This window comes from Brevibacillus migulae (assembly GCF_004521915.1).
Lineage (GTDB): Bacteria > Bacillota > Bacilli > Brevibacillales > Brevibacillaceae > Brevibacillus_F > Brevibacillus_F migulae.
The window spans coordinates 170422-228092 of the sequence record NZ_SDKD01000006.1 but is presented as its reverse complement, the minus strand read 5'-3'; the positions used below and the strand labels follow the sequence as shown (position 1 = coordinate 228092).

The 57671-nt window shown below is 50.7% G+C and carries 55 protein-coding genes and 1 riboswitch (2 of these 56 only partly in view); of the genes, 38 read left to right on the top strand and 17 right to left on the bottom strand.

From position 1 onward, the window contains the following. Both EIZ37_RS09350 and EIZ37_RS09345 read left to right on the top strand, forming a co-directional pair. Positions 1-81: the end of an aminopeptidase P N-terminal domain-containing protein gene (locus EIZ37_RS09350; RefSeq protein ID WP_134684326.1), read on the top strand. Its footprint begins 1176 nt before the window's first position; only the last 81 of its 1257 coding nucleotides appear in the window; its start codon lies beyond the left edge, outside the window; its stop codon occupies positions 79-81. 193 nt (positions 82-274) lie between these two features. Beyond that, positions 275-727: a hypothetical protein gene (locus EIZ37_RS09345; protein ID WP_235827931.1), complete on the top strand. Its 453-nt coding sequence runs from the start codon at positions 275-277 to the stop codon at positions 725-727. 44 nt (positions 728-771) lie between these two features. On the opposite strand, the gene mscL is transcribed toward EIZ37_RS09345, so the two are convergent. Beyond that, positions 772-1161, bottom strand: coding sequence for a large conductance mechanosensitive channel protein MscL (gene mscL / locus EIZ37_RS09340; RefSeq protein ID WP_134684324.1), 390 nt, complete (start codon positions 1159-1161; stop codon positions 772-774). A gap of 284 nt (positions 1162-1445) precedes the next feature. Between mscL and EIZ37_RS09335 the strand changes: the two genes are divergently transcribed. The 3 genes from EIZ37_RS09335 to EIZ37_RS09325 all read left to right on the top strand — a co-directional run bounded on the left by EIZ37_RS09335 (position 1446) and on the right by EIZ37_RS09325 (position 3671). Beyond that, positions 1446-2255, top strand: a complete 810-nt coding sequence (locus EIZ37_RS09335; protein WP_134684323.1) for a DUF2167 domain-containing protein — start codon at positions 1446-1448, stop codon at positions 2253-2255. A 138-nt stretch (positions 2256-2393) separates the two neighbouring features. Then, entirely contained in the window at positions 2394-3296 is a 903-nt protein-coding gene (locus tag EIZ37_RS09330; RefSeq protein ID WP_134684322.1) for a DMT family transporter, read from the top strand. A 156-nt stretch (positions 3297-3452) separates the two neighbouring features. Further along, positions 3453-3671, top strand: a complete 219-nt coding sequence (locus EIZ37_RS09325; RefSeq protein ID WP_134684321.1) for a hypothetical protein — start codon at positions 3453-3455, stop codon at positions 3669-3671. 56 nt (positions 3672-3727) lie between these two features. On the opposite strand, the gene EIZ37_RS09320 is transcribed toward EIZ37_RS09325, so the two are convergent. Then, the gene (locus tag EIZ37_RS09320; protein ID WP_134684320.1) at positions 3728-4291 is read right to left on the bottom strand and encodes a histidine phosphatase family protein; all 564 of its coding nucleotides are present in this window, start codon (positions 4289-4291) and stop codon (positions 3728-3730) included. Positions 4292-4475: 184 nt separating this feature from the next. On the opposite strand from EIZ37_RS09320, the gene EIZ37_RS09315 reads away from it, so the two are divergent. Both EIZ37_RS09315 and EIZ37_RS09310 read left to right on the top strand, forming a co-directional pair. Then, entirely contained in the window at positions 4476-5078 is a 603-nt protein-coding gene (locus tag EIZ37_RS09315) for a TetR/AcrR family transcriptional regulator (RefSeq protein ID WP_134684319.1), read from the top strand. 96 nt (positions 5079-5174) lie between these two features. Beyond that, the gene (locus tag EIZ37_RS09310) at positions 5175-6434 is read left to right on the top strand and encodes a hypothetical protein (protein WP_134684318.1); all 1260 of its coding nucleotides are present in this window, start codon (positions 5175-5177) and stop codon (positions 6432-6434) included. 334 nt (positions 6435-6768) lie between these two features. Here the strand turns inward: EIZ37_RS09310 and EIZ37_RS09305 are convergent, their stop codons facing one another. Beyond that, on the bottom strand, positions 6769-7077 hold the full coding sequence (locus tag EIZ37_RS09305; RefSeq protein WP_134684317.1) for a DUF4870 domain-containing protein: 309 nt from the start codon (positions 7075-7077) through the stop codon (positions 6769-6771). Positions 7078-7260: 183 nt separating this feature from the next. Here EIZ37_RS09305 and ytaF point away from each other — a divergent pair, with 183 nt between their 5' ends. Together ytaF and EIZ37_RS09295 are read left to right on the top strand one after the other, a co-directional pair. After that, positions 7261-7914 carry a sporulation membrane protein YtaF gene (gene ytaF, locus EIZ37_RS09300; protein ID WP_134684316.1) on the top strand — a complete coding sequence of 218 codons (654 nt, stop codon included), beginning with the start codon at positions 7261-7263 and terminating at the stop codon, positions 7912-7914. A gap of 223 nt (positions 7915-8137) precedes the next feature. Next, a complete protein-coding gene (locus EIZ37_RS09295; RefSeq protein WP_134684315.1) occupies positions 8138-9289 on the top strand; it encodes an MFS transporter in 1152 nt (383 codons plus the stop codon). A gap of 108 nt (positions 9290-9397) precedes the next feature. Here the strand turns inward: EIZ37_RS09295 and EIZ37_RS09290 are convergent, their stop codons facing one another. Further along, positions 9398-10495, bottom strand: a complete 1098-nt coding sequence (locus tag EIZ37_RS09290; protein ID WP_134684314.1) for a UDP-N-acetylmuramoyl-tripeptide--D-alanyl-D-alanine ligase — start codon at positions 10493-10495, stop codon at positions 9398-9400. Positions 10496-10665: 170 nt separating this feature from the next. Between EIZ37_RS09290 and EIZ37_RS09285 the strand changes: the two genes are divergently transcribed. Beyond that, positions 10666-10980 carry a hypothetical protein gene (locus tag EIZ37_RS09285; protein WP_134684313.1) on the top strand — a complete coding sequence of 105 codons (315 nt, stop codon included), beginning with the start codon at positions 10666-10668 and terminating at the stop codon, positions 10978-10980. Positions 10981-11059: 79 nt separating this feature from the next. Here EIZ37_RS09285 and EIZ37_RS09280 read toward each other — a convergent pair whose 3' ends face one another. Further along, complete coding sequence (locus EIZ37_RS09280; RefSeq protein ID WP_134684312.1) at positions 11060-12238, bottom strand: ATP-grasp domain-containing protein; 1179 nt, start codon at positions 12236-12238, stop codon at positions 11060-11062. Between the two features lie 142 nt (positions 12239-12380). On the opposite strand from EIZ37_RS09280, the gene EIZ37_RS09275 reads away from it, so the two are divergent. Next, positions 12381-13169 carry a YheC/YheD family protein gene (locus tag EIZ37_RS09275; RefSeq protein ID WP_134684311.1) on the top strand — a complete coding sequence of 263 codons (789 nt, stop codon included), beginning with the start codon at positions 12381-12383 and terminating at the stop codon, positions 13167-13169. A gap of 17 nt (positions 13170-13186) precedes the next feature. Then, complete coding sequence (locus EIZ37_RS09270) at positions 13187-14512, top strand: YheC/YheD family endospore coat-associated protein (RefSeq protein ID WP_134684310.1); 1326 nt, start codon at positions 13187-13189, stop codon at positions 14510-14512. Positions 14513-14556: 44 nt separating this feature from the next. Here the strand turns inward: EIZ37_RS09270 and EIZ37_RS09265 are convergent, their stop codons facing one another. From EIZ37_RS09265 to EIZ37_RS09255, 3 genes are all read right to left on the bottom strand, one after another. Beyond that, complete coding sequence (locus EIZ37_RS09265) at positions 14557-15363, bottom strand: inositol monophosphatase family protein (protein WP_167568763.1); 807 nt, start codon at positions 15361-15363, stop codon at positions 14557-14559. Between the two features lie 197 nt (positions 15364-15560). Further along, complete coding sequence (locus EIZ37_RS09260; protein ID WP_134684308.1) at positions 15561-16805, bottom strand: NAD(P)/FAD-dependent oxidoreductase; 1245 nt, start codon at positions 16803-16805, stop codon at positions 15561-15563. A 123-nt stretch (positions 16806-16928) separates the two neighbouring features. After that, on the bottom strand, positions 16929-17507 hold the full coding sequence (locus EIZ37_RS09255; RefSeq protein WP_134684307.1) for a GNAT family N-acetyltransferase: 579 nt from the start codon (positions 17505-17507) through the stop codon (positions 16929-16931). Positions 17508-17616: 109 nt separating this feature from the next. Between EIZ37_RS09255 and pdxR the strand changes: the two genes are divergently transcribed. The 4 genes from pdxR to EIZ37_RS09235 all read left to right on the top strand — a co-directional run bounded on the left by pdxR (position 17617) and on the right by EIZ37_RS09235 (position 22344). Further along, positions 17617-19029, top strand: coding sequence for a MocR-like pyridoxine biosynthesis transcription factor PdxR (gene pdxR, locus EIZ37_RS09250; protein WP_134684306.1), 1413 nt, complete (start codon positions 17617-17619; stop codon positions 19027-19029). Positions 19030-19150: 121 nt separating this feature from the next. Then, positions 19151-20107, top strand: coding sequence for a bile acid:sodium symporter family protein (locus tag EIZ37_RS09245; RefSeq protein ID WP_134684305.1), 957 nt, complete (start codon positions 19151-19153; stop codon positions 20105-20107). A gap of 135 nt (positions 20108-20242) precedes the next feature. Then, positions 20243-21532 (top strand): NCS2 family permease, encoded by a 1290-nt coding sequence (locus EIZ37_RS09240; protein ID WP_134684304.1) that lies wholly within the window; start codon positions 20243-20245, stop codon positions 21530-21532. 98 nt (positions 21533-21630) lie between these two features. Continuing rightward, positions 21631-22344, top strand: coding sequence for a hypothetical protein (locus EIZ37_RS09235; protein ID WP_134684303.1), 714 nt, complete (start codon positions 21631-21633; stop codon positions 22342-22344). A gap of 69 nt (positions 22345-22413) precedes the next feature. Here EIZ37_RS09235 and EIZ37_RS09230 read toward each other — a convergent pair whose 3' ends face one another. Beyond that, the gene (locus EIZ37_RS09230; RefSeq protein ID WP_134684302.1) at positions 22414-23259 is read right to left on the bottom strand and encodes a DegV family protein; all 846 of its coding nucleotides are present in this window, start codon (positions 23257-23259) and stop codon (positions 22414-22416) included. A 224-nt stretch (positions 23260-23483) separates the two neighbouring features. Further along, complete coding sequence (locus EIZ37_RS09225; RefSeq protein ID WP_134684301.1) at positions 23484-24566, bottom strand: YjgB family protein; 1083 nt, start codon at positions 24564-24566, stop codon at positions 23484-23486. A gap of 174 nt (positions 24567-24740) precedes the next feature. Here EIZ37_RS09225 and EIZ37_RS09220 point away from each other — a divergent pair, with 174 nt between their 5' ends. The 3 genes from EIZ37_RS09220 to EIZ37_RS09210 are packed head-to-tail and all read left to right on the top strand — an operon-like array spanning position 24741 to position 26118. Beyond that, the gene (locus EIZ37_RS09220; RefSeq protein WP_134684300.1) at positions 24741-25319 is read left to right on the top strand and encodes a TetR/AcrR family transcriptional regulator; all 579 of its coding nucleotides are present in this window, start codon (positions 24741-24743) and stop codon (positions 25317-25319) included. Beyond that, a complete protein-coding gene (locus tag EIZ37_RS09215) occupies positions 25316-25711 on the top strand; it encodes a DMT family transporter (protein ID WP_134684299.1) in 396 nt (131 codons plus the stop codon). Before EIZ37_RS09220 ends, EIZ37_RS09215 begins: the two co-directional genes overlap by 4 nt. Further along, positions 25708-26118, top strand: a complete 411-nt coding sequence (locus tag EIZ37_RS09210; RefSeq protein ID WP_134684298.1) for a DUF5360 family protein — start codon at positions 25708-25710, stop codon at positions 26116-26118. Before EIZ37_RS09215 ends, EIZ37_RS09210 begins: the two co-directional genes overlap by 4 nt. 48 nt (positions 26119-26166) lie before the next feature. On the opposite strand, the gene EIZ37_RS09205 is transcribed toward EIZ37_RS09210, so the two are convergent. The 5 genes from EIZ37_RS09205 to EIZ37_RS09185 all read right to left on the bottom strand — a co-directional run bounded on the left by EIZ37_RS09205 (position 26167) and on the right by EIZ37_RS09185 (position 32199). Continuing rightward, positions 26167-27723 carry a vWA domain-containing protein gene (locus tag EIZ37_RS09205; RefSeq protein ID WP_134684297.1) on the bottom strand — a complete coding sequence of 519 codons (1557 nt, stop codon included), beginning with the start codon at positions 27721-27723 and terminating at the stop codon, positions 26167-26169. 108 nt (positions 27724-27831) lie between these two features. Then, on the bottom strand, positions 27832-28182 hold the full coding sequence (locus EIZ37_RS09200; RefSeq protein WP_134684296.1) for a hypothetical protein: 351 nt from the start codon (positions 28180-28182) through the stop codon (positions 27832-27834). A gap of 103 nt (positions 28183-28285) precedes the next feature. Further along, entirely contained in the window at positions 28286-29845 is a 1560-nt protein-coding gene (locus EIZ37_RS09195) for an alkaline phosphatase family protein (protein ID WP_167568761.1), read from the bottom strand. Between the two features lie 93 nt (positions 29846-29938). Beyond that, positions 29939-30640, bottom strand: a complete 702-nt coding sequence (locus EIZ37_RS09190) for a response regulator (protein WP_134684294.1) — start codon at positions 30638-30640, stop codon at positions 29939-29941. Then, a complete protein-coding gene (locus tag EIZ37_RS09185; RefSeq protein WP_134684293.1) occupies positions 30637-32199 on the bottom strand; it encodes an ATP-binding protein in 1563 nt (520 codons plus the stop codon). Before EIZ37_RS09185 ends, EIZ37_RS09190 begins: the two co-directional genes overlap by 4 nt. Before the next feature lie 127 nt (positions 32200-32326). On the opposite strand from EIZ37_RS09185, the gene EIZ37_RS09180 reads away from it, so the two are divergent. From EIZ37_RS09180 to EIZ37_RS09125, 12 genes are all read left to right on the top strand, one after another. Beyond that, complete coding sequence (locus tag EIZ37_RS09180) at positions 32327-33379, top strand: DctP family TRAP transporter solute-binding subunit (RefSeq protein ID WP_134684292.1); 1053 nt, start codon at positions 32327-32329, stop codon at positions 33377-33379. Positions 33380-33518: 139 nt separating this feature from the next. Next, a complete protein-coding gene (locus EIZ37_RS09175) occupies positions 33519-34781 on the top strand; it encodes a dicarboxylate/amino acid:cation symporter (protein ID WP_134684291.1) in 1263 nt (420 codons plus the stop codon). 737 nt (positions 34782-35518) lie between these two features. Then, on the top strand, positions 35519-36457 hold the full coding sequence (locus EIZ37_RS09170) for a DMT family transporter (RefSeq protein ID WP_134684290.1): 939 nt from the start codon (positions 35519-35521) through the stop codon (positions 36455-36457). 27 nt (positions 36458-36484) lie between these two features. Continuing rightward, positions 36485-37261 carry a Cof-type HAD-IIB family hydrolase gene (locus EIZ37_RS09165; protein ID WP_134684289.1) on the top strand — a complete coding sequence of 259 codons (777 nt, stop codon included), beginning with the start codon at positions 36485-36487 and terminating at the stop codon, positions 37259-37261. 222 nt (positions 37262-37483) lie between these two features. Continuing rightward, positions 37484-39529 (top strand): penicillin-binding transpeptidase domain-containing protein, encoded by a 2046-nt coding sequence (locus tag EIZ37_RS09160; RefSeq protein ID WP_134684288.1) that lies wholly within the window; start codon positions 37484-37486, stop codon positions 39527-39529. Between the two features lie 12 nt (positions 39530-39541). Beyond that, positions 39542-41575 carry a peptidoglycan D,D-transpeptidase FtsI family protein gene (locus tag EIZ37_RS09155; protein WP_134684287.1) on the top strand — a complete coding sequence of 678 codons (2034 nt, stop codon included), beginning with the start codon at positions 39542-39544 and terminating at the stop codon, positions 41573-41575. Between the two features lie 86 nt (positions 41576-41661). After that, the gene (locus EIZ37_RS09150; RefSeq protein ID WP_134684286.1) at positions 41662-42915 is read left to right on the top strand and encodes a stalk domain-containing protein; all 1254 of its coding nucleotides are present in this window, start codon (positions 41662-41664) and stop codon (positions 42913-42915) included. Positions 42916-42958: 43 nt separating this feature from the next. Next, positions 42959-44437, top strand: coding sequence for an MDR family MFS transporter (locus tag EIZ37_RS09145; protein WP_134684285.1), 1479 nt, complete (start codon positions 42959-42961; stop codon positions 44435-44437). A gap of 131 nt (positions 44438-44568) precedes the next feature. After that, positions 44569-44661, top strand: a riboswitch (cyclic di-GMP riboswitch). Positions 44662-44763: 102 nt separating this feature from the next. Continuing rightward, positions 44764-46737: a methyl-accepting chemotaxis protein gene (locus tag EIZ37_RS09140; protein WP_134684284.1), complete on the top strand. Its 1974-nt coding sequence runs from the start codon at positions 44764-44766 to the stop codon at positions 46735-46737. 46 nt (positions 46738-46783) lie between these two features. Beyond that, entirely contained in the window at positions 46784-47641 is an 858-nt protein-coding gene (locus EIZ37_RS09135) for a transporter substrate-binding domain-containing protein (protein WP_134684283.1), read from the top strand. Positions 47642-47888: 247 nt separating this feature from the next. Beyond that, on the top strand, positions 47889-48629 hold the full coding sequence (locus EIZ37_RS09130; protein WP_134684282.1) for an MBL fold metallo-hydrolase: 741 nt from the start codon (positions 47889-47891) through the stop codon (positions 48627-48629). A 130-nt stretch (positions 48630-48759) separates the two neighbouring features. Next, positions 48760-49737, top strand: a complete 978-nt coding sequence (locus tag EIZ37_RS09125) for a DMT family transporter (RefSeq protein WP_134684281.1) — start codon at positions 48760-48762, stop codon at positions 49735-49737. On the opposite strand, the gene EIZ37_RS09120 is transcribed toward EIZ37_RS09125, so the two are convergent. Continuing rightward, entirely contained in the window at positions 49726-50571 is an 846-nt protein-coding gene (locus EIZ37_RS09120) for an SDR family oxidoreductase (protein ID WP_134684280.1), read from the bottom strand. The two genes, EIZ37_RS09125 and EIZ37_RS09120, sit on opposite strands and share 12 nt — an antisense overlap. Before the next feature lie 317 nt (positions 50572-50888). Between EIZ37_RS09120 and coxB the strand changes: the two genes are divergently transcribed. From coxB to EIZ37_RS09090, 6 genes are all read left to right on the top strand, one after another. Continuing rightward, positions 50889-51911: a cytochrome c oxidase subunit II gene (gene coxB, locus EIZ37_RS09115; protein ID WP_134684279.1), complete on the top strand. Its 1023-nt coding sequence runs from the start codon at positions 50889-50891 to the stop codon at positions 51909-51911. 47 nt (positions 51912-51958) lie between these two features. Then, a complete protein-coding gene (ctaD, locus tag EIZ37_RS09110; RefSeq protein ID WP_134684278.1) occupies positions 51959-53818 on the top strand; it encodes a cytochrome c oxidase subunit I in 1860 nt (619 codons plus the stop codon). Beyond that, positions 53818-54450 carry a cytochrome (ubi)quinol oxidase subunit III gene (locus tag EIZ37_RS09105; protein ID WP_134684277.1) on the top strand — a complete coding sequence of 211 codons (633 nt, stop codon included), beginning with the start codon at positions 53818-53820 and terminating at the stop codon, positions 54448-54450. The genes ctaD and EIZ37_RS09105 overlap by 1 nt, the downstream gene beginning before the upstream one ends. 3 nt (positions 54451-54453) lie before the next feature. Then, positions 54454-54768, top strand: a complete 315-nt coding sequence (locus EIZ37_RS09100; protein WP_134684276.1) for a cytochrome C oxidase subunit IV family protein — start codon at positions 54454-54456, stop codon at positions 54766-54768. Between the two features lie 180 nt (positions 54769-54948). Next, positions 54949-55818 (top strand): cytochrome c oxidase assembly protein, encoded by an 870-nt coding sequence (locus EIZ37_RS09095; protein WP_134684275.1) that lies wholly within the window; start codon positions 54949-54951, stop codon positions 55816-55818. 17 nt (positions 55819-55835) lie between these two features. Further along, a complete protein-coding gene (locus EIZ37_RS09090; protein WP_134684274.1) occupies positions 55836-56294 on the top strand; it encodes a DUF420 domain-containing protein in 459 nt (152 codons plus the stop codon). 81 nt (positions 56295-56375) lie between these two features. Here EIZ37_RS09090 and EIZ37_RS09085 read toward each other — a convergent pair whose 3' ends face one another. Beyond that, the gene (locus EIZ37_RS09085) at positions 56376-57143 is read right to left on the bottom strand and encodes a sulfite exporter TauE/SafE family protein (protein WP_134684273.1); all 768 of its coding nucleotides are present in this window, start codon (positions 57141-57143) and stop codon (positions 56376-56378) included. Between the two features lie 408 nt (positions 57144-57551). Here EIZ37_RS09085 and cyoE point away from each other — a divergent pair, with 408 nt between their 5' ends. Continuing rightward, positions 57552-57671, top strand: the 5' end (the start) of a protein-coding gene (gene cyoE / locus EIZ37_RS09080; RefSeq protein WP_134684272.1) for a heme o synthase. The gene runs 807 nt beyond the window's last position; only the first 120 of its 927 coding nucleotides appear in the window; its start codon is at positions 57552-57554; its stop codon lies off the right edge, out of view.

The window sequence follows — 57671 nt, the reverse complement described above, 5'->3', positions numbered from 1 at the left end:
GGGTTTGAAATTTTGTCTTCGCAGATTCCCAAGCAAGTAGACGATCTCGAGAAGATCATCGGATGGAAAAACACTGTCTAATTTTTTAATACTTGGAAATAATTGGGCATAGGGCCTGAGGATGATGCCTTATGCTCTTTTTTTAATTATTTTTTGGACAAACTAACGGAAGTGAAATCGATTGTTTTTTTGGGGTGACCATCATGATAAAGAAAGTCAGACGAAAAACTGTTTCGTTCCTGTTTCAGGTATGAAAAGGAAAGAACCTCTGGAAATGCTGATTTGGTGCATTGCACTCCCTGGTTTTGGTCAGTTGTTAAACGGAAAGTACTTGAAGGGTGTGATATTGATCCTGTTGGAAGTCATTATCAATATGGGAGCACGATTGAATGAAACGATTATTTACAGCTTTCAGGGCAACCTCCAACAAGCGATCGATGTGACAAATTACCAGTGGCTGATGTTTTATCCTTGTGTGTATATGTTCGGGATGTGGGATGCTTACAAAGATGCAGGGGGTGGAGAATCTCCGTACGCAACACTGCCGTTTGTGTTTTGTGCGTTTTTCGGAACCGTTGGAGTCATCTACTCCAGTAAGCAGTTCTTCGGCATCCTCTGGGGCCCTGTCTGGCTGGGGATGATTTTTGCGGGGATCGGAATAGTTGTCGGTCTTCTTCTCAAATGGTTGCTGACGTATATACAAAGAAAAAGCAGAGTGACAATATGACTGCCTGTCCGTGAACGATACAGGCAGTTTTTCATGTCGCGAGTCTATACGCCCTTTTGCTGCTGCTTCAGCAGGTCGCGGATTTCTGTTAACAGCGCCTCCTCTTTTGAAAGGACAACAGGTTCTGCGGCCGGCTTTTCTTCCTTCTTCCGCTGTAATTTGCTAATCCCCTTGATGAACAGGAAGATGGAGGCGGATGTGATGAGAAAGTCCAAGATCGTTTGCAAAAAGGCTCCATATTTCAGTACGGCCGTGCCAAAGGTGTAGGAAAACTTGGTAAGATCGATCCCACCTACCAAAAAACCAATGATTGGCATCATGAGGTCGTTCACCAGCGACGTAACAATTTTGCTAAAGGCCGCCCCAATGATCACACCGACGGCCAAATCAACGACATTTCCCTTTAGGGCAAATTTTTTAAATTCCTGCAGCATATCGAATGCCTCCCTAACATTGAATCACTTTTGTACAAAACCTTCATATTTTCCTACCTTACTGAGAACGACTGAATATTTCAAGCAATCGTCGTAATTAATACATGGATTAGGTATAAGGGATTCGTCCGTAGGTCACGGAATAGTGCGATTGATGGTAAAGAGGTAGTGCCAACGAATCATTTCTTCCTGTTTCCATGTAAGAATATATTTACCAATTAGTCGAATATTGGTAGGATATGGTGTGCTTTGCAACAAAACAGGTGATTTGGAGGACTTATAGCATGAGGAAATATATCCTTTTATTCGTAGCGGCTTTATTTTTATTAATTCCGTTTTCCCCCGCGGCTCACGCTGAGTTGAATGTGAATTGGGTGGAAAGCGGCAGCGTTGATGTGGGAGACAAACTCGCTACATTCACGATCCCGGACCAGCTGATGTATCTGAACAAAGAAGATACGCTGAAGCTGCAGCAAGAAATCGGAGACACTCCTACAGAGTTGGAGATTGGCAGTATTTTTCCGCAAAATGAAGATGAATCGTGGCTGGTAGTCGTCGAGTATGAAGATGTCGGCTACATCACGGATGAAGAAAAAAACGATATTGATGCAGATGCCATTTTGGACAGCTATAAAGAGGGAACGGAAGAAAACAACAAAGGCCGTGCTCCGGAAGACCAGCTGCACGTGGTAGGATGGGATGTGCCGCCATTCTATGACCAGCCGACCCATACCTTGCACTGGTCGATGATCGGCGAGGATAACAGTAAGAATCAGTTGATCAACTACAAGGCGCAGATGCTGACTCGTGAAGGCTATGTATCGTTTACCCTGGTAACGGATCCTGCAAATCTCGCAAAAGACAAACAGGTCCTGATGGATAAAATCATTCCGAATTTTACGATCAAAGAAGGAAAACGCTACGAAGATTTCGATGAGAGCACGGACAAGGTAGCGGAATACGGCTTGACCGGATTGGTTCTTGGCGGCCTTTTCAAATGGCTGACCGGACGAAATAAAAAGAATAAGCTGCAAGAGCAGCAGCAGGAAAACCAAAACCCGCAGGATCCTCCTCCACCAGCTTCCGTTGGATAATCTCACTGAAAATGCCCTTTTTTCAAAGAAGGGCTTTTTTCTTTTGCGTCATCCATAATTCGGCGCTCATTGAAGTGATTCGCTGTTACAATTAGAGAAAAGGAATGTAGCTGAAGAAGAAAGAAGGTAGGGATTCCTGTGTCTCGTTCACTTTATGTATCACTGATTTTGCTGAGCCTCATCTGGGGCGGATCATTCTTTTTTATCAAGATCCTGCTTCCTGATTTTGGCCCATGGACCATCGCCTTTCTCCGCTCTGCCTTTGGACTGGTGACCATCGTCATCATCATGTGGGTGCTGCGGGAGCCGTTTTCTTTGAAAAAGATCAGCTGGCTTCCCATGATACTGGTGGCTTTGATCAATACGGCCCTCCCATGGGCGATCATCGGGTTTAGCGAGACCAGACTAACGAGCAGCATGGCTTCCGTCTTAAATGCGACGACGCCAGTATGGACACTGATCGTGGGCATGTTGTTCTTCCAGGCGGTTTCCACCCGGATGCAATGGCTCGGCATGGGAGCTGCCTCCGTCGGCTTGATCGTCCTGCTCGATGTCAATCCGGTGTCGCTCATCTCGGTGGATGGCATCGGTTTTGTGTGCATGATAACGGCTACCTTGTGTTATGCGGTTGGATCTCAGCTGTCCAAACGTCTCCTGCCGGGATTGTCCATGTATCAGATCACGTTTGGTACGCTTTTGTGCAGCATGATTGGCAGCGGGGGAATCGCCTTTGCTGCTGATTCCGTATCGTTGGCACAGGTGGCTGACCCTGGGAATCTCGGAGCATTGATCGGATTAGGGGTATTCGGTTCCGGCGTCGCTTACATTCTGTTTTACCACATGGTCCAAAAAGGAAGTCCGGAATTCGCAACGATGGTGACGTATTTGGTGCCGGCAAGCGCCATCGTCTGGGGATATACGCTGTTGCATGAGGAGATTCACTGGAGCTTGCTGACCGGATTGGCGCTGATATTAGGAGGGGTGTTCCTTGCCAGCAGAAAGGGGAAACCCAAAACGACGGTCGTCGCAGCAGATTCATAAACGACCGGCACTTTCGGGTCGGATCAGAATGGCGTAACGGAGTGGATGGGGGTTAACCGGTCAATGGCGACACTCGCCAAAGTGCAGGTATGGTCTGTCACGAGCGCGAGAGAATGGTATAATAAGTCATTACATAGACAGGAGGAGGGGAATGAGATGGTTCGCTACTTGTTTGAATTCGAGCTCAAATCGACTGGGAAAAAGGGTGAATTCAGCTGGATCGCCGAAACAGAAGAGGAAGCGCGCAAGTTTGTGCAAGCGAAGATCGCTGATTTTGAGTTTGCCGATATGGATGATGTAGTCGTCGGCAAGCTATTGGCCACGAAGGACCCGAAAGGCAATCAGCACTATGAATGTGAAGGCTGCAGCGCCTGACCGTCGGCAAAAAAGAACCTGATGGCTCCACAAGGGGGCTCATCAGGTTTTTCGCGTTACTTTACTGTATCTGAATCGGCTCTGTCAAATACATAGAGCTTTCCATTTTCAGGCACGTTATATTTCGGGCCGGTAAATCCTCTTTTCACCAGCTCCTTGCGCATTTCCATCATCAGTGCAGCGTGACAGACGAGGAGTACGTTTTCGTGCTCGTGCTGGCAAACCTCATCCAGTATCGCAGCGATCCGCATGCGCACCTCTGTGCGATTTTCCGCATAGGACTTGTGCTGCAAGTACCATAAGAATCGGATCAAGATGGCCCACATCATGAAGGGCATCTTCATGCGTGTGATTTTCGCAAAGTCGGGGGAAGGGATCTCACGCAGCTCTGAACGGACCGTCATGGGACCCTGGTATATTTTCTCAGCGGTGGCAATGGCACGGGGCATGCTGCTGACATAGCAATGCTGCCAGTCCACGCCGCCCAAGTCTGTATCCACAGCGATTACCTCTGCGGCATCATATTCCCGAAAGAACTGGATCAATTCACCGGCGGACAGCAAAGGCTTCGCCGGATACTCCTTGTTGACCTTGAAATGACGCACCAAACCGATTTTCATCACGGACCTCTCCTTTTTGAATATATGACTATTTTTATATTTATAGTCACAAAAATACAAAATGAAAAGACTGCATGCGTAACAGTCTGCTAAGGATACTTGTTGTGTTCATGGTGTAAGGATTACTATAAAGCATATGTGACGAAAAGTATACATGAAGTCATAAAATGGACAGGAGTTGTCTATGCCAAAATTCACGGAAAGCGAAAAGGAAGAGATTCGACGCAGTCTGCTGACCAAGGGAAAAGAATTGTTTTTGAAGTACGGCCTGGCCAAAACAAGCATCGATGATATCGTACAGGCTTGCGGTATCGGAAAGGGATCCTTTTACAAGTTTTATTCCTCAAAGGAAGAATTGTTTTATGCCATCGTAAAGGAGGAAGAACGCGTACGGGATCAAGCACTCGGGTCGCTCTTCCAAGCTCATCCATCCAGTACAGAGCTGGTTCGTTCTTTTTTTGAGACCTGCTTTCGCATGGCGGAGGAAAATCCGTTTTTGCAGCATATGTTCAAGGAGGGGGAGTACGAACGTCTTCTCCGGAAGCTTCCCAAGCACGTCGTGGAAGAATCGTCGCGGGCGGATGATGAGAAAGGGAGGCAGGCGATCGAGGCCTTGATGAGCAGCGGGGTGTTTCGGGAACAAGATCCGGAGCTGATCGTGGGCATTTTAAAGGCTGTGCTGCTTTTGCGACTGCATAAAGAAAAGATCGGCGAAGAGCTGTTTCCCCGCGTGATGGATCGGCTGTTTACCTATGTTGCCGAAGGATTGACCAAACCAACGGACTGAATCTCGTCCGGAAGTGATTGACAGTGCAGGAAGTTCATGCTACTCTCGTACATAATTAATTCCCAGTAAATATATCGGAAAAAGGGAGAGGTACATATGAGCGCCAAGGCATCGTTTCGCAGGTTTTTAGCAGGAGCCGTATTAAGCACGACCGTCCTTTTGAGTGCAGTCGCCGGGAGCTTGCCAGCGCAGGCAGCCGGGGAGAATTACGCGGGGTACCTGGCAGACGGCTACGGGATCAAATGGGGACAGACGGTTACACAGCAAGCATTTGCTGATGCGCTGGTCAAAGCTTTGAAGCTCGATCAAGCCGCGCTTGGGCTGGAAGGAAAGGCAGACGAAGCCCTTTCTGTGCAAAAGGCGGTATCGCTTGCGGTCAAGGCAGCCGGACTGAAGGAGTTAGCCTATTCCTATCCGCAGGAAAAAGTGGACCAAGCTTTGAAAAAGGCGAATCTGGCGGGACAAGCGACAGGAGCATTCACGTTGGCACAGGAGCTTGCAGCCGCAGTTGATGTGGGCCTCCTCCCAGAGGAGTATTACAAGGAGGCGGTCAAAAATGGTCCGGTATCCGCCGATCTGGCCAGCCTGTTAGTCGGAAAGGCATTGGCTTTCACTGGCGGCTACAAAAACTATCTGGGGGGAACCGCTGACGATGATATTTACGGCAAGCTGTATCAAGCGTGGAACACCTCTACTCTGATCGAAGCGCCAGAACTGCGAAAAGTGGTGGATGAAGGCCTGAAGCAAAATCTGGTGACCGGCTATAACCTGAAGGACGCGCGATACGATTCCCATTTCGATCCGAAGCTGTCGATCACGTATGGACACAGTGACATCGCTCATGCGATTCAGCTGGTGGGACTGCTGCGCAGCGAGGGGATCTCGGCCAAGCTCCAGTTTGAACCGAAGACTTCTGCGTTCATCTATCTGAAAGAGTGGGGCGAGCCGCAAGAAACCCCGGATTACAAGGTTGTACAGATTGAAAACGGCAACTTTATCGCCTACTCCAAGGAGTATGACATCAGCTTCGAATTTGCGAATCAGCAAGACATGGAGCGCTTTGATTCGATCATCAGCAAATACGCCAAGAAGAATGAAGAGGATCAAAAGGGTCTCTTGATCGGTTCCTGGTGGCAGCCGCTGTACACATCGCTCACGGAATTGCCGAATTATCAAGAAATCACGAATAACAAGATTGTCAAAGGCAACTATATCGCACAGTCTTTCTCGTTGAACGAAAAATCGGCGGATGTTGTTGCGGGCTTCAAAAAGCTTGACCCTGCCATCAACATCACCGCGTATAAGTTTTGGGCCGATCAGCCGTTTTATAACTATCTGCAGGGTGAAAGCAAGTAACCCACTGAACATTGCCAAAAAGAGCAGCTACCCAAGTGACTGGGCTGGCTGCTCTTTTTGACGTTTTTATATGTGATCGCCCCGTGAGGAAGGGAAGAAAGGGACGGAGCGGAATTTTTGTCACACCTGCTGAGGTGGAGCTTCCAAAAACGGTACACGCTTGTCGCGCAACCCCGTCGGTTGAATATGCTTCCTCGAAACTTTTGCGCGACGTACCGGTTTTGGAAGCGGAACCGGACAGTCTCCGCTCCCTTGCGGGTGTGACAAGTATGGAGCTCCGCCCTTTCTTCCCTTCCTTCACCACTATGGTTACACAGACTGGCTTTTTGGCAGATTAGCGGAAGAACCCGCCAACGATCGGATACACAAAAGGCTTATCGTTAAGGGCATAAATGATCCCTTTGATCGGATAGTAGATGCTCATCAGGCCAAAGACGACCAAAAACGGAATGCCGATGAGGATGAACGAGAAGAACCAGGACACCGCAATCAGGATGCTCATCAGCAGATGGAAGAACAGGGCTTGCAGCGCGATGCTTTTCGTATCATGATTTTTCGCCAGGAGCCAGACCGCAAACGGGACCAGAATGGGCGCAAAGAACGTGCTAGCGTGAGTCAAGATTTTGATGATGTTGTTGTTCATGTAGAACAGCCTCCTTCGATAGTTCCATTATAAAGGTACTACCACAGGCATCGTAACGACCGGAGGAACGATTCTGCATCCTGCTCGAGACGGAGGAAAATCGCCGCATCCCAAACACGTTCATGAACGTTGGAAAAGCAGCTTTCATATAGTTTAAGGCAATGACCAATGAGGTGATGAAAGATGAGTGGATGGTTGTCCCTTTTTCTCATATGTATCGCGGTCAGCTTGGATGGTTTGGCGGTGGGGCTGACGTACGGCTTGCGAAAATTGCGTATCCCCGTTCGCTCCTTGCTCATTATTCTTTGCTGCACATTTGGGATCGTCTACGGCATCATGACGGTTGGCAGGACGCTGTTTTCCTGGTTGAATCCCGAGGAAGCCAAGCTGATCGGCTCAGGTGTACTGGTGCTGATTGGTTCGATTACCTTGTGGCGGATGTGGATCTCAAAAAATGTGCCGCAAGATATGGGGGAAGCGGACAGGGAGAAGGGAAGTCAGCCCATTTCGCAAATCCGTGCGTTTGGATTGATTTTCCAGATTCTGCGCGACCCTGCCCGTGCCGACGCAGACCATTCCGGCCACATTGCAGGCTGGGAGGCTGTCATGCTGGGCATGGCTCTTTCTCTGGACGCATTCGGGGCGGGGATCAGCCTATCGTTGCTGGGTTATCCACCGTTTCTTGTCTCATCCTGTTTGTCTGTCACCAGCATTACCTTATTGTTGGCCGGCTTCGGTATCGGTTGGAAGGCGGACAAAAAAGGCTGGTTCGCCCGATTCAAATGGCTGCCCCCGATTCTCTTGATCTGCATCGGCTTGGCACGATGGGTCGGATAGGTACTGACAGTCGCTTGTCCACTTTGCTACAATGACACAAATGGCACATCGGTGTCATTTACTTACAATCAGGCGATTTAGTGAAAACGCCCCTGGATTGTCTGGAACATGATCGTTTATTTGATGTTTGCCAAGAGGAGGCATGCGCATGTCAACTGCCATAATCAGTGTACGCACCCCATAATGGGGGCGTCGATCTAAACCGGCCTGCCAGGAGGTTTAGATGAATAAGCAGTTTTTTCTCTATATAAATGGACTTTCCGATTTCGGCTCCCGGATGCATTTCATCGCGGTGACGGCGTTGCTCTTTACCTTCCCGGACAGCGAGCGCTGGTTGATGCTGTTTTTGCTGGCGCGTCAGGTTGGAGGAATCCTGTCGAGTCTGTTTGCAGGTGTGCTGGCGGATCGTTTTGATCGGCGCAGGCTGATGATCGCCAGTGATATGACCTGCGGGATCGCGGTGCTCGTCATATTGCTGGTTCCTCATCCGGGGATCGTCGTGCTTTCCGCCTTTGTACTGGGTGTCACCTACAGCGTGTTTGATGTAAGCTTTCAGGCGTCCATTCCCAAGATGTTTGAACAAGACACCGTGCTTTCGACCAATGCGAGGCTGGTTCGGTTCAGCTCTCTGGCGGGCTTGATCGGGTTTGCAGTGAGCGGCTTTGTCTCCGATGCGCTTGGGTATCAGTGGATCATCCTGTTTGATGCCGGCACCTTTTTCCTTTCCGCAGCTGTGCTGAGCGCGCTTCGGTGGGACAGCAGGCCGGAACATCAGCGAGCAGCTGCGCAAGTGATGCAGGAGATGCGGGATGGTTTCCGCTATATCCGACAGGCGCCGGTCTTTTTGCTGTTAACGTTGACGAGCTTTTTCTACTCCTTGGGAGGAACCTCCTGGAACTACGGATTGCCCTTTCTCTCGCAAACGCTGACGGAACATGCTTCCATCTATCATGGGCTGATGTGGGCGATGATCGGGTCCGGGTCTTTTATGGGTTCGTTTTTCCTCTCCAAGCTGCGTCTTCCGCTACTGCCTGCCTTGTACACCTCCATGCTGCTGTTTGCTGGTGTGATCACAGCTGTATTTTTCAGTGTCGGCATCGTGGCCGTTTTTGGCGGGCTGTTTCTGGCAGGATTGGTCGATGCGGCCACACAGACATTTCATCGCACATTGATGCAGCAGGCGGACAATTCGATTCGCGGCCGGGTGCTTGGCGTACAGTCTTTATTGAATCGGGCGGGGTATTTGTGCGGCTTTCTCTGCGTTCCGTTGATCCTCGGCTGGACCAAGCTGTCTGGAATGGTACTGATCATTCAAGGTGGGATCGGGGTGGCGATTTTGGCGGGAGCGGGGTTTGTCATCTGGAAGCGAAACTAAGCGAGTGGAAGAGAATCACTTTTAATTGACAAAGAATAATAGAAAAAAGAGCGGCCGTATCTTCTGCTATTTTCTCGAGTGGAAGAATGGCCGCTCTTGTTCTGGAAATTATCCTCTCCAGCGCAGAAAGGCAACCGTTTTGTGCATGTTCATTTTGTAGGATCCCTTCACCAGCACGGTAGAATAAGGCGTCACGATTCTGCTTAAATAGCGATGCAATGCAATCCGGTTGTAAAAATGCAGGGCCCTGCTGCGTGGCAGCCCTGTTTGAATGGCTGCAGCTCTCATATGGGGAGTGGCTGGCCCATAAGTAAGCAGATAAGAGACTCTTCTTCTCGCAGCATGCGCACCCACGATACGATGGCCTCTCCGGCTGAATCTGCCAAGCTCGAGCATACTGCCCATTACCGCGATTCTTCTTCCTTTGCCAATGGTCGTCAGCACATCAATCGCTGCCTTGGCAGCTTGGGGATTGGAGCTGAAGCTGTCATCAATGACTTTTACGTGGCGTCTCAAGCGATAGACGACCAGGCGGCGGACGGGTTTCTGGTAGGTCAGCAGCCCTTGGCGGATCGCTCTGGGGGGGACGCCGAGTTTGTAACTCACAGCAATTGCAAAAAGGGCGTTATAAATATTGTGCTTGCCCAGAGCAGGGATGTAAAAATGATGCCACCGCTGGCCGAGCCGGACCGTAAACGACATGCCTCTTGCTCCATACCGAATGTTTCGGGCACGGAAATGGGCAGGACGATGAATGCCTATCGTGTAGATGGACCCTTTAAACCCTCTGGTATGAAGCAGTCTTGAGTTCGGATTGTCCGCATTGAGAAACAGCCGGCCATAGGGGTGCATGCCGCGGATCAGTTCGGATTTTGCCCGCGCCAGGCGATAGATGCTCCCGCCAAAGTTTCCAATGTGTGCAGTGCCCACCGTGGTGATGACCCCGATGTTCGGACGGATGATTCGGCAGCTATGCCGGATATGGCCGGCTTCGGACATGCCATATTCGAGCACGAGCACTCTATGGGCAGGGGAGATTCTTCTTTTCTGGCGGAGAATAAAACCAGGGAGATTCTGGTTGCCAGCCGTTTTAAACGTCCTGTACTTCCTTCTCAAGATGGATGCGATCATTTCTTTGGTGGTTGTTTTCCCGGCACTGCCCGTAATGGCAATCACGGGTCTTCTCCACGAGGTCCTTTTGTACAAAATCGCCAACCCCTTTGACAATGATACACTAATGTATGTCACGATAGACTGGCGGTATAGACGAATCTCGCTGTTTATCTACCTATTTTCCCGCGAACAAGGCGTACATCTAAGGCAAGTCCCATGTCCCGTTCATATTTTATGAAAAGATGAGGAAAGGGAGGAATAGCATGCAAACGAACGGCATTGTACGCGTGAAGGTGAATCAGGCGAGAATCGTAGAAGAGCTTTATCTGGTCCAATCTGAAAATGGGAAGGCCAGACATGTTTCCCTTGATAGAGAGAAGGCTCTCTTGAATGCGGATGCGCATCAGAATGTTACGAGGATATTGACCATTGCGCTGGAAGGGGATTCATTCGAGACCCATTACAAAACGATTCCCGGGCGCTATCATTTCAATAAAAAAGCGTTGCGATTGATCAATAAAAAGACACTGGAGCTGGCAAAGCAAACCGGAAAACAGACGTTGCTTGTTGTCGTCTAGGCCAACTGCCGATTGCAATCTCCAAGCGCTTGTTCAAACGAAAGACAGGGGGGCATACCGTGTGCCTCCCTGTCTTTCGTTACTCGAGACCGATGTGCTGCAGGTATTTTTCGCATTCGATGATGTCGTCTTTGCTGTTCCCGGCGATGAGACTGGATACAAAGACGGGATTGTCAGCAGACTGGCTCCGCGGCTTGTATATGCATAGCGGCACCAGCATCTTCTTGCCCATAAGAGTCTGGAGCAAGCCCGTACACTCCGCAAATGACAAATGACTCTTCCATTTCCGCAATTTCAGCACGCGAGCATCGTAGGCATGCATAATGCTGTCACGTAAAAGCAAAGCCCCGGTAGAACCGTTCTGCCGAAAGTTCAAGTCGATGACCAGGAGGCGGTTATCCTCCGTGATGACCGTATCGATTCCGGCGAACCCCCAGTATCCGAGGGACACCGCTTTTTCCACGATTCGCTTGCACAGCTCGATCGCAGCATCCGGCGGTTGATTCTCCTGATCCACCCAGTTCCCCAGATACTTTCCTTCTTCCGTAATGATTTGCTCGGCAGCCCCGAGATAGACCAATTCACCGCGATAGGTTTGCGCAAACTGAATGCAGTAATTTTTTTGAATGGATAAAAATTCTTCGACAACGACGGCCGAGCAATGTTTGAACAGCTGCCGGGCTTGCCGCAGATCCGTTTCCTGCCGGCAGATGACAATATCCGCTCCGCCGCCATTGGGTTCATCCGTAGCGGCCTTGACCACATAGGGAAAAGCGAACGGCAGCCGGTTGCTGTCTAGAAACTCACGGCTGGAGAGAACACGCCGTTTTGGAATAAAAGGCTCGGGAACAAAAACCGCGAGATGCTTTTTATTGTTTACATAAGATAAAAGCTGCGGCCGGACCCATAACAGATCTTCTGGGATCTCCTCAGGCAGATGATTATAATTGATCACCATTTTCTGCTGTGGTTCCTGGAAACGCTTCAATCGTTCATAGTAACCACGTTCGTCCCCATATACATGGAGGCTTTGTCCAACCTGCAATCCGGCTTCCCTGAGGAGCGATAAGCATGCTGGGTCCGCTACATCGCGGTGACACATGAGCGGCGTGTCCCCGGCGACCGCAATCATACTGCCGGAAGATGAATCCTGTGCGAGCGGCGTGGGAAGCCATTGGCTGTTCTGGTAAGATCCTCTTCCATTAAAGATGTAATGAGGCCCAAATATGTCCGTAAGAGAAAGGACCGGCTTGATCAAAGTCTGGAAACCTCCCTTCACGACCGATTTTCAAGCTTAGCGTATTCCTTTTTTCAGAGGAAGGGAAAAGGCAGGCACCTAAGTTTTCCTTTTTAGGCAAGCAAACAAACCGTTCTGGGGAAGTTTCATAGGGTAAAGGGAAGTGAATTTGGGAAAAGGTGTGATATCGTTGACAGCGTCACTCAGAGGAAACAAATGGTACAAACACCTGCTCTTATGCAGATGCCGAGGATTGAAGAGATTCCTGCCGGTAACGCAGCCTTATTCTGCATGGACCTTTTGGAGAATGCTGCGACGCTATCAAGCGGTGATCATAAAGCCGATGGTCGGCTCTGGCGGGAACGGAGTCATTAAAGTATGGAGGATCAATGCGTGGTATTTTCGCGTACATGCGCAAAATCATTCCAAGATTCTGAAGGGCAGAGCCGCGCTGGCGCAGTATTTGGCCAAAAAGCTTCCCAGAGGGCGAAGATACCTGGTGCAACGATTTATCCCGCTTGCCCGGGTACAAGGAAGCCCGTTTGATTTTCGCTATATCGTGCAGCGCAAACGCGGAGACAGAAGATGGGTGATTACGGGTAAGCACGGAAAGATCGCCAGGCGCGGGTACTTTGTGACCAATTTGCAAAAAGGCGGGAAGATCGTAACCGTGAACCAGGCGCTCTCCCGTTCCAATGTACCGCAAATCAACGTACGGCGTTCGATGGTGCAGCTGGATCGTCTTGCCCTGGGAGCAGCCAGGTGTCTGACACGCCGCTTCCCTGGCCAAACCATCTGGGGACATGATCTGGGGGTTGACCGCAGAGGAAGAGCGTGGCTCATCGAGGCCAACGCTACACCGCTTACCGGCGGCTTTCGCTATCTGGCGGATAAAACGATGATGAGAACGATTGAAAGATATAAAGCGTATAACCGCAGGACAAGAAGATAGCCGGAAGGTGGTGGCATATGAACCGCGCATTACGTGCATTCAGGTTCCGGTTTCATCAGGATCCACGCTGTACGCATATCTCACTCAGCAATGAAACGTATCGCCAGCTGAACATCCGTTCCAACTGGATGATCCTCCGCTTTGGCGCATGGCAGAAAGCCGTCCCGATCAGGCGAGTGTCTTCCATGCCGCGTGGGAAGATTCTATTGCCCCGAAAGTTGACAAACAAGATCATCATCCCCGACCTGCCTTATGAATACAGGAGGAAGGGCCATCAGCTGACGATCGGACCCGTGATCGGCTTTCAGGTGTGGCCCAAATATTACCGCAATCCGCGGGCACAGCTCCCTCGCTTCTCGCACTACCATCAGATCAAAGGGCTCGTGTTCCTTTTTACAACGCGTACCATTGACCGGACCTCCAGGACCATCAGAGGATATTATTACCACCCGCGGAAGAAACGGTTGATCCCTGGAACCTTCCCGTATCCCTCCGCCATTTTTAATCGAACCGATATGCCACGAGCAACGTATCGGCATTTGACCAGGCACATCGGCAGACGAATTTTCAATTATCCGTATCGTCATATAAGCAAATGGACGTTTTGGAGGAAATTGAGTACACAGCCAGGGATCAAAAAACACCTGCCGCATACCGTTTCAGGCAACACGGTGGCTGCGCTGGAAAACATGCTGTCCAGATACCAGGACGTCTATCTCAAGCCAACATTGCTGTGTTCCGGCCAGGGGATCTTCCGTTTTAAAAGGATCGGACATCGCTATTGGGTATCCGATCGTTATGGAAGGCAAGCAGGGAGCACCTCCCTTCGCAAGCTGTTCGCGGTGATACGCCCCAAACTCGTGAAAGGGCAGACGTACATTGTGCAACGGGCGATACCATTTACGGTCAAAGGGCAAAAGATCGATTTTCGCGCTTATTTGCAAAAGGGCAGGTCCAAACAATGGCGGTGTACGGCGCTGGAAACAAAGGTAGCGAAAGCGGGGAGCATCATTTCCAATTCGGCGAATCGGGTGAGGATCATTCCTGGAGGACTGGCGCTTGAAAGATACTTCTATCTCACCGGTGAGAAAAAAAGGCGGAAAATTGCCGAAATCAAGCGGATCTGTGTGAGAGCGCTTCGGCAACTGGAAACGAGACACAATCATTTCGGGGACGTTGCACTGGATTTTGTGCTGGATAAGCATCGGCATGTATGGCTACTGGAAGTGAATGTGAATTACGCGGCAGAGATAAAGGCGAATCGATCGCGTGACGAGCGCAGAGTGCTGCCCGCAATCCTGCCGGCACCGTTTGCGTACGCGAAAGCTTTGGCGAAAAGCTGACAAGAGGAGAGGGATCCGATGATCTCTCTCCTCGCCGCATTGGGTCATCTGCTCTCGGTAAGAATGCCCGCTTGCAGGGAAGCGTGCAAAAAGGGATTGGCCGCGATAATGCCTCTTCCATGTAAGGTTAACCGCTGACCGCTGCTGTCCGTAACCGTTCCGCCGGCTTCTTGAACCAGCAGGGCGCCTGCCATGAGATCATGAGGGTCGTAGCCATGCTCCCAGAAGCCATCCAGGCGCCCGGCAGCGACATAGGCTAGCTGCAGGGAGACGGAACCGAGCATACGCAAAGCGGCGACCTGAGGCATGATCCGGGCGATAGAGCCGCATAGGAAGGAGGTCTCCTCGAGCTCTTCGGCTGGTATGGAAGGATGGGCCGTCGCGACAAATGCGCTCGGCCATTCCCTTTTTTCCGATACACGGATCGGTTGGCCATTCACAAAAGCCCCTTTTCCGGCAAATGCCGCAAACAGTTCTTTCCGGTAGGGATCATAGACCAGCGAAAAGACTGGTTGCTGCTCACGGATCAAGCATAGAGAGATCGCCCAGCCCGGAAAGCCCTGCAGATAATGGACGGCCCCGTCGATCGGATCGCATAGCCAGTGATCGCCGCTGATTGGTGTGGAATCAGCTTTGCCCAGATTGGGTTCGGTGTCCGACCATGCGATCTGTGGAAACTCACGTGCGAGAGCGGGTTTGATCAACGCGATCGCCTGATCATTTGCTTTATGGAAGTGCGCAAACAGCTCTTCTCGATTGACCGGAAGCTTTTCGGGACGCTTCTTGGCCAACAACTCCTCGCCAACCCGTGTAAACAGCGCTGCAAAATAGGGAAGGTTGTTCATGTCCATGGTTCGATTCATCCTCACTTTATTGGTATTTTTAAATACTACTAAGGTAACGACGCAAAAAAAGACGCAGGTGCGTAAACGTTAATTTCGAGATGAGTAGTATGATAAAATACTACCTAACGTCATGGTCACTGTCAATCATCAATCGATGAGCAAATAAAAAAGCCGCTCATTGAGAGGCTTGCGGCTTCCACCAGTCAGACGAGAATGGGTTGTTTGTTCTTTAAAAGCGGGCGATCTTGTCGGTAGAGATCCAGATCCGCACTTTCTCCGTTGACCAAGACATCCCGTACGATCTTGGACAGCACCATGCTGTAAACAATGCCGTTATCCCCATACGAATCGAAAAACGTACAGCGCGGGAAATCAGTGTACATGCCAATGATCGGAAGCCCGTCATGCGTTCCTCCGTAGTAGGCTGCTGCCGCATACTCGGCTTGGACGGCAATGCCGGGAAAGAGCTTGTTGAATTCCTGAATCAGCTTCTCCGATTTATGCAGCCGAAGCGCGTCATTCCGATTGATGTGGTACACACGTTCATCGAGGCCGCCGATGATGACCCGATTGTCCGGCGTTGTCCGCATATAGATATAGTCATCCGCGGTTTCCCAGATCAGCGAACGCTCATGCCAGTGCTGGCGCAAAAGCGATTCGGCGACAGGGGTGGTCACTGTGGCATAGGTAGCGATCAGCATCGCATTTTTCTCCGCTTTGATCCGCATATTTTCATAGCCTGCCGCCAGAATGACATGCTTGGCCCTGATCGTATGCCCGGTATCGGTGCGATAAATGACGGCATCCTTTTCATAATGTTTGCCGGTCACTCTCGTCTGCTCATACACGTGTGTCCCCGTGCCGGCAGCCAGCGCGATCAAACCATGGGTATAGGCAAGCGGGTTCAATTCGGCATCATCGCGGCAGTAAAGAGCAGCATGGCGACGGAAGGGGTAGCGGGCAGCAATCTCATCCTCGGTAAGGAAATCAATCGCAAAGCCGAGGTCGCGCAAAAGCTTGTAGTCCTTCTCGAGCTTCTCCACATCGTTTGGCTGACTGGCGGTATAAAGGCTGCTTCTGCGGGCGAATGAAGAGTCGATGCTCATCTGCGCGGCGGCCTGTTCCAGGTGATCGATTGCCTCCTTGCACAGACGCAGATGCCGGAACGCCAATTCCTCGCCAAAGCTGTTGACCAGCTGATGGGCCATTTTTTCGCCTGCATGCTGGATGAAGGCAGTGTTAGCGGAAGTCCCGCCAGAGCCCACCCGGTTTTTCTCCACGAGTACGACATTCAGGCCCGAATCACGAAGCCAATAGGCGCACTGTGCCCCGGCAATCCCGGCGCCGATGATCAGAATATCGCACGAAATATCCTGGGCTAGGCGGGGATACACAGGGGGATGGGGGAGTGTTTCCAGCCAGTAGTAGGTTCCGTTGTGCAGATTCATGCGTGAGTACCCCTTTTATCAAATGGCAGTGTGATGGTTCCGATAGTTTTCCCGTTGGCAAAAAGGGCCATACAAAAACAAAACCATCCTTCTGGAAAGGATGGTTTTTACAGCGGTCGGACATTACTTTTTCTGCAAATGCACGGCCCGGTACTCGTCTTCCAGCATCGCCATGAGGATGGAATCGTGATACGCATGGTTGTAATAAAGGGCTTCGCGTTGAATTCCTTCCCGCCTGAAGCCGAGCTTTTCGTAAACATGAATGGCGCGTTCATTATAGGAAAATACATTCAGTTCGATCCGATGCATATTGCAAATGCCGAAGCCGTAGTCGAGCATCAACAGCATCGCTTCGCTGCCATAGCCCTTTCCCTGGAAACGGGCGCTGTCGATCATGAGCCGGATGTTGCAGTTGCGATTGTTGCGGTCGAAGTCCTGCAGGGCGATGTCGCCAATGATCTCATCTGTTTCTTTCAACGCGATGAACAGCAAAATGCCGGAGGAGTCTTGTCCTTTTGCTTCGATATAGCGGTGAATCTGGTCCTTGGTAAAGCTGTGCTGAGTCCCGGTCAGTCTGCGTCCTTCCCGGTCAAAGAGCATGTGGAAATACAGCTCGGTGTCCTCGGTGTTGATCGGGCGCAGATAGACGTTCTTACCCTCCAAAAAACGAACCGGGCGATTTTCCGTGTGACCTGTTGACATAGCGATGTCTCTCCTTTTGTTTTTTATACTATAGCCAAAATGTGTATACTCAGAAAATAGACAGTTTTGGCGAAAAGAAAAGGACAGATATCATGGGAGGATAGGTCAGATGCTTCTGATGCCAAGATGGGACGAGCACAGTCCATTGCCTCATTATGTGCAGCTCTATGAAACGATCAAGCAGGAAATCTCTTCTGGACAATTGGCGGTGGGGAGTCGGCTTCCCTCGATTCGCAAGCTGGCGGATCTATTGGCGATCAGCACAACCCCGGTGGAATTGGCTTACCAGCAGCTGATCGCGGAAGGCTTTATTGAAAGCAAGCCGAAACGCGGGTATTATGTGCAGCACCTGCCCGAACCGTATATGCGTCTGGGAGAGGAAAAGCGGGAGACAAACGCTGCTTCTGACCATCTGCTATGGAGCGGGAGGCGTTACCGTTACGATTTTCACGTATCCAAAAATGACTTTCGGGTATTCCCTTTCCGTACATGGAGGAGGCTCTTTCAGCGAGTGCTCCATCCGGACTCCAAGGAGCTTTTGTTTTACGGGGATCCGCAGGGGGAGCTGGGACTTCGCCAAGAGATTGCTCGCTACCTGTATCATTTTCGCGGGGTCAAGTGTTCACCGGAGCAGATCGTGGTCGGAGCTGAGCAGCATCTGTTGCTCTCGTTTTTGGCCCAGATCTTGAAATCGTATGCAACAGGCATCGGTGTAGAAAATCCAGGGTACCCGCTGGTTTCCTCGACATTTCGCCAGCGGGGCTATGACGTGGTCCCCATCGCTTTGGAAGAGGATGGCTTATCAGTTGAAGAGCTGTACAAGCATGACGTACAGCTTGCTTACGTGTCGCCTTCGCATCAATATCCGCAGGGCATGATGCTGCCGATCGGCAAACGGCTGCAGCTGCTGGAGTGGGCGGAAAAGGTCGACGGCTTTGTCATCGAGGATGATTACGATGGGGAATTCCGCTATCAGGGACGGCCGATTCCGTCCTTGCAGGGTTTGCTTCCGGACTCACGCGTCATTTATCTGGGCGGATTTTCACAGTCTTTGGCTCCTGCGCTTTGCATCAATTACATGGTGTTGCCCGCTATCCTGCTGGATGATTTTCGCAGGTTTTATTGGGAGACGCTGTTTGAGCAATCATCGTCCCCCTTGCATCAGCAGACGCTGCAATTATTCATGCAGGAAGGGCATTGGGAGAGACATGTCCGCAAAATGAGAAACATTTATCGCAGGAAGCATGACCGGCTCGTCGCATCGATCCAGGATCATTTTCAGGAGCGTGGGCACATCATCGGCAGGGGGGCGGGGTTTCATCTGCTGCTGCGAGTGGATAGCCCAAAGCCGGAGGCCGCATTGCTGCAGGAAGCAAAGGATGCAGGCATCCGCATCGCTTCGGCGGCTTACACGTGGCATGTGCCGACAGAACGAAAAGAATTTATTTTCGGCTTCGGCGGGATAGACATCGACGACATCGATCCAGGAATCGCAAGTTTGCATCAGGTATGGTTTTCTTAGGCTTTTGTGACCAGGTCCTATTTTTCCTAATCATATAAAGATTCTTACTACATTGCATTATTTCCAGTTAGCAGTATAATGTGTGAATTAACTAAATATTTCGTAAGGGGAAGTGGGAACCGTGGAAACATTAGAGAGAATCGGCAATTTTGTCGGAAAAACATTTGCGGTATGGGTATTATTATTTGCGGGATTGGCTTTCTTTTCACCGGATTCGTTCAAATGGATTGCCAAATACATCACGCCGCTCCTTGGCATTGTCATGTTCGGGATGGGGCTGGCCGTCTCCCCGGCAGATTTCCGTGAAGTGCTGAAACGTCCGCTTGATGTAGGGATTGGTGTGCTCGGTCAGTTTTTGATCATGCCGCTGCTTGCCTTTGGCCTTGCGAAAGGGTTGAATCTGGCCCCTGAAGTAGCGGTAGGCGTCATCCTGGTGGGCTGCTGTCCAGGCGGAACCGCCTCCAACGTCATGACGTATCTGGCAAAAGGCGATGTGCCGCTCTCCGTAGCGATTACATCTGTAACTACCTTGTTGGCTCCAGTCGTGACACCGGGCTTGATCCTGCTGTTTGCCAGCCAATGGGTGCCTGTCGATGCGATGAGTCTGCTGTGGTCGATCCTGCAAATTGTCATCATTCCGATTGTTCTCGGTTTTATTGTGAAAACGTTTTTCAGGAAGCCGGCAGAGGCAGGTGCAAAAGCGATGCCGCTGGTGTCCACAGTGGCGATCGTAGCGATCGTGGCCGCTGTCGTGGGTGCGAACCAAGCGAAAATCGCCCAGACCGGTTTGCTGATTTTTGCCGTTGTGATCCTGCATAACGGGTTGGGCTTGCTGCTTGGGTTTTTGTTTGCCAAGCTGTTCAAGATGGATGTGGCGAAGCAGAAAGCTCTGTCCATCGAGGTAGGGATGCAAAATTCCGGATTGGGTGTAGCGATCGCCAACGCCCATTTCTCGCCGCTGGCAGCCGTACCGAGCGCCATTTTCAGCGTCTGGCACAATATCTCGGGACCGATTGCCGCTACCATCTTTAGCCGAATGAAGAATACACAAGCATCGGATAAAACGATAAAAGGCTGACAAGAAGCCCTATCTGGACCGTACCGGATAGGGCCTTTTTTATGCGCGGAGAAGGAAAGATCAGGTATTGAAAGCAGACGGTTGACAAATAATGAAAAAACAAAAGTGACGGTTTTTCAACAAGGAGGTGGCTGTATGGAGCGATTTTTTGGCTTAAAGGAACGAAACACGACCGTGCGAACGGAGATCATCGCTGGGGTGACTACCTTCTTGACGATGGTCTATATTGTCGTGGTGAACCCATCGATCCTTTCCTCCGCAGGCGTGCCGTTTGAACAAGTCTTTATGGCAACGATCCTTTCCGCCGCCCTCGGTACGGGCATCATGGCTTTGTTTGCCAAGCATCCCATCGCGATTGCACCCGGGATGGGGATGAATGCGTACTTTGCGAGTGTCGTCGCTTCTCACGGGGTCTCTTACCAGATGGTGTTTGGTACGGTCTTTCTCGCTGGTCTGATCTTTATCCTGCTAAGCTTTACCCGGCTGCGGGAGACGTTGATCCAATCGATTCCCAGCTCGCTGAAATACGGGATCACCTCCGGAATTGGCTTGTTTATCGCCTTCATCGGCTTGCGGATGTCCGGCATCGTCGTAGCGAACCCTGCGACGATGGTCGGGTTTGGCGATTTGCATCAGCCTGCCACGCTGCTGACGCTGGCGGGTCTGTTTTTGACACTGATTCTCATGGCGCGGCGGGTGAATGGCGCCCTGTTCATCGGGATGGTCGTCACTGCAGTGGCCGGGTACCTCGCAGGCATGCTCAGCTTCAAAGGCGTGGTTTCCGTGCCGCCCACACCTGACTTTTTTGATATGGATCTGCCCGGGGTCTTTCAACACGGTCTCTACACGGTGGTCTTTGCATTTCTGCTGGTGACCATTTTTGATACGACGGGGACGATGATCGGGGTAGCGGAACAGGCAGGGATCATGAAAGACGGAACATTCCCAAGAGCGAAAGCTGCCTTGATGGCTGATGCGTTGGCTACGACGGTCGGGGCAACGCTGGGCACCAGTCCATCCAGCGCCTACATCGAATCGTCCGCAGGAGTGGCAGCAGGGGGAAGGTCGGGTTTAACCGCATTGGTCGTCAGCCTTCTTTTTCTCCTGTCCATGTTTTTCTCGCCTGCGATCAGCGCCATCTCTTCCGTCTCGGCGATTACCGCTCCTGTCCTGATCATCGTCGGCTGCTTCATGATGGAAGGACTTGCCCGGATTGACTGGCATACGTTTGACGAAGCCTTTCCCGCCTTTGCGATCCTGTTGAGCATGCCGCTTACGTCCAGCATTGCGACCGGAATCGCCATCGGGTTCATTACCTATCCGCTGATGAAGCTGGTCAGCGGGAAGGGGCGTGAGGTGCATCCGATTTTGTATGTATTTGGGGTGATTTTTGTCATTCAGATGGTGTATTTTCCGGCACATTAGGAGGTAAAGAGCCATCCATTCAGGCGAGTGCGTGTTTTTTTCCTTTTTTTTCCTCTCCGTTTTATGTAGCATAGAAGGAGAGGAAGGGGAATGAATGGATGCTAGGGTGGGTTATCGCGGTACTTTTTCTGCTGCTAATGATTGTGCTCGCGTTACAGGAACGAAGCGAAGAGAAAGGGTTTTGGGGGAAAATCATCCTCTACTTTTTGTCTGCGTTCTTCTTTTTCCGTTTTGAAGCTTTTGTATTTCCTCTGGGTATCGCGATTGCGTTTTACCTATTATTTCGCCGGACTGTACCCAATCAACGCATTAAGGTAATGACGCTGCTTTTCGCAATCGCGACCTTTTTCTTCGTTCACTTTTTGCCTCCTTATACGATACAAGATTGGAAAGAAAGCCGCGAACGGGTACAACTTGAAAGTCAATTTGAGGAAGTGGTCGGATACTATTCCTTTTCAGAAGATGCCCAGTTACAGGAAAAGGTAAGAAAGTACGTAAACAGACCGCCTGAAAAGATGAGCGTATACGATGGAGATTTGATGTTTCTGACGTGGGCGTTGGACGAACAAGGGATTCCGATTAAAAATGCGGAATGGCTTGCTTCGAAGGCCGCTTACGAAAACGGAATCAAATGGCATTACAGCGAAATAGAAGAGGATCGAGTTTCCCATGTGTATCTAGAATTTCCCGACAATACGCAATATTTCGGTGTGATTAAGAAAGGGGATAAAACCTCTTTGCCATATCTGGCGATTATCATTGAGCACAAGGGAGTTAAAACCGGGTTTCCTACACTTTTTGACTTTCATTAATGTCGCAAAAATGATGTAGTGCAAAAAAGCTCGTCCCTCATTTGAAAATGAGAAAGACGAGCTTTTTCTTTAGTCATTGATCCAGGCAATCGCGAGCGTGCCTTCGCCGGCATGCACCGCGATGGTGGAGCTGATCGGTCCGATCATGATCGGAATGTCATGATACTTTTCCTGGATTTTCGCTTTCAAGGCCAGGGCTTTGTCCAGCACGTTGCCGTGGAGGATCTGGATGTTGCTGACTTTGTTGGCTTTTTTCGCTTCATCCAGCTGCTCGAGCATGCGTTTGATCGCTTTTCCCTCGGAGCGGACTTTCTCATAGACTTCAAAAAGTCCATCTTTGACATGGATGATCGGTCTGATCTGCAGCAGGTTGCCGAGAAAATATTGGACACCGGTCAACCTTCCGCCCTTGTAAAGCTGTTCAAGGCTGCCGACGAGGAAGTAGTTTTCAAACTTTTCCACCTCGTCACGGAGGAGAGAGGCGATTTTTTGAAAATCAAGATTGTCCTCAGTCAGCTTCATGCCCTTTTTGATCAACAGGGTGAGCGGATAGGACAGTATTTTGGAATCGATAACTTCTACAGGAAAATTGGCGATTTCCGCTGCCTGCTTGCTCGTATTCAGCGTGCCGCTCAGCTTGCTGGAAATGTGGACGGCTATAGCACATTCGTACTCTTCTTTTAGTTTTTCATAGAGTTGCACGAATTTTCCGATAGACGGCTGCGATGTTTTGGGGGCCGTTTCGGATTTTTGTAAGCGCTCATATAATTGGTCGGGCAAAAGATCAATCCCGTCTTCGAAAGTTTCCGTCTCAAAACTGATGGATAAAGGGACAACATGAACATCATGCTTGCCTTCCCAGTCCTCCGGAATGTAGGCGGTGCTGTCGGTAATCCAGGCGATTTTCTTTTTCATGAATGGTTCCTCGTTTCGGTCATATTTCGGCAGATCAGGCGGGTAGATGCATGGGAACTGATTGATGGTATTTCTTGCCTGTTGTCAATATGGCTGAAAAACAGGTTCAGCTTCATCATATAACGAAAAGCAAGGAAAGCCTACGTCAAATTATTACTACTTTCGAACAATTTCATAAAAAAACCCCCCTTTGATAGAAGGGGGAGAATTTACAAGGAGCTTGCCTACTGCAGCATCAAATTCACAAAGCCTTTTGGATACAGCACGTTCATATGGTCGACATGAGGATCAGGTTTTTGGCTGGTAGGGCGCGCATAGACCATTTTCACCTCGTAACGATCCGATAGCGGATACACATCGATGATTTGATCGCCGAACGTACGTGTTTCCTTGGGTTCGCCATACACCTTTTTGATCTCGCTGCGAGTCAGCTCACGCAGGCGCAGATCATAGGAACGCTCCTCCACGATCTGCATGCCTTTATTGTAGCCGATGACGATCCCCTGTAACGGGTAGCTGGCATATGTGATCCCTTGAGACGTTTTGGATGCATAGGGTGGTCCCCATTCTTTTTCCACCGTCTCGAACACGGTCTGTCCAACCGGGGAGTCACTGCCCAGCACCTTTCCTTGCGTGGCGAGGTAGCGCGTCCCTTCTGCCAGTTCGAGATTGCTGCCGATGGCCATGATATTGCGCATACCCACGGGGGAGAGAAGACGGATGGACGTAACCACCTTTGCGGGGGCATTGGCAGGCTGTTCCATGCTTACAAGCAACCTGTCTCCGTCATCCACAGGGTAGGTGTAGGTGATGAGTCCGCTTAGGTCCTGGGTAGAGGCGGGTTGGCCCAGTGTCTGGATCACCTCGGTTTCCTGGATGGAGGAGAAGCGAGGATCAAAGAGCTGAATATCTACGACCTGCATCCCTTTGTTGTACCCGATGATCGTATGGTGTCCTTTCAAATAGGAAGCGTAGCTGATGCCATTGGCTGAAAAGGTCTGCTCCGGTTCGCCCCACTTGGCTGTGACATCCTCAAACATCGTTTTTTCCAATTGAAAGGGGCCCTCGAGGATGCGACCTGATTGCGCCGATTTCATCACGGACGATAGAAGCGATTGTTGTGCTGCAGGGGCGACTCCCTGAGTATGAGCTTTATCCGCAGACGTACCTATAGGGCTGCTTCCACGCGGGAGTGTCGCAGAAGCGGCTGCTGTAGGCTTAAAGAGCTGGCCGGCCTTTTCGATTCCAATAAAATAGAGAGCACCAAGCGCAAGCAGTGAGCACGAAATGAATGTGATTTTTTTCAAAGGATTCCCTCCTAAACAAACTTACTCATAGATTGGACGGATCAGGAGCGAATTTATTACCGTTTTTTTAAAAAATATACTTGGAGATCATTGACAAAAAAGTGAATGGACAAGTAATGTGGAAAATATAAAAAACGAAATATTTTCCGAGTTTTCGTTTGTTGGAGGTTACCGATGGAGGCACGAATCATTGCAGTGGCGGAAAAGGAAATCCAGGCAAAAGGACTCAAGTTCACCATGAGCGATCTGGCTAAAGCAGCTGGAATAAGCACGAAAACGTTGTACAGCTTCTTTGTATCCAAAGAAGCATTAATCGAACATATCATTCGTGCAGTGGTCAATCACATCATGGAGAAGCATACGCTGATTGCAGCTCGGACGGATCTTGATCTGGTGGAGAAGATCCGCATGCTTTTGGCAAACATGCCCGCGACGTACGGACTGACCAATCTGCGTGTCTGGCATGAGCTGAAGCGATATTACCCGGCGCAGTGGGCATTGGTGGAGCAGTGCATGCAGTTCGGCTGGGAGGAGATACAGGAGTTGATGGAAGCGGGGATGGAGCAAGGACATTTTCGTCGGATACAGATACCTGTTTTCATTCACATGTATATCGGTGCATTTGAGCAGATTGTCAATAATCCGTCCGCAGTGACAAACGAGATGACTGTCAGCCAGGCGCTGGATGCGATCATAGACATTTTATTATCGGGGTTACTATCGGAAGCAAAAGGGGAGGAGCAGCAAAAATGAGCTGGATCTACATGATGATGGCGATCTGTCTGGAGGTTGCCGGGACGACTAGTATGAAGCTCTCGCAAGGGATGAGCAAGCCGATTCCCACCGTGCTGATGATCGTCTTTTATCTGGGAAGCCTCGGCTCACTCAGCCTTGCGCTGAAACAGCTGGAAGTCGGGACGGCGTATGCAGTCTGGTCGGGTATCGGAACAGCATTGATCGCGGTGATCGGATTTGTTTTTTTTCATGATCAGATCACTTGGCAAAAGGGAATTGCCATCGGGCTGATCATCGTCGGATGCGTGCTGCTCAATCTCAACAGCGGAGCGCACGGCGAAGCTGCCGGGAAGGCGGTGCAGGAGCAGTCGCCTTCCGCGGCTTCGCTTGGAGATGGTGAGGGCTTATGAAAGGCTTGCAAGCATTTTTCTGGTTTACCGATATCGGCTTTCTTCTTTATTGGACAGTAACTTTTTTGGGGTTGATCCCACCGGAGTACCTTTATCAAGATTATAGAGATCCTAATTTGATCGCATGGAATCTCTCTTTTCTTCCGCTTGATCTGCTCATTTCGATTACAGGCTTGGCGAGCTTGTATGCGTATCGAAAAGGCAGGAAAAGCTGGCAGCCGCTTGCGTTGGTTTCGCTCGTGCTCACCTTTTGCTCGGGGCTTCAGGCGATCGCTTTTTGGACATTCGCAGGGGATTTTGATCCGGCATGGTGGATTCCCAATCTATATTTGCTCCTTTATCCGTTATGGTTTTTGCCCAGATTCTTGCGCGGGCACGAATTGCAAACCAAATGTCCGGTGAACTAAGGTCAGCGAATGCATTGGCAAATGCTTTGCATAGCTACGTTTTCTTCGCTATTCTCCCGCCAATGATATGCTGTCTTTCACCAAGCGAACGAATTCCAATTGCTCTTCCCCTTGTGCGGAGGCTTCCGCAACGGATAGCACCTCGTGCAAGGAGCTATCTTTCGCCCAATAGCTTTTCCGCATGATCTCTCCATATTCGGCCACGGCGGCTAAAAACTGGACATCTCGCGGCAGCTGCTGCGACAAATGGAGCGGCTGCTGAAGCTCCTGTACCTTTCCGGAATCAGGAAGCTGATAACGAAGGCGGACCACTCCCAGGCTGTCATCGGAAGGGTTTTTCCGTTTGACCTCGTAAAGGGCGGTTACCGTATGGCCAGCGCCGACCTCGCCGCCGTCTACCTGATCATTCCGAAAATCCTCATCCCGCACATCCCGGTTTTCGTACCCAATCAGCCGATAGCGATCCACTTTTTGCGGATCAAATTCAACCTGGATCTTTGCATCCTTGGCGATGGTCTGCAAGGTGCCGGTAAGCGTCTCGGTAAAGATGCGGCGGGCTTCTGAAAAGCTGTCGATATACGCGTAGGTGCCATCCCCCTTATCGGCAAGCTGCTCCATCAACACATCGTTGTAGGTGTCCATGCCAAACCCAAACGTGCTGAGAAAAATGCCGCGGCTCGCATATTGCTCGATCGTCCGCAGGATGCCGTCGGGTCCAGTCTCGCCGACATTGGCCACACCATCCGAGCAAAGAATGACACGGTTGGTGGCTTCTTCATCAAATGCTTCCGCCGCCATTGCATAGCCGAGCTGCAATCCTTCTTCGGCGTTGGTCGAGCCTTCCGAATCGAGTTCGTCAATCACTTGCAATATCTTTTCCTTTTTGGCAACGGACGTTGGCTCTAACACTCGTCTGCCCTCGGAGCCATATACGACAATCCCTACTTGGTCGTCTTCGGTCAGTTGATTGACCAGCACACGCAGGCTCTTTTTCACAAGGCCTAACCGATTTTCCTCGTTCATGGAGCCGGACACATCGATCACAAAAACGAGATGGGCGGCTTTGCGTTTCGTTACAGGAATTTCTTTGCCTTTGATCCCGATTCTCAGGAGATCGTAGCCTTTGCCGAAGGGGGAGGGTGCACCATCTGTGTGGATGGCAAAAGTGCCTTTGGTCGGTGCGGGATAAGGGGCAGGGAAATAATTGATGAATTCTTCTACACGTATCGCTTCTTCCGGGGGAAGGGTGCCTTCGTGGATATAGTTGCGTACGACTGTATAAGAGCCAGTATCGACATCGACGGCAAAGGTGGACAGATGATCATCCTCCGTAGCGATAAACGGGTTGGTGCCATAATTCTCAAAGAAAGCGTCAGGCTGTCGGCTTGGTGCTGGTTTTTGCAGGGCATAGCCGGCGATATTTTCCGTTTCCCTTCTGGGAGCAGGAGCAGAATGTGCTTCAGTTATCGTCCCGGAGCGGTCTGAGCTTTGTGCAGCGGCAGGCTGGTTGTTCGCTTGGCCGGCCTGAGGTGCATCCTGTTGGTGACCGCAGCCAGTGAGAAAAAATGTTAGAGCCAGTGTTCCCGTAGCCCATTTTGTATACATGACAATACCCCCTTTTTTTATCGGACGTGGAAAAAAAAGGAACGTTTCGCGTGGAAACGTTCCTTTTTGATCTGTGCGACTGTGACCCGGGTCGCCTCAAGTCGCGCCTTAGTTACGCTTGAGGTTCGGAGGAAGTGTCGGCTTTGTCTGGTCGTTGATCTTGTCACTGTCCCGTTTGTCACGGTCTGCAGGCGATTCAGAGTGGCTTAATAGCCATTCGAGCAGCTCGTCCATGAATTCTTCCTGTGTGATTTTTTTCTCGGCTTTTCGCTTGTGAAGGTCTTCTAAAAACGCTTGTAAGTCATCGGGGACACCATTTGCTTCGTCCTTCTTTTTTTCCTCTTGCTTCTGCTTCGCCCGAGTCAAATCGGGTGGCTCCGTATTCGCATGCGCAGACAGCGGGAGTGCCAGACAAAGCGCCATGACGGAAGCAAGCAGGGTACGGCTCCATTTTTTCATCCATTGATCACCTCACGATCCGGTATGGGATAGATCACTCGCTTTCTACAGTAAAGGGATGGGAAAAAGCCGTAAATCCTCCTTCAGGTTGATTCTTGGCCGCTTATGTTCCCGTAAGCAGGGAAAGAATGTATGCTTTTACGTCCACGACTCGTCGGGGCGGCTCCGGGATTGGCCCATTCGTGGCGACGGCGAAGGGAAAAAAGGAATCGCTGGCGTCGAGTGAGCCGTGGTTGCCGCCACCGGGATGGTTGGGGGCGCCATCTGCCGCAAATTCCGATCCAGGCAGTGCCGTACAGATCAAAAACCGCCCGGGATGGGAGTGGAGGGCGCTGTGCAAGCGGCGCAGACCATCCGGATAGGCAGTGGAGAACCATTTTCCGTCTTCCTTGCGAGCTTCCAGCTTCAGCACATCCCGATCTCCGCGAAGCTCCCAGCGCTGGTTAAATTCATCGAGCTCTTTGCCGCCAGTCCGATAGCTCAGCTGTTTGCCGTCGCGCAGCACATGGATCCACTCCTGGTCTTTCCATGCGATCAGGTCGATGCGTTTCTCGGGTGCCAGACGATCAATGAACATCTGGATCGACACCCGCTCGGACAGCGCGTAGACATAGCTCATCCGGCCATTGACGGCGACCGCGACATCATTCTCCGGTTTCTTCTGTGTTCCCAACCGATAAAATGAAAGTCCGGAAAGAAGCTGTTCCATATCGATGAGTGCCGCCTCCTTGGACGCGTGGGTCGCTGTGACGCCGCTGTCGCCGGTAAGGATGAAGACATGGCGATCCAGTGCTTCCTCCCAGCTTCCAAAAGCATTCAGGATGGACTGCAGCTGCTGATCCAGTTTTCGTACGCCTTCCAGAGAGGCGGGACCGTGCTTATGCAGCTCTCCGTCCATATCCGGAAAATAAGCCAGGGTGACATCCGGCAGACGTTTTTCCTTTACCAGCGCGATCAGGCTTTGCGCCGTATAGTCGTTATTCATGCCCATGGAGCGAAACGGTCCGTCGGGCAAAGCCTGCTTGGTTATTTTTGCCACGCCGCCAAGAGCCAGCAGGTCGGGGCCTTGGACTTTTAGGCTCGTGACCGCTTTTATCCCGAAATGATGGGTACGCGGTCCGCGAAATAACAGGCCATTGATAGAAGCGCTTGTATATCCTCTGGCGGCCAGCTCCTCGTGCAGCGTGGGGGTCTGCTTCGATAAATGCTGCTGGTTCAACCGATAAAAGCTGTCGGAAAGCCATTGAAAGGGACCTGGCTTCCAGACCACGCGCAAGCCGTCTCCGTAATCGACCGTGCGCTGTTCATCAGGGTGAAACCAAAGCAAACCAGGGATCCGATGCTGGTCAGCATATGTGCCGGTCAAGAGCGTGCTGTCAATGGTTACAGACATAGTGGGGAACGAGCTGATCATGTCGCGGCGATAGGCTCCTTTTTGCAAGAGAAAGGCGAGAGCAGGTACTTCATGACGCCGCACGAGCTGTTCGAGCGACTCCGCGATCAAGGAATCCACCAGCAGGATAATCACTTTTCGTTTTGCGGGAGAGGCAGTGGTCCGAACGGCGCTGTCCTGCCAATGGAAAGCTCCTGTCGAAATCAGCAGATAGGCAGCGAGAAAGAGCAGGAGTATCGGAAGGATCAATGGCAAAACTCTATGTATCATGTTGGACAAGCTCCTTGCAGCAATGGTTTTCCCTATTGTATCCATCTGCTTGCAGAACTATATCGACCGAAAAGACACAAAAAAAGAGCCACCCTAGAGACGGTGGGCAGCTGCAACATATCGATTCGTGGGGCGGCCCACACCTCCATAGGAGACATCGCGCTTGACTTGCCCGATTTTTTCGAGGTATTCCAAATATCGTCGGGCGGTCACCCGGGCGATTCCTACTTTTTCCGCCACTTCTTCGGCAGAAAAAGAGGCGGCCGTTTGCGTGAGCTGTTGAACGATTTGCTGCAGGGTGATATCGTTCAAGCCTTTCGGAAGCTGCTCTTTTTTTACCGGCTCGGCTTCAACCGGTCCGTGGAAAAATTGATCCAGCTCTTTCTGCGAGATGCTTCGCTCCTGCTGCAAGCGCGTTTTCATCTGGACGTACTTATCGAGCGCTTGCTTCATGCGGTCCATTTTGAAGGGCTTGATAATATAATCGATCACGCCGCCGCGCAGCATGGTCTGGATGGTCTCCGGATCTTTCGCAGCAGAAACAACGATGACATCGATGGGGTTCTCTTCGCTGCGCAGACGTTTCAGTGTGCCGATCCCGTCCAGGGCGGGCATGAAAATGTCCATCACCGCCAATTCCGGCTGCAGCCGGGCGATCATCTCGATTCCTTCTGCTCCGTTGCTTGCCAGTCCTACCACTTGAAAGCGGGGATCGTTATCGATGAATTGCCGGTTGATCTCTTGCACCATGGCGTCGTCCTCGATGACGACGACTCGATAGGGCTGTTCTTTCATGACTGCGCACCACCTTTCATTGGGAACGTGATCAGAAAGCTCGTCCCCATACCGGGCTCTGTCTCACATTTCATTTCTCCATGATGCTTGATGACCAGTTGGTTCACGAGGTGCAGGCCGACGCCGCGATTGGGGGTCTGCTTGGTGCTAAAGCCTTTTTCCAGCATTCGCTGATAGGTTTCTTCATTCATGCCGCATCCATTATCCTCCACTAATATCGAGCAGACATCCTCATCCTGCTCCATGCTTACATGGATATGCTTATCCTTGCGCTGGATGCCGGCAAAGGAATCGAACGCATTTTCAATCAGATTGCCGAGGATCAACACAAAATGATGATGATCCATCAGGGCAGGGAAGCGATCCAGATTGCTGTTGCGGTCAATCTCCACATCGATGCCGAGCTCTTTTCCCCGGCGGATCTTGCTGAGCAGCAAGCCGGAGATGCTCGTATCAGCGATCCGGGTTGTGAAGAAGGAGGCGAGCTCCTCCTGTTCCTCGCTTACTTCAAACAGATACGCCAATGCTTTTTCTTTCTGGTCGAGCTGGAGCAGACCGGCGATCGTATGCAGCTTGTTCATATATTCGTGGTTTTGCACGCGCAGCGCGTCGACAAACTCTTTGACGCCTGTCAGTTCCTCTGCCATGCGGGCGACCTCCGTGCGGTCCTGGAACATGGCGATGGCACCCACCGGTTTGTTGTTCACTTTGATCAAAAAGCGGTTGGACCAGAGCAGGGTATTGCCAAAGCGCAGCTCCTGATTCGAGATGGATTGCTGCAGCTCCAAGATTTCCGGCAGTCGGGTATCGGGAATGACTTCGCGTATCGGTTTGCCCAGTACATCGCCGCTCACCCGGAAAATCTGTTTGGCTTTATCATTGAAGATGGTGATCCGTTCGTGATTGTCTATCGCGATGACCCCCTCATGCATCGCGTGAAAAGTAGCCGTGCGCTCCTCCAAAATGCGAGCGATTTCATGAGGCTCCAGATTAAACATCTGCCGCTTCAGATGCTTCGCCAGCTGGTAGGAACCGAAAATCCCGAATAGCAGGGAAAAGGAAAAGGTAAGGCTCAGGTTATGCTGCTGATTCATGAGCAGCTCCCAGATGCTTGGAAGCAAATGACCCACGATGACGACGCCCACCTGGATGTGGTCCTTGTTCATGACCGGGACGTACGCGCGAACCGCTGTGCCCAGTTCCCCCTGAACTTTTTCGGTATACGAGTTTTCGGCAAAGGCTGATTCGATTTCCCGCCCATCATAAGGAGTGCCGATCCGGTGCTCAAGCGGATCAGACAGACGAATACGGTTCATATCGAGAACGACAATATAGGTAACATTATTGACAATCCGAAACTTTTTGGCGATCGGATGGATCAGCGAGGCTCCGGCCGGATTTTCCAGCCCCTGCGATATGGCCGGAATTTCTGCGAGACTCCTGGCGGTGATCAGCATCCTTTGGCGCAGATCGTCTTCGGTCAGGCGTATGAGGCTGCCGATATGGACAAATCCGGCCATCATCAGGGAAAACAGGACGATTGTCGTCGAGAACAGCATGATTTTCCATTGAATCTTGATTCGCGTGGGCAGGTCGGTACTTCCTTTCCGCTAAAGAATGTTGTTACTATATTTTAGAGAGAAGTTTCGACGAAGATCAATAGATAGAAAGTAAGCAGGTGTAAAGATGAAGTCTGTGATCAGCAGTGTACTGTTGCTGTTGCTTGGCGCGATGGCGGCGTTTCTTACGGTATGGCCGAGTGATCCATTCACGAATAGGCTTGCCGATGATGTGGAACAGGAAGGACTCGGAGAGCGGATTATCATCAAGTTTAGTCACGTGGTGGCGGAAAATACGCCAAAGGGGCTCGCGGCCGAAAAGTTTGCCCAGCTGGCTTATGAGAAAACCGACGGAAGAGTGGAGGTGCAGGTATACCCGAACAGCATCCTTTACTCGGACCATAATGAGATGGATGCACTCATGCAAAATGAGATTCAAATGATTGCGCCAGCTTTTTCCAAGGTTGCGACACTGGATTCTTCCTGGCTGCTGCTGGATCTCCCGTTTGCCTTTTTGGATCAACAGAGTGTGGATAAGGCATTCGCAGGTGGCATCGGTAAAACGTTGTTTGCGACGCTAAAGGCGCATGGTTTGAAGGGAATGGCTTTTTGGAGCAATGGATTCAAGCAGATGACCAGCAGCCGCAATCCGTTGATTACGCCTGAAGACTTCGCGGGCCAACGCTTTCGGATCATGAGCAGTGATGTATTGAAGGCGCAGTTTCAAGTGTTGCAGGCCAGCGCTTCGCCTATTGCCTTTAACGAAGTGTATCGCAACATTGAAGCTGGCTCTATCGATGGACAGGAAAATACTGCATCGAACATATTTACCAAAAGGCTGTTCATCGGGCAGAAGTACATGACGATCAGCAACCATGGGTATCTCGGTTATGCGGTGATGGTCAACCAATCATTTTGGGAAAGTCTCCCGCCAGACATTCAGCAGAAGCTGGAAGAAGCGATGGCGGAAGCAACGGCTTGGAATCGCAGGCAAGCCACGGAGATGAATGCCCAGCAGCTTGCCTATTTAACAGAGCGTGCGAATTTGCAGGTACATGTGCTGACCCCCGACGAACGATTGCGATGGCAGGAGGCTTTTCGCCCCGTGTATGCACGTTTTACACCAATCATTGGGGAAGAGCTGATGGATCAGCTGAAGCAGCTTCAGGAGCAGCGATGATGCGATCGTAAGCTCATTCCATTTCCAAGACCAAAAAGACCAAAAGGACCAATACGACCGTAAGATTTCCATTCCGAAGCGAAAGCCCTACAATGAAAACACCAAAAAGAAAACGCTTTCAGCAGAGGGGTGTCGAAACGTGCGAATCAATTTTAAAAACTTAACGGTCCAGGTTGTCATCGCAATCTTACTCGGTATTTTGGTTGGTCATTTCTTCCCGGCCTTTGGTAAGGAATTAAAAGTGATTGCCGACGTGTTCGTCAAGCTGATTAAAATGATCATTCCGCCGATTGTTTTCTTCACGATCGTGGTGGGAATCGCCAGCATGGGTGACATGAAAAAGATCGGGAAAATCGGGGGCAAAGCGCTGCTTTACTTCGAGATCGTCACTACATTTGCTTTGGCAATCGGTTTGCTTGTCGTGAACATCGTCAAGCCTGGTTTCGGTATCGATAAAAGCGCTGCGGGTACAGGAGACATTTCCAAGTACACCAAGGCGGCAGCTGAAAGCAGCCACGGTTTCATCGATTTCGTAGTCAATATCATTCCGGATAACGTTGTCGCTGCTATGGCGAAAGGCGAGCTGCTGCCCATTCTGTTCTTCGCGGTATTGTTCGGACTCTCACTCGCTGCGATGGGGCAAAATGCGAAGCCGGTTATCCAATTGTTTGACAAGCTGTCCCACGGTTTCTTCGGAGTCGTGAACATGATCATGAAAGTGTCGCCGATCGCCGCTTTCGGAGCCATGTCTTACACCATCGGCCAATTTGGTATCGCTTCCTTGTTCTCGCTGGGCAAGCTGATGGCTTCCGTATACATCACCATGTTCTTCTTTATCGTTTTGGTTCTCGGCGGCATCGCGAAATACTATAACTTCAGCATCTTCTCCTTCATCCGGTACATTCGTGAAGAGATCCTGCTCGTGTTGGGTACCTCTTCCTCCGAATCCGCTCTGCCACGGATGATGGAGCGCTTGGAGAAGTACGGCTGCTCCAAGTCGGTAGTGGGTCTGGTTGTTCCAACCGGTTACTCTTTCAACCTGGACGGTACCTCCATTTATCTGTCCATGGCGGCGATGTTTATCGCGCAAGCCTATGGTGTGGATCTGTCCATCTGGCAGCAGTTGACGCTGTTGGGAGTACTGATGCTCACTTCCAAAGGGGCAGCAGGGGTTACTGGTTCCGGCTTCATCACACTCGCAGCAACATTGGCAGCTTTCCCGATGATTCCAGTGGAAGGGATTGCGCTGCTGCTCGGGGTTGACCGCTTCATGTCCGAAGCCCGTGCGATTACCAACCTGATCGGTAACGGTGTGGCAACGGTTGTGATCGCGAAAACGGAAAACGAATTCCATCCGGTGCACGCTGCTGATGGAGTGGCAGCAGAAACGAAAACGGCGTAATGACATAATGGAGACGTACAGGACTGTCCTTTCGATGAGGGGCAGTCTTTTTGCTTTTCGTGATAGTTCGTGGCTGCGGTGGGGAGAGCATGTTTCGAAACTCCGCTTCATTCTACGCCCTGCATGGAAGCGGGGACTGGCCGCTCCACGGCAAATCGCGGGGGAGACGCAAAAGCAGCAGCCGCTACGCAGCTGGGGCAGGTTGCGCTCCTTTTTCCCGCTATTTACCGCTCCGCTGGGCAGGGCTCCGCAGGCGCTCCGTTTTCGAAACATGCTCTCCTTCGTAGCAGAAGCTATTTTAAAAGATAAAAAGATTGAAAGGATTTCATAGGGGCGTCATCCTTCTATCCTTTAATCCTTTTATCCGTTTGACTATATGCAACAGCTGCGTAAGGAAGGGAAGAGAGGGACGGGCGGAGTCTTTGCCACACCTACTGAGGTGGAGCTTCCAAAAACGGTACACGTTTGTCGCGCAAACCCCTACGTATGAATACGCTTCTTCGAACCTTTTTGCGCGGCGTACCGTTTTTGGAAGCGGAACCGGACAGTCTCCACTCCCTTGCGGGTGTGGCAAGAACGCAGCCCACCCTCTCTTCCCTTCCCCCACCACAATGTATGCGCAAAAACAAACACAAACTCCTGTCAGAACTTATCATTGAGCAATCGGAAAATCTCTGTCACAATAGACTACATCTATAAGCACGATCAACAATCTGGACGATGCAAGGGAGATTTCCATGAAGACCGAACGTTTTTTTACCCACCCGCTGGGGATCATCATCGCGGCGACCATTACGATGTTTTTATGGGGCAGCGCCTTTCCGATGATCAAGAAAAGCTATACGGAACTGGCGATTGCCCCGAATGAAATATTTGAGCAAATGCTCTTTGCTGGTTACCGTTTTGTGTTGGCGGGGCTGTTGATCATGGCGGTCATGATCGTTACGGGCAAGGGCTTCCGCTATGAACGAGGCTCCTTACCGGGTTTGGCACGGGTTGCCCTGTTTCAGACCTTTTTTCAATATGTGCTGTTTTATATCGGGTTAAGCTATAGCGGAGGAATGCAGGGAGCGATCATTGCGGGGACGACCTCCTTTTTTCAAATCATCCTGGCCCACTTTTTGTACAAAAATGATAGTCTGGACTGGCGGAAAACGCTTGGAATGGTGTTAGGCTTCCTGGGGGTTATTCTGGCGAATGCCACGAAAGGTCCGCTTCAGCTTTCCCTGGGTCTCGGAGAAATTTTACTGCTGGGAGCCATGTTCTGCGGAGGGCTGGGCAATATTTTGGCACGCAACGAGACAGCCCGGATGGACATTCTCTATATGACCTCTTCGCAAATGATCTTGGGCGGATTGGGGTTGACATTGGTCGGTGCGAGTAAAACAGGTTTCTTTCCCTTTACGTTTTCGGCCAGCGCACTATGGATGTTAGCCTATCTGGCCTTTTTATCCGCAGCAGGTTTTGTCCTGTGGAATAATGTCATGAAGTATAATAAGGTTGGCAATGTTTCGATGTATATGTTCCTCATCCCTGTATTCGGGGTATTTCTGTCAGCCGTGATCTTGCACGAGACATTGCACGCATCCGTGCTGGCCGCCTTGCTCTTGGTGGTGAGCGGTATCGTGATCGTGAACCGGCAAAAGAAGGTACAGCAGCAGTTAGACCAGAGATAGTGTCCTAAAATGGAGAGGAGAGAAGCCATGTCATTCAAAATTGTGTTTTTTGACATTGACGGCACCCTGTTAAATGAAGAAAAACAGCTTCCGGCAGATGCAAAGGAAGCGGTACGTCGACTGAAGCAGCAAGGCGTGCGAACCGCCATCGCCACCGGACGAGCACCGTATCATTTGCAGGAGCTTGCTCGCGAGCTCGACATCGACACATTTGTCAGCTTTAATGGTTCCTACGTGTTTTCCGAGGGGAAAGTCATTTATGAAGACACGATTCAAAAGGAAACCTTGGCAGGGATGGAAGAGATGGCAGCACAATACGAGCATCCGCTTGTGTTCCTGAATGCCCACGAATATGCAACGAATCATCACAATCATCCATTTGTCTTGGACGCGTTTTCTCACATAAAAATGGGCCCGCCGAAATTTGACCCGGCTTTTTGGAGAGAAAATCATGTGCATCAGGGGTTTCTCTGCTGTGAAGAAGGCCAGGAAAAAGGGTTTGTGGAAAGCTTCACGGAGGTCAGCTTTGTCCGTTGGCATCCATTCGCACTCGACGTCCTGCCAAAAAACGGCTCCAAAGCACGCGGAATTGAAGCGCTCTTAAATCACCTCGGCATTTCTGCGAAGGAAGCGGCAGCGTTCGGCGATGGTCGCAACGATAAAGAAATGCTCGCTTATGTCGGGGCTGGTGTCGCGATGGGCAATGCGCATGAAGAATTGCTCCCATTTGCAGATATGCAGACGAAGCATGTAGATGATGGCGGCATCCGTCACGGTTTGGAAATGATTGGGTTGTTGAAATAGGATAGTGGTAGAAGAATAACACCTCTTGCAGGTGTTTTTTCTTTTTTATTGGTTTGAATGGTATCTCAAGTAACGCGGAACATGCTCTCCGCACCAAAGCCGCGACATTTTATGGAAATATCATCCACCTGTAATGAAGCTGTTATCGAACTTACATGATCCTTCCATATATTTCAGGTAAACCCTTATATTATCTTGTTCAAGGGAAGGAGAGGAGAGCATTTGAAAAAGGGGTTCATGTTATTGGGTCTCATCGTGGCCGGTCTCATGGCAGGCGCCGTCATGTTTTGGGAAACGATTGAAGATGCTTTTCAATCGGACAGCGAACAGGCAAAAGCGGCATTTCAAAGATATACAGCGAATTGGCAAGCCATGAAATTTAACGAGATGTACGACCAGCTTTCCGCAGAGACAAAAGCAAGCATGCCAAAAGAGATGTTCGTCCAGCGGTATCAGAACATTTATGAAGGCATCGAAGCGGCTCAATTGCAGGTGAAACCGATATTTAGCGAAAAAACGGAGCCGGATGAAAGCGGAAGGATCGTTTTCGACTACCAGGTGAGCATGCAAACCTTCATCGCTCCGTTAACCTTTACGGGGAAAGCGGCATTGGTGAAGGAGAAGCAGACAGAGGCAAAGGATTGGTACATCCAATGGAATCCATCCTTTATCCTGCCTGAGATGGAGGAAGGCGATAAGGTCCGTGCCATCACGCTAGAACCGCAGCGAGGAGAAATTGTCGATCAAAAAGGCCGGGTGTTGGCGACAAATCGCACAGTGTCTGAGGTGGGCATCTCGCCAGCGGGTTGGAAAGCCCTTTCGCATGACCAGCAGGATTCGGTTCGCCATATCCTGCAGCTGACGGTCGAGCAGTTGACTTCTTTTGCACAAGCGGATGCATCAAAGCAGCAAACGTTCATACGTCTGGCTACTGTGCCGGAAGACGATATGCGGATGCTGGCATTGGAGCAGATAAAAGGACTGGTATTCCGGAAAAAACAAGTCCGGTACTACCCCTATGCCGAAGCGTTTGCCCATCTGGTCGGATACGTTGGAGCGATCAGCAAGGAAGAATGGGAGCAGCGAAAACAGCAGGGGTATCGGTCTTCGGACATCATCGGCAAGACGGGACTGGAAAAGCTGGGCGAGGAGAAATTGCGCGGATCACTTGGTGGCCGGATTTCCATCCTGGATGCAAAAGGCTTGGAAAAAAAGCGGGTCCAGGAAAAGTCAGCCCTGCATGGCGAGACGTTGCGGCTGACCATCGATGCGGAGGTCCAGCAAGCGCTCTATTACGAAATCCAGCATGATGCAGGAACGGCAGCGGCGATCCAGCCGATGACAGGGGACGTATTGGCGCTGGTCAGCGCGCCTTCCTTTGATCCCAACTCTTTTGTCCTTGGACTGTCGGCAAAAGAGTGGAGTCAGCTGAACGAGAACCCGAAAAAACCGCTGCTCAATCGGTTTGCCCATGCTTATGCGCCTGGCTCTACATTCAAACCGTTAACTGCCGTGATCGGCTTGGAAACGGGAGTGCTCCTGCCACAGGCCGAGCGTCAGATTCGCGGGCTACATTGGCAAAAGGACTCGTCATGGGGCGATTATACCGTGACGCGTGTCAGTGATCATGGTGCTCCTGTCAATCTGCAGCGGGCGCTCATCTATTCGGACAATATTTACTTTGCACAAGCTGCGCTGGAGATCGGCAAGGAACGCTTCTTAAAGAAAGCGGAGGAATTCGGCTTTTCCGAGTCCCTTCCTGTTGCCTTCCCGATGGAGCAGTCTACCCTGGTCAATTCGGAGATGAAGAATGATATCCAGCTGGCTGACTCGGGCTACGGACAAGGCGAGGTTACCATGACACCGCTTCATCTTGCTCTCGCCTACAGCGCATTTTTCAATAACGGGAACATGATTCACCCTTCCTTGTACCAGCGGGAACAACACGAGAAGTATTGGAAAAGCAATGTCATGTCTCCGGATACGGCGGCCCTTCTCAAACATCATTTGCTGAGTGTCATGGAGGATGCGCGAGGAACAGGGCGGGGTGCACGTGTTCCGGGCATTCGCATTGCCGGGAAAACGGGAACCGCTGAATTGAAGCAGAAAAAAGGGGAGCACGGGCAGGAAAACGGGTGGTACGTCGCTGCGAACGTAGATCATCCGAGGCTGCTTGTGGCGATGATGGTAGAGGACGTGCGGGAACGAGGGGGAAGCCACTATCTCGACTCCAAGATCAAGCAGGTCTTTACAAAGGTATTGAAATAGGGGAGCAGGAACATGAAAGAGCAAGGGAAGGAACTGGAAAAAACTTCAAGGTTCAGCCGCTTGAAAATCATCTATTTTCTCGTGTTTCTTTTGTTTAGCACGATCATTTTACGGTTGGCCCAGCTGCAGATCTTGCAGGGCAAGGAATATGCAAAAGAGCTTACCACCCAATCCTACAAAAAAGACCCGATTCCAGCCATGCGCGGCAACATCTATGATCGAAACGGCCAATTGCTTGCCCAAAGCAGACCTTCCTTTCTGGCAGTTTTCCGCGAGCAGGAGAAAATGAAAAAGGAAGATTATCTGCAGATCGCCACGAAGCTGGAGTCCATGCTGTCGAATACGGACAAAGCCACTCTGCTTAAAAAGATGGATGCCGGCTATGCGTATGAAAAAGGAAGCGTGGTCAGCACCTCCCGGCAAATGCCGAAATATTTGGAGAAAGAGCTGAAAACAGATCTTACCCCGCAAGAAATAGCGATGCTGGCCGAACACCGTGAGGAATTGCCGGGCATTGAAGTCGTGGCAAAGCCGATCAGACAGTACCATCAAAACCTGATTGCCGTACAGGCGGTAGGCTATGTGCGCCCGTTCCACGTGGCCAAGGATCTGGGAATCGGCGCATACAGCGAACAGGACGAACTGTACCTGCCCACGCAATTTGTCGGACTGGATGGGATCGAGCTTTCCTACGAGACAGAGCTGCGCGGAAAAAATGGTTACCGCCTGTACGAATTGACGGCAGACCAGACGCTGGTCAAACAGATTGCAGAGGTGCCGCCCGTTCGAGGAAATGATGTCTACCTCACGATTGATCAGCGTGTGCAGGAGGCCGCCAGAGATTCCATCAAACAGTTTCTTCCCAAGCTGCGCGCATCGATCGCGGATGCGCGCTATGCCAAGGGAGCATACGCAGTGGCCATCGAGGTGAAAACGGGGAAAGTGGTGGCGATGGTCAGTTATCCGGAATATGACCCGAACATATGGATTGAAGGCCCCGATCAGCAAACCTACGAGCAAATTCAGTACGCGGTAGTGAACGGTACGATCCGGGAGGCACCTTATGATGTGCGGCCTTTGACTGGAGAGGCGGCCATCCAGGAAAACTTCAAGCACCCGCGCTCCATTGTCCCTTCCGGATCCGTCATCAAGCCGATTACGGTATTACTGGGACTGCGGGAAGGCATCATTGCCCCGCATGACCAATGGCAGGACCCGGGTGTGTACTACTATGGAAAAGGCAGCGACCGGATCAAAAACGATGGCGGCCATGCTTACGGCGTATTAACACCCATGAAGGCGATTCAAAAATCCTCCAATACCTACATGGCTCGGATCGGAGAAGAGCTGTCCCGCAGAAAGCAGGGGGCATCTGCAGATTTACTGCACCGCTATTATGAGAAATTCGGCCTCGGGGTGAAGACAGGGGTAGACTTGCCTGCTGAAAATGCAGGGAAAGAAGATTACCTCGTAATGAACGAAAATTATGGTCCATTGGCAGCGATGGTGCAGGCTTCCTTTGGGCAGCAGGTCAGGGCCACAGCTATGCAGCTGGCTACTTATGCAGCGACACTGGCGAACAAAGGAACCAGACTACAGCCGCAGCTGGTAGACCGAATCGTAAGTCCGGAGGGGAACGTGGCAAAAACGTTCGCCCCGCAGATCATCAGTACGTTTCCTCAGCCGGATGCGTATTGGAACGTCCTAGCCAAAGGGATGGAGCTGGTCACACAACCCGGCGGAACGGCGGTGCAAGCTTACAAGGGGGTTCCTTACCGTGTCGCGGCCAAAACCGGCACATCGGAGCAAGATATCTACATTCCGTATCTCGCCAAAGATGAACGGACAGGAATCGAGAAAACAAAATGGAAAAGGCACGCAAGGATCACGAACGGAGTAAGCATTTCATACGCACCGGCCGATCACCCGATCCTGGCTGTCGCTGTCATCGTCCCGGAAGGCGGGTACGGGGGGCGGTCTGCCGCCATCATTTCCCGCGATATCTACGAAGCTTATGACAAATACATCGGATTGAGGGAAAAATGAAGCAGTTTTCGGCATCTGCATTGCTTGCAGAACCTTGGAAAAATTGTTATAAAAGGTGAGTAGTTCGGGAGAGGAGGCAATTCGCAATGAAAGCAAGATTATGGAAAATGGCAGTCATCAGCTGTCTGGCAACTGTTTTTCTTGCAGGCGGCTCGCACACCGCTGTGCATGCTGCAGCATCCAACAAGCCTTCGATCATGCTGGACGGGTATCCGCTGTCCTTTCCAACTGATCCGGTAATTACGAATGGCTATACCATGGTTCCCTTTCGAGCGATCGCGGAAGCCATGAATATTGAAATAGAGTGGAATGGGGTAGAGCAGAGTATCACGGCGCGAAAAGGAAGCGGGGACAACGCCAAGGTCGTACGATTGCAGCTAAACCAAGCCACGGCATATGTAAACGGTAACGCGGTCACCCTGCCGATCGCACCGAGGGAGACCAACGGGCATACGCTGATCCCGCTCAGCTTTTTCAGCCAGCAATTCGGCGCACAGGTAGGCTGGGACGGGAATACGAGGACCGTGAGCATTACCACGCCTCCTGAGGAGATGTACAAGCTTGGCTTTTATGCGATTTCTTCGTTCGCGGAAAAGAGCTTGATCCCTTCTTTTGACTCCGTGGCATTCGGCTGGAGCCGGATCGATGGCGAAGGGCATTTGACTGTGGAGGGGAAAGATTTTTATTGGCCGCAGCCAGCGGGTGATATCACACCGGAGAAAATCCTGGATGAAGCGAAGTCGGCGGGCACAGCCCCTTATCTCATGGTGTTTGCCGCGGATGAAAAGGGCGATCTGGGCAAACTGCTGTCTTCCCCCGATTTGCGCGAGCAGGCGATCAGCGAGATTGCAGCGCTCGCACAGGAAAAAGGATTTTCGGGAATTGCCCTGGATTTTGAAGGCTTGGGACATAGCGGTGAGATTGAAAGGGAAAAACAGTTATACACCGAGTTTGTCAGTCTGCTTTCAGAACGGGTCCGGCCTCTTGGCCTGCAGCTGACGGTGGTGCTGCATCCGTTGAACGGGGCTTATCAAGGATACGATTACATGGCGCTGGGTGCGGTCGCAGATGATGTAGTCGTCATGGCCTACGCGTATGAACAGGAGAAGGCGCCAGAGCCGCTGGGCCGGGTCAATGAAGCGATCCAGCTCGCATTGCAGCAATTGCCAAAAGAAAAGCTGATCTTGGGCATTTCGATGGGAAGTGAAGATGCGCAGTCTGTCAACGCCAAGATTGGTCTGGCCAAGCGCTATGACCTGAAAGGGATCGCGATCTGGCGGCTGGGTCTGATCGGGCAGCCTGCTTTCGACCAAATGAAAACAACAGTAACGATGCAATAAATCATGAAATCAGGCTACGTGGCATCACAGGAGGGTATTGCCGATGCACAAAGAGACGAATAAGAAAAATGTTACCCTTGCATTGATGATCGCCACTTTTTTGGCAGCAATTGAAGGGACGATTGTCAGTACGGCGATGCCGACGATCGTAAGTGAACTAGGCGGGCTTACGCTGATCAGCTGGGTCGTTTCCGTGTACTTGCTCACCTCAGCGGTAACCGCACCGATCTATGGGAAGCTGGCGGACCTGTTTGGCCGCAAGCCCGTGTTTGCGATCGGCACGATCCTGTTTCTGCTCGGTTCGATGCTGTCGGGTCTGGCGCAAACGATGGAGCAGCTGATCTGGTTCCGGGCGTTTCAGGGTATCGGAGCCGGATCCATCATTACCATCACGTATACGATCATCGGGGATATTTACCCGTTTGAGCAGCGAGGCAAGGTGCAGGGCTATATGAGTGGAATCTGGGGGATCTCGGGGATCCTCGGTCCATTGACAGGCGGCTTCCTCGTGGATTACGTCTCATGGCGTTGGATTTTTTACATCAATTTGCCGTTCGGGATCGTCTCCATTTTGTTGATCTGGTTCTTTTTGCATGAACACGTGGAGAAGAAACAGAAGCATATCGATTACGGCGGGGCAGCCACTTTTACCCTTGGCATGAGCGTATGGCTGTACGCACTGCTGAGCGGGGGAACGGCACATCCGTGGGCCTCTCCGCTCATGCTCGGATTGTATGCAGTTGGAGCTGTGTTCATTGCTGTGTTCCTTGTCATCCAGCGCCGATCGCCTGAGCCGATGCTGCCGCTCGTTTTGTTCAAGATTCGTTCGATCATGGTTGCCAATGGGGCGGGTTTTCTCTTGTCATCGATTTTAGTGGCGATCACCTTTTACCTGCCGCTGTGGATCCAAGGGGTCTATGGGCAGGGCGCTACCCAATCGGGGTTGACCCTGCTGCCGATGTCGATTGGTTGGCCGATTGCAGCCGCTTTAAGCGGACGGTTGGTCGTCAAGATCGGCGCGGGGAAAACAGCTTTGATCGGCACGCTCCCGCTGGTGCTGGCGACTGTGTGGCTAGCCACCATTAGGACAGATACCCCTCATTGGATGCTGTACGGGATGACGTTTTTGGTGGGCTTTGGCTTCGGCTTTACCTTTACTTCGTTTACCGTGACGGCTATTTCCGCCGTTGACTGGAGTCTCCGGGGGGCCTCCATGGCTGCCAACACGTTTATCCGCTCATTGGGACAGACCATCGGGATTGCCACTTTTGGCACGTTATTTAACCAGATGATGACATCACGGCTGCCTGCGGATTTGGCGGCAGAGGGAATCGATGTCAACGAAGTGCTCGCTTCGGATCGCGTGCAGCAGCTGGCGCCAGAGATTGTTGCCAGTCTGCGGGAAGCATTGGCTTATGGACTGGAAAAAGTTTTCTTGGTGCTCGCAGTCATTGCGGTCTTGGGACTGATCGTGACGCTCGCCTTCCCGCGGGATAAAATAGCGGAAAGTCAGTCTGAATAAGGTCATTGGAACCAAACCCTTCGAACCAGAAGGGTTTTTTTGTTCATAAATTTTACAAAAAAATATCATATTTTCTTCCAACTGAATTATTTTATATGCTATAGTACCTAAAGATGCTAAAAAATGACATAAAACGACAAAGGCAAACCTGTTGAAAGGCAGGGACGCAAAGCTACGGGTCTAAGGTTGCATGACAATGCGACTAAGGCAGCCGGGTTGCCAACCGGAGTAGAAAGGGACGTCGGGTGGCGTGCTGTTTTACTTCTTTTTTTTATTTTTTGGGGAGAAAAGCCCGAAAGCAGTGAGTGGAGAGGGAGGATTTGGCAATGCAGGTAAGTCTAAAAAGAAAACTGATTTTTGCCATGTGCGTGCTGCTGATCGTCAGTCTGGCGGCGGTATGTACAGCGAGCTACTGGAGCTCATCCATGCAGCTGGCAGCTAGCCTGGATAAAGAAGCGCAGGATGCTTCGAACCGTTTGTCCATCGAGATCGACAGCTTCTTCCAGCAAAAAGTCGCAATCGTAGAAACTGTTGGGAAAATGCTCTCGGACGACATGAATTTCGATCACGACTTGAAGGTCATTCAGGACGCGCAAAATAAAAATCCGGAGTTTGAAACCTGGTTCTTCTCTCATGACCTGAGCGGGACGAAGGTCATCAACTTCAAAGGCGAAGTGACCAACGTAGCCGATCGCGTCCACTACCGGGAAGCAGGAAAAGGGGAAGGCAAGCTGGTCGTTTCTGAGCCAGTTGTCTCCAAACGCACAGGGAATAATATCGTAACCATTATCGTTCCGTTGATGAAAGACAACAAGCAGTACGGCTATATGGGTTCCACCATTCCGATTAACAGTATTCAAGAGACAGTCTCCAAAGAGGTCTTCGGTACAACCGGACATGCCTTTTTGGTCAGCAAAAACGGTACATACATCTGGCATCCCAATAAAGATGCCGTTTTGAAAGAATCCATCGTAAAAAGCGACATACCCGAGCTGAAAACAGCTTACGATGCCGTGCAAAAAGGGCAATCGGGGCTGATCCATTATCAGCAGGATGGCGTGGCTCGATTAGCGTCCTACTCCTCCACGAAGCTGAACTGGGGAGTCTTCGTATCGGCACCGCTGGATGAATTGCATGCACCTGTACAAGCGCTGTTGATCAAGCTGGTGTCTATCTCAGCTATCGTTTTGGTGCTGGTGGTGGCGATTGTATACTGGCTGGCCAACCAGCTGCTGAAGCCGATCCACCGGTTGAATCAAGCGGTAAATGTAGTGGCCCAGGGGGATTTGACACAGAATGTGACGGTGAAAGGCAATGACGAGATTGCCGTCTTGTCCAAAGACTTTAACCAGACCGTTTCCCACTTGAAGCAGCTGATTGAAGGGGTTTCCCATTCTTCTGAAGAAGTCATCCGCTTGTCCCAGGATGTGGCTGCCGGGATTGAGCATGCCACTCATAACGTAAACAGAATCAACGACTCGATCCACCAGATCGCGGATGGAGCAAAAGCCCAAGCCCTCAGCTCGCAGGAAGTCTCCATTTCGATGAGTGACATGGCCACAGGGATTGTCAAAATTGCAGAGACCTCCTCACAAGTATCCGAGGCTGCACGTGAAGCGGCGGAGCGGGCTGAGCAAGGAAATGCTTCTGTCGAAAAAGCAGTGGTACAGATGCAAAACATTGAAGAGGGAACTTCCAAAGCTGCAACCGCCATCGAGCAGCTGAATGCCCGTTCCAAAGAGATTGAAGGTATTCTAGATACCATTAATCAATTAACCGCACAAATCAACCTGCTGGCGCTGAATGCTTCCATCGAAGCAGCGCGTGCAGGGGAGCACGGCCGTGGTTTCGCTGTCGTTGCCGGCGAGGTGAAAAAGCTGGCTAACCAATCGGAGGAATCTACGGCACAAATCGCGCAGCTGATCACCGAGATTCAGCAGGATACATCACGGGCTGTGGATGTCATCAATTCCAGCAACCGCGATGTTCAGGAAGGAATCGAGCTCATTGAGGAAGTGCGTCAGACATTCGGAAGCATTCTGGAATCCTCCCGCAATGTAGCTGGCCACATTCTTGAAGTATCGGCCGCTTCCGAACAAATGTCAGCCGGCTCCGAGGAAGTCAGCGCCTCGATTGAGGAAATGCATGGCATCGCCAAGCATGCTTCTGACGATGCGCAGACCGTAGTGGATGCGGCATCTGATCAGCTCATGGCCATTCAAGAGATTGGTCAATCAGTTGAACGACTGAACGCAGTGGTAGAAGAACTGAAGCAAGGTGTCGGTCGTTTCAAACTGTAAATATATAGACCAAAAAATAATGGAAGAGTGGAAGGAGATTTACAGAATGAAAAACTGGAAGAAACTAGCGTTGACAAGTACATTTGCGGCAGCACTGCTCGTGACCAGCGGCGTGCCAAATGCGTTTGCCAGCACAGCAACACCAGCAGCACCGCAAGCATCTGCACAAGCAGAAGTGAAGAAAGACAGCAAATATGAATCCCGTCTCGACGCCATTATTGCAAGAGGCTATATCCGAGTGGGAACCCCAGGAGATTACAAGCCTTTTACATATTTGAATCCGGAAACAGGCGAGTTTGAAGGCTATGACATTGACGCGATGAAGGAACTGGCGAAAAGCCTGGGCGTGGAAGTGCGCTTTGTGCAAACCTCCTGGCCGACCTTGATGAGCGATCTCTTGGCTGACAAATTTGACATTGCGGCAGGCGGCGTTACACGCAACACAGACAGACAGAAAAAAGCATTTGTGACAGAAGGCTACATCCAATTCGGGAAAGCCCCGCTGATCCGCGCAGAAGACAAAGACAAATACAAAACCATTGAAGACATCAACAAGCCTTCTGTCCGCATCGGGCTCAACCCAGGCGGAACCAATGAGACCTTTGTCCGCACTTACCTGAAAAATGCAACGGTAACGATGGTAGAAAACAATCTGGATATTCCGGGACTGGTAGCTAACGGCACCTATGACGTCATGATCACCGATACGCTGGAAGCGATGGTTTACGAAAAAGCAGATCCGCGCCTGTATGCGGCATTGACTGACAATCCTTTCACGAAAAGTGAAAAAGCGTATATGATCCAACGCGGTGACTTCATTTTCGCTAGCTACCTGGATGTATGGATGGACGAAATGAAGCTGCAAGGCAAGTTCGACGAGCTGTACCATAAATGGTTGAAATAAACGTAAACACACGATTTGAGGTGTTCCACAAGCATGGCGCTTGCGGAACACCTTTTTTACTTTATCCAAAAGCATAAACCTCACGACCTCTAAAGAATTTTACCGAGAGGACTTTTGTTGAGGGTCTTCTTTTTTATAACTCTAAAAATTGTTTTTTACAGGTTATAAATCGTCTGTTATGATTCGATGTATAACCTTTAAAAATATATTATAACAGTTATAATAAAGGCGGAAAGGATGAATAATTATGATCATTCAACGATTACCCTGGGCAGGAATCCGCATTTTTGCAGGTGAGACAACTGTTCTGATCGATCCGATCACGAGAATTCTGGACAAATTCGGCGGCTCCCGGGAACCCATGTACCCGCTGGCGCATTTTGGCAAGGTGGATGCTGTACTGATTACGCATTTGCATACCGATCATTTTGACCCTGAAGGGATTCTCGCAGCTTATGGATCACAGATCCCTGTCTATGTTCCGGCCGAGAGCGCGGATGCGGCCCGGGCTGCCGGCTTGGAAATGGTGACGGGAGTGGAGGTGTACTCTTCAATCGAGCTGGCGCCTGATGTGACGATAACGGCTGTACCTTCCGTTGATGGAATCGGCGATGTACAGATCGGCTGGATCGTCGAGTGGGCAGGGCGCAAGGTCATCCATTGCGGGGATACATTGTGGCATGGTTATTGGTGGAAGTTCGCCCAGACTTACGGACCCTTTGATGCTGCCTTCCTTCCCGTTAACGGAGCAGTGCTGGAACTGCCCGGGATGCTTCCCAGCTCTCAACCTATCTGCTTGACGCCAGAGCAGGCGGTTTCCGCGGCCGCCATACTTGAAGCCGGAATGCTTGTACCCATTCACTATGGAGCGATCCACTATCCCCCTGTCTACAATGAGACGCCAGACATTGTGAAGAGGCTCGAAGCAGCAGCAAAAGGCAAAGTGAAGCTGGCCATGATGAAAGTTACGGAAACCATGGCCATCTAGCAGGCAGCTGTTTGTTCTTAGTCGATTAAGCTCCGCCAAAGACTTGGCGCAGCTAAGTTTTTTCTAAATAGGCAAATCAGATAGATCGAGGTAAAATGAAGGAATGCACCGGAAGAAGAGAGGGAAAATTATGAAATTAATTCTCCTAGGTATCTTGTCAGCGTTCTTTTTTACCTTCACCTTTGTCCTGAATCGGGCGATGGATCTGTCTGGGGGCAGTTGGATGTGGAGCGCTTCGCTGCGTTATTTTTTCATGATCCCGTTTTTGCTCGTGATCGTGGGGATGCGGCGCAACATGCCGCAGCTGCTGGCAGAAATGAAAGCAAATTGGCGGGAGTGGCTGCTCTGGAGCTTTGTCGGCTTTGGGCTGTTCTATGGTCCGATCTGTTTTGCCGCCGCCTACGGACCGGGATGGCTGATTGCGGGCACCTGGCAAATTACGATCGTGGCCGGTACGCTGCTGGTTCCCTTCTTTTATGAGGAAATTCAATCGGAAAAGGGGACGGTGAGAGTTCGTCAGCAAATTCCGATGAAGGGCTTGCTGATGTCTTTGGTGATATTGCTGGGAGTCATTCTCATGCAGCTTCATGAGGCAAGAGATCTCGCTGCACAAGAAATCTTGTATGGAGTCATTCCGATGGTAGTCGCCGCTTTCGCCTATCCGCTGGGCAACCGCAAAATGATGGTTGTGACGCAGGGGAGACTGGATGCGTTTCAACGCCTGCTGGGGATGACCCTGGCCAGCATGCCCTGCTGGATCTTGCTAGCGATCTACAGTCTGGCAGCAGAAGGACCGCCAAGCGTAGAACAGGCCGGACAATCACTGATCGTAGCGGTTAGCTCGGGAGTGATCGCCACAGCACTGTTTTTTCGGGCGACCGATCTGGCCAAGGGAAACCCGCAAAAGCTTGCTGCCGTGGAAGCGACACAAGCGGGCGAAGTATTGTTTGCGGTGCTTCTGGAATCGCTGCTCTTGGCAGGCAACTTGCCGTCGCTGTGGGCATTTATGGGCATGGGCCTCGTCATCGTGGGCATGGTCTTGCACAGCTATGTATCACATGGCTTCCATAAAAAAGCTGAGGTGGAGCAAGAGCTTTCAGCTCCGTAGCCGCAGCTGCCGCAATATGAGTTTTTCGAGCCAGCTCCAAGGCAGCAGGTGCTTGAGAAATAGGGTCGTGCGCATGTTTCTGCCCACAGGATAACGGAGCTTCGGGGCAGGGTGCCTCGCGATCTGGAGGATCCGCTCAATCACCTCGTCTGGCGAGGGAGCTTGCTCGATAATCCGGTCTACCTGTTCATTGAGCGCCTGCATTTGCTCGGCGTAGGGGGAGTCAGCACGCAAGCTGATTTGCCCCCTGCTTTTTTTCCATATGTCCGTCTTGTAGGAGCCGGGCTCGATCATACATACGTACACGTTGTGGGGCAGCATCTCCAAGCGCAGCGCCTCGCTGAAGCCCTCTACCGCATGCTTGGAGGCAGCATAGGGGGCCAAGCCGGGAAAGCCGATCTGTCCGCTGATGCTGCTCATATTGATGATGGTGCCCTTGCGCTGTTTTCGCATGTGCGGGAGAAAAGCGCGTGTCACAGCGATCAAGCCCAGAACATTTGTCGAAAATTGCCGTTCCCATTCTGCACTCGGTATTTCCTCCACGAAGCCTCCCACTGCAACCCCTGCGTTGTTAATGAGCAGATCCACGGAGCCGTATCGCTCTATCACATAGTCTGCCGCCTCCTTGATACTGGTTTCATCGGTGATGTCGAGAGGGACGATATCGATGGATGCCTCTGCCTTTGCCTCTCTAGCTGCATTCAATAGAGCGTCACAATTCCTAATATTTCTCATGGTAGCAATAACCTGGTAGCCTTCTTTGGCCAAAGCTGCGCTCGCAAGCAGTCCAAAGCCGCTCGAAGCTCCTGTAATGACAACGATAGGACGATTCATGTCAACCCCTCCAAAAAACTGCCACAAAATTGTTAACAGATTTATAACAATTAGTGATTTATATCACCTCACTTTCTTTGTATACTTAAGTGTGGATTAACATTGTTGAAGGTGACGGGTTTTTCCGAAAGGTGGCAAGTCGTCGTTGGCGCTTTTCTGGCGGGTGTGGTGGTTCGACTGCTATTTCTTTTCTTTATTGGTTATCCTAATAAACAAAGGCAAGCAGCGCCATCTATCGCGCAAAGGGACTAATAGATTTACGCTGGGCACAGCCACTGGATCTATTACAACACGAATGAAAGTGGGGGTAAATTTGTATGAAGAGTCGATGGCAACTTAACTGGCGCCTGCTCTCAATGGTGATGGCATTGGCGTTAGTACTGACGGGATGTGGAAGAGAGAATCTCTCTGCTCTAGTCCCGAAAGGCCCAGTTGCAGAACAGCAGCTCTTTCTGATGGTGCTAACTTCTGCGATTATGATTGGTGTTTTTCTTATCGTAATGATTATTTTTGCCTACGTCCTTATTCGATACCGTCAACGTCCGGGTCAGACGGGTATTCCAAAGCAAGTGGAAGGAAACCACAAGTTGGAAATTCTGTGGACTGTAATTCCTTTCCTGCTGCTTATCGTTATGGCCGTCCCAACCGTGGCGATTGCGTTTGACTTGGCAAAAGAATACAACAACAAAGAAGCAGTTCAGGTTAATGTGACCGCACACCAATTCTGGTGGGAGTTTGAATATCCTGATCTGGGCGTTCGAACTGCACAAGAACTGGTTATTCCAGCTGGCAAAAAGGTACAATTCCATGTCACCTCTGCCGATGTTATCCATGCCTTCTGGATCCCAGCTTTGGGCGGTAAAATTGATACCAACCCAGGTTTGACTAACAAAATCTGGTTGGAAGCGAAAGAACCGGGTACATACTACGGGAAATGTGCAGAGCTCTGTGGTGCGTCCCACGCCTTGATGGACTTCAAAGTGCAAGCGCTGGAAGCTTCCGCGTTTGATGATTGGGCGAAAAAGATGAAAGCGGCTACGGAAGCGCCAGCAGCTACTGCAACTGGCACAGCTGCGCAAGGCCGTGAAATCTTCCAGAAGAGCTGTATCGGATGCCACGCGATTGGCAGCGAAGGCGGTAAACTGGGACCAAACCTCACGAACTTTGGTGAGCGTAAATTGGTTGCGGGTATCAAACCAAACGATGCGCAGCATTTGGCTGAGTGGTTGAAAAACCCACAAGAAGTAAAACCAGGCAACACCATGCCGAATTTGAATCTTCAAGATGACCAAGTAAGCGCGCTTGTAGAATACCTGCATTCCTTGAAGGTTACACAATAATCAGGTTCAGCCGAATCGCTGTAAATGCTTACTAAGGAGGTAAAACCGTGTCTGATCATACATCACACGCACCAAACCGATCGGGCTTATGGGACTGGTTAACCACCGTCGACCATAAGAAGATCGGGATCCTGTACCTTATTGCCGGCGGATTCTTCTTCATTCTGGGTGGGGTAGAGGCGATGCTGATCCGTCTGCAGCTGATCTATCCAGAAGCGAAATTCGTTGCCGCGGGTACATTTAACGAATTGATTACGATGCACGGTACGACCATGATCTTCCTTGCGGTCATGCCGGTCATCTTCGGTTTGATGAACGCGATTGTTCCGTTGCAAATCGGGGCGCGCGACGTAGCGTTCCCGTTTGTGAATGCTCTTGGTTTCTGGCTTGCTGCCCTCGGCGGACTTTTGCTCAATACGAGCTGGTTCCTGGGCGGAGCACCTGACGTAGGTTGGACCGCATATGCGACACTTTCCTCCAACCACAAATTCAGTACGTTGGGTACGGACTTCTATGTATTGGGTCTGCAGATCGCAGGTCTTGGTACATTGATCGGGGGGATTAACTTCCTCGTAACGATCATCAACATGCGTGCCCCAGGTATGACATTCATGCGCATGCCGCTGTTTACCTGGTCTTCTTTCGTAACATCTGCTTTGATCCTGTTTGCGTTCCCGGCACTGACTGTCGGTCTCGTATTCCTGATGTTTGACCGTATTTTCGGCGCGAACTTCTTCAATCCGGATGCGGGTGGTAACATCGTCATCTGGGAGCACATCTTCTGGATCTTCGGTCACCCAGAGGTATACATCTTGATCTTGCCAGCATTCGGTATCATCTCTGAAGTGGTAAGTACTTTCTCCAAGAAACGTCTGTTTGGTTACAGCTCCATGGTGTTTGCAACCATCCTGATCGGATTCTTGGGCTTCATGGTGTGGGCTCACCACATGTTCACAACTGGCTTGGGTCCAATTGCCAATACATTGTTCGGGATTGCGACCATGTTGATCGCGGTTCCTACCGGTATCAAAATCTTTAACTGGCTGCTTACCTTGTGGGGAGGTCACATTCGTTTCACGACCGCCAACCTGTTCGCAGTCGGCTTCATTCCTACCTTTACCATCGGTGGTATGACCGGGGTTATGCTTGCGGTGCCGCCAGCGGACTATCAATACCATGACAGCTACTTCGTCGTTGCTCACTTCCACTACGTAATCGTAGGGGGTCTGGTGTTCGGTCTGTTTGCAGGTCTGTACTACTGGTGGCCAAAAATGTTCGGGAAGCTCCTGAACGAAACGCTTGGTAAATGGCATTTCTGGACATTCTTTATCGGTTTCCATTTGACGTTCTTCCCGCAGCACTTCTTGGGTCTGATGGGTATGCCACGCCGCGTGTTCACTTATCTGCCAGGACAAAACCTGGAGATGGGGAACCTGATCAGTTCGATTGGTGTAATTGGAATGGCGCTTGGTTCGATCATTTTTGCAATCAACATGGTGGTCGCAGCGAAAAGCAAAAAAGCTGCTGGCAACGACCCATGGGATGCACGCACACTGGAATGGGCGATTCCTTCGCCAGCACCAGAGTACAACTTTGCGCAAACTCCGCTTGTTCGTGGTCTTGACGCATTGTGGACAGAAAAAATGGCAGGCAATAAAGGCATGACGCCGGCAGAACCGCTCGGATCGATCCACATGCCATCTCCATCGTTCTTGCCGTTCTTGATGTCGCTTGGATTGTTTGTCGCAGGTTATGGATTTATTTACGCTGGACAATGGGGTACTTATATCGTGGCGATCGCAGGTATCGCGTTCACATTGCTCTGCATGCTGCTGCGCTCCCTGTATGACGACCATGGCTATCATATTGAACCAGATGAGATCGAAGAAAAGGGGGTTAAAGCGTAATGGCTGCAGATCACGCTGTTAACACGGTTCTTCCTGATGAACCGGAAAAAGCCACCCTGGAAGGAAAGAACAAGGTACTTGGCTTCTGGCTCTTCCTTGGTGGGGAGACCGTTCTCTTCGGTACATTGTTTGCGACTTTCATCGCATTGCGCGATCAAGTGAACGGTGGTCCATCCGCACAAGAATTGTTTGATATGAAAATCGTTGCTTGGGCAACCTTCCTCCTGCTGACAAGCAGCTTGACCAGCGTTTTTGCAACGATGGCGCTGCATAAGCATAACCTGAAGGCCGTTCAAGGATGGTTGGTCATTACTGTATTGCTCGGACTTGGCTTCTTGGGTCTGGAGATTTACGAGTTCTATCACTATGTACATGAAGAGCTTGGCATGACCACCAGTGCTTTCAGCTCCTCCTTCTATACGCTGGTAGGCTTCCACGGCGGCCACGTGGCGTTCGGGATTTGCTGGATCACCGGGCTCATCATTCAATCGATGAAAAAAGGATTGACCGTTGTAACCGCTCCGAAGTTTTACGTAGCAGGTCTCTACTGGCACTTTATCGACGTTGTGTGGGTATTCATCTTTACCGTCGTATACCTGATGGGTATGATCGGCGGAAAGGCGGTGGCGTAAACGATGGCACAGGTTTCGAATGACGCAATGGAACGTAAGCCAAAGATCAAGAAAGATGGAGTCAAACCTCATATCGTCACATTCATTGCTTCGATCATCTTGACGATCATTGCATTTATGGCAACGGCTTATGAAGTGATCCCAGCTGGCTTTACCGTGCCGTTCATTATCATCTTGGCGATTGTGCAAGCTGCATTCCAGCTTCTGGTGTGGATGCACATGGATCAAAAAGGTCATGAATTCGCACGTGTAGGGATTGTGACGGGTTCCGCAGTTGTATTAGTAACAATCATTGCATTTGTGACTACCCTCTGGTAGGACAGCATAGAGAAAAGGGAGCAATTAATCTTTGCTCCCTTTTTCTATGCACATCGGTTCAATGTTTGCTAAATTGTTAGAACTGGCTTTTCTTGTCTTTTGGATTTTGTGGTATGTTTCTATATAATATAGCTCAGTGCAGTACGATCATCTCTTTCTTGCAAAGAGGAGGTATGTAAAATGAATCCGCATCAAGGGCATACAACTGGGAATACGTTTTTTGATATGTGGAACCCCGATGTGTTGCTAGTGACTATACTCGTTGGGGCGATCTATCTGGCTATCATTGGTCCGTGGCAAAAGCGATTTGCTGATGCAACACCCGTTAGCAGCAAAAAGAAAGCCGCGTTTTTAACCGGTTTGGCCTTGTTTTATTTGGCACAGGGCAGTCCGGTCAATTACTACGGGCACCATTATTTCTTCAGCTTGCACATGGTGCAGCAGTCTTTTCTATACTTGATCGTTCCGCCGCTTCTGCTGGTAGGGATGCCGGAGTGGCTGCTTACGCGGATTTTTCCAATCGGCTGGCGTAGAAAGGTCTTGAACTTTTTCACCAATCCCCTTTTGGGGGCTTTAGGATTCAACGTGTTGTTCTCGTTCTATCACGTACCGTTCATTTTTGAAGAGGTTTCTCTGTACCCGGCATGGATGTCGCTATACCATGCTGTGCTGTTTGTGGCTGCTTTTATGATGTGGTGGCCGATCGTCAGTCCGATTTCCGAGAAGCAAACACAGCTGTCTGACCTCAAAAAGGTCGCTTATATTTTTGCGAACAGTGTGCTGATCACACCAGCTTGTGCCTTGATTATATTTTCGGACAGCCAACTGTATGAAAGCTACAGACTCGCTCCTGAGCTGATTGCCGGCCATTCAGCGTTTGAAGATCAGCGGCTGGGCGGGGTTCTGATGAAGTTGATACAAGAAGGCGTTTACAGCTCGATCCTTGGATATACCTTCTTCCGCTGGTATAAAAGAGAAAGAGCGAAAGACGAGATTGAATTCGCCGATATCCTTGCAGCGAAAGCGGAGGAAAGCAAAAGCAGAGTGTAGATTGGGTGGGGGTTTGCATGATTACCATTTTGCCAACGTTTAGTACGTCTTTTATAGCCTTGAGTGCGATTTTTGTGGCGGTGGGCTGGTATTACATCCGAAAAGGAAATCGTGAGGCTCATAAGAAGTGGATGACCATTGGCGGTGTTTTCGCCACACTATTCTTCATCACGTATGTGTCCCGAACGGCTTTTGTCGGAAATACACATTTCGGCGGGCCGGAGGATGTGAAGGTTTTTTATCAGATCTTCTTGATTTTCCATATCATCTTGGCTACCGTAGCGGCTGTGATGGGCATCATCACCTTTTATCGCGCCTATAAAAACCAGATTGCGCAGCATAAGCGGATTGGCCCGTGGACAGCAAGCATTTGGTTTGCAACGGCGATCACAGGCGTGACCGTGTACACGCTGTTGTACGTGATCTATCCGGGCGGGGCGACAGACAGTGTCATCAAGGTGATTTTCGGTTGGTAAAAAGACAGTGTATCAGGGGAACAACAAAGACCGCATGGTTGGATCATACAACTCGTGCGGTCTTTTTCATGCCGGACCATATCAGATTAATTTGATGCCTGTGAAGAGGATGATGGTCGATATGAGGAAGCGGAGGAACAGGGTAGGCACACGGGTTGAAAGGATACTGCCCACAAATACTCCAGGAATGGAACCGAAGAGCAGCTGCAACACGACTGTGTAATCGACATGCCCGAAGCCCATGTGAGCGACTCCGGCTGCGGTGACCAGTAAAAAGGCATGGGCAATGTCCGTACCGACGATTTCTTTGCCACTCAGGTTGAAAAAATACATCAAAGCGAGTGCAAATAGAGAGCCGCTCCCGATAGAGGTCAGCCCGACAATGAAGCCGAGCACGGCCCCGATGGCGATTGTTTGTTTCCGCTTTTGCTTCAACGACATTTGCTGCCACCGATTGGGGCGTGGATCCCTGCGATCGCGCATCGTTTTGATCAGCATGGCGATCGGAATCAGAATGAGGGCTACGCCCAATACCTTTTGGATAAACTGGTCGGCATTTCCAAACAGCGTGTCAATCCAATGAATGACATGGACGGCGACGACTGCACTGGGCACACTGCCAACCGCGAACCAAAATACAATTTGCCAATTGACGGTGCGTTGGCGCCAATGCTGCAGGGTTCCGAAAATTTTCGTGATGGAATTATATACCAGATCAGTGCCTACTGCAATGGTAGGTTGGATACCCAGCATGATTAAGAGCGGGGTCAAAAGAGCTGCGCCACCGACACCTGTCAGCCCAACGAGAAATCCAACGAATAAACCAATCACGGTTAAATGAAAGTCCATATTTTCCCATCCCGTCTTTATTTGGATCATATCCGCTTCTGTCCTGCCAAACTAATACACACTATGGGATAGTTGGGTGGATGGTGCGATCGTGGGCTGAAAATAGGCAAAGATCTATAAAAGCCAAGACTTGTGGAGATAGTAGGTGAGGAGCCCAAAAAGCGGAAGATGGCGGGCTTGAAGCATTCGTAGCGTCAACAGATTGTCAAGATTACGTGGTCCATTCGTATGTAACTTTTGATACACTACTGTTAGCTACTGAGAGGCCATTTTCGATTTAGCAATCTTCCTCAGTTGACTGTCTTTACAGCCATTGGCTAAAATGAGAGCTAGACTGAAAACCTGCAGCTTCTGATCAGGGCAGGTAAGTGACTTGGCGTATTTTTCGCCCGTTAGGAGGGTAAGAAGTTGGATCAGCAAGTAACCTATGATGAGTCCGTAGGCACGGATTCCTCTGTGCAAATAGAACCTGCTACTGCAGCGACTTGGCGTGATTATCTGGAATTAACCAAACCGGGTATCACCGTT

Coding starts and splice junctions, on each gene's coding strand:
- EIZ37_RS09345 (WP_235827931.1), top strand. CDS start 275: ATGCTGATTTGGTGCATTGCACTCCCTGGTTTTGGTCAGTTGTTAAAC.
- mscL (WP_134684324.1), bottom strand. CDS start 1,161: ATGCTGCAGGAATTTAAAAAATTTGCCCTAAAGGGAAATGTCGTTGAT.
- EIZ37_RS09335 (WP_134684323.1), top strand. CDS start 1,446: ATGAGGAAATATATCCTTTTATTCGTAGCGGCTTTATTTTTATTAATT.
- EIZ37_RS09325 (WP_134684321.1), top strand. CDS start 3,453: ATGGTTCGCTACTTGTTTGAATTCGAGCTCAAATCGACTGGGAAAAAG.
- EIZ37_RS09320 (WP_134684320.1), bottom strand. CDS start 4,291: ATGAAAATCGGTTTGGTGCGTCATTTCAAGGTCAACAAGGAGTATCCG.
- EIZ37_RS09315 (WP_134684319.1), top strand. CDS start 4,476: ATGCCAAAATTCACGGAAAGCGAAAAGGAAGAGATTCGACGCAGTCTG.
- EIZ37_RS09310 (WP_134684318.1), top strand. CDS start 5,175: ATGAGCGCCAAGGCATCGTTTCGCAGGTTTTTAGCAGGAGCCGTATTA.
- EIZ37_RS09305 (WP_134684317.1), bottom strand. CDS start 7,077: ATGAACAACAACATCATCAAAATCTTGACTCACGCTAGCACGTTCTTT.
- ytaF (WP_134684316.1), top strand. CDS start 7,261: ATGAGTGGATGGTTGTCCCTTTTTCTCATATGTATCGCGGTCAGCTTG.
- EIZ37_RS09295 (WP_134684315.1), top strand. CDS start 8,138: ATGAATAAGCAGTTTTTTCTCTATATAAATGGACTTTCCGATTTCGGC.
- EIZ37_RS09285 (WP_134684313.1), top strand. CDS start 10,666: ATGCAAACGAACGGCATTGTACGCGTGAAGGTGAATCAGGCGAGAATC.
- EIZ37_RS09270 (WP_134684310.1), top strand. CDS start 13,187: ATGAACCGCGCATTACGTGCATTCAGGTTCCGGTTTCATCAGGATCCA.
- EIZ37_RS09265 (WP_167568763.1), bottom strand. CDS start 15,363: ATGGACATGAACAACCTTCCCTATTTTGCAGCGCTGTTTACACGGGTT.
- EIZ37_RS09260 (WP_134684308.1), bottom strand. CDS start 16,805: ATGAATCTGCACAACGGAACCTACTACTGGCTGGAAACACTCCCCCAT.
- EIZ37_RS09255 (WP_134684307.1), bottom strand. CDS start 17,507: ATGTCAACAGGTCACACGGAAAATCGCCCGGTTCGTTTTTTGGAGGGT.
- pdxR (WP_134684306.1), top strand. CDS start 17,617: ATGCTTCTGATGCCAAGATGGGACGAGCACAGTCCATTGCCTCATTAT.
- EIZ37_RS09240 (WP_134684304.1), top strand. CDS start 20,243: ATGGAGCGATTTTTTGGCTTAAAGGAACGAAACACGACCGTGCGAACG.
- EIZ37_RS09235 (WP_134684303.1), top strand. CDS start 21,631: ATGCTAGGGTGGGTTATCGCGGTACTTTTTCTGCTGCTAATGATTGTG.
- EIZ37_RS09230 (WP_134684302.1), bottom strand. CDS start 23,259: ATGAAAAAGAAAATCGCCTGGATTACCGACAGCACCGCCTACATTCCG.
- EIZ37_RS09220 (WP_134684300.1), top strand. CDS start 24,741: ATGGAGGCACGAATCATTGCAGTGGCGGAAAAGGAAATCCAGGCAAAA.
- EIZ37_RS09215 (WP_134684299.1), top strand. CDS start 25,316: ATGAGCTGGATCTACATGATGATGGCGATCTGTCTGGAGGTTGCCGGG.
- EIZ37_RS09210 (WP_134684298.1), top strand. CDS start 25,708: ATGAAAGGCTTGCAAGCATTTTTCTGGTTTACCGATATCGGCTTTCTT.
- EIZ37_RS09205 (WP_134684297.1), bottom strand. CDS start 27,723: ATGTATACAAAATGGGCTACGGGAACACTGGCTCTAACATTTTTTCTC.
- EIZ37_RS09200 (WP_134684296.1), bottom strand. CDS start 28,182: ATGAAAAAATGGAGCCGTACCCTGCTTGCTTCCGTCATGGCGCTTTGT.
- EIZ37_RS09195 (WP_167568761.1), bottom strand. CDS start 29,845: ATGATACATAGAGTTTTGCCATTGATCCTTCCGATACTCCTGCTCTTT.
- EIZ37_RS09190 (WP_134684294.1), bottom strand. CDS start 30,640: ATGAAAGAACAGCCCTATCGAGTCGTCGTCATCGAGGACGACGCCATG.
- EIZ37_RS09185 (WP_134684293.1), bottom strand. CDS start 32,199: ATGCTGTTCTCGACGACAATCGTCCTGTTTTCCCTGATGATGGCCGGA.
- EIZ37_RS09180 (WP_134684292.1), top strand. CDS start 32,327: ATGAAGTCTGTGATCAGCAGTGTACTGTTGCTGTTGCTTGGCGCGATG.
- EIZ37_RS09170 (WP_134684290.1), top strand. CDS start 35,519: ATGAAGACCGAACGTTTTTTTACCCACCCGCTGGGGATCATCATCGCG.
- EIZ37_RS09165 (WP_134684289.1), top strand. CDS start 36,485: ATGTCATTCAAAATTGTGTTTTTTGACATTGACGGCACCCTGTTAAAT.
- EIZ37_RS09155 (WP_134684287.1), top strand. CDS start 39,542: ATGAAAGAGCAAGGGAAGGAACTGGAAAAAACTTCAAGGTTCAGCCGC.
- EIZ37_RS09150 (WP_134684286.1), top strand. CDS start 41,662: ATGAAAGCAAGATTATGGAAAATGGCAGTCATCAGCTGTCTGGCAACT.
- EIZ37_RS09145 (WP_134684285.1), top strand. CDS start 42,959: ATGCACAAAGAGACGAATAAGAAAAATGTTACCCTTGCATTGATGATC.
- EIZ37_RS09140 (WP_134684284.1), top strand. CDS start 44,764: ATGCAGGTAAGTCTAAAAAGAAAACTGATTTTTGCCATGTGCGTGCTG.
- EIZ37_RS09135 (WP_134684283.1), top strand. CDS start 46,784: ATGAAAAACTGGAAGAAACTAGCGTTGACAAGTACATTTGCGGCAGCA.
- EIZ37_RS09130 (WP_134684282.1), top strand. CDS start 47,889: ATGATCATTCAACGATTACCCTGGGCAGGAATCCGCATTTTTGCAGGT.
- EIZ37_RS09125 (WP_134684281.1), top strand. CDS start 48,760: ATGAAATTAATTCTCCTAGGTATCTTGTCAGCGTTCTTTTTTACCTTC.
- EIZ37_RS09120 (WP_134684280.1), bottom strand. CDS start 50,571: ATGAATCGTCCTATCGTTGTCATTACAGGAGCTTCGAGCGGCTTTGGA.
- coxB (WP_134684279.1), top strand. CDS start 50,889: ATGAAGAGTCGATGGCAACTTAACTGGCGCCTGCTCTCAATGGTGATG.
- EIZ37_RS09105 (WP_134684277.1), top strand. CDS start 53,818: ATGGCTGCAGATCACGCTGTTAACACGGTTCTTCCTGATGAACCGGAA.
- EIZ37_RS09100 (WP_134684276.1), top strand. CDS start 54,454: ATGGCACAGGTTTCGAATGACGCAATGGAACGTAAGCCAAAGATCAAG.
- EIZ37_RS09095 (WP_134684275.1), top strand. CDS start 54,949: ATGAATCCGCATCAAGGGCATACAACTGGGAATACGTTTTTTGATATG.
- EIZ37_RS09090 (WP_134684274.1), top strand. CDS start 55,836: ATGATTACCATTTTGCCAACGTTTAGTACGTCTTTTATAGCCTTGAGT.
- EIZ37_RS09085 (WP_134684273.1), bottom strand. CDS start 57,143: ATGGACTTTCATTTAACCGTGATTGGTTTATTCGTTGGATTTCTCGTT.